At 64.9% G+C, this 57671-nt stretch carries 52 protein-coding genes; 14 read left to right on the forward strand and 38 right to left on the reverse strand.

Annotated elements, in window-relative coordinates:
• Nucleotides 1-340 precede the first annotated feature (340 nt).
• The 4 genes from A5785_RS12210 to A5785_RS12225 all read right to left on the reverse strand — a co-directional run bounded on the left by A5785_RS12210 (nt 341) and on the right by A5785_RS12225 (nt 4339).
• A complete protein-coding gene (locus A5785_RS12210) occupies nt 341-601 on the reverse strand; it encodes a hypothetical protein (RefSeq protein WP_064866701.1) in 261 nt (86 codons plus the stop codon).
• A gap of 102 nt (nt 602-703) precedes the next feature.
• Entirely contained in the window at nt 704-1573 is an 870-nt protein-coding gene (mmsB, locus tag A5785_RS12215) for a 3-hydroxyisobutyrate dehydrogenase (RefSeq protein WP_064866703.1), read from the reverse strand.
• A 46-nt stretch (nt 1574-1619) separates the two neighbouring features.
• Nucleotides 1620-2798, reverse strand: coding sequence for an acyl-CoA dehydrogenase family protein (locus tag A5785_RS12220; protein WP_064866705.1), 1179 nt, complete (start codon nt 2796-2798; stop codon nt 1620-1622).
• Nucleotides 2799-2803: 5 nt separating this feature from the next.
• Nucleotides 2804-4339 (reverse strand): CoA-acylating methylmalonate-semialdehyde dehydrogenase, encoded by a 1536-nt coding sequence (locus A5785_RS12225; RefSeq protein WP_064866707.1) that lies wholly within the window; start codon nt 4337-4339, stop codon nt 2804-2806.
• Between the two features lie 263 nt (nt 4340-4602).
• Here A5785_RS12225 and A5785_RS12230 point away from each other — a divergent pair, with 263 nt between their 5' ends.
• The gene (locus tag A5785_RS12230) at nt 4603-5061 is read left to right on the forward strand and encodes a flavodoxin domain-containing protein (RefSeq protein ID WP_064866709.1); all 459 of its coding nucleotides are present in this window, start codon (nt 4603-4605) and stop codon (nt 5059-5061) included.
• A 33-nt stretch (nt 5062-5094) separates the two neighbouring features.
• On the opposite strand, the gene A5785_RS12235 is transcribed toward A5785_RS12230, so the two are convergent.
• Nucleotides 5095-5964, reverse strand: a complete 870-nt coding sequence (locus A5785_RS12235; protein ID WP_064866711.1) for a DMT family transporter — start codon at nt 5962-5964, stop codon at nt 5095-5097.
• 61 nt (nt 5965-6025) lie between these two features.
• Between A5785_RS12235 and A5785_RS12240 the strand changes: the two genes are divergently transcribed.
• The 4 genes from A5785_RS12240 (at nt 6026) to A5785_RS12255 (ending at nt 9050) form a co-directional block, all read left to right on the forward strand.
• Nucleotides 6026-6376 (forward strand): hypothetical protein, encoded by a 351-nt coding sequence (locus tag A5785_RS12240; protein WP_064866713.1) that lies wholly within the window; start codon nt 6026-6028, stop codon nt 6374-6376.
• Nucleotides 6373-6873, forward strand: a complete 501-nt coding sequence (locus A5785_RS12245; RefSeq protein ID WP_064866715.1) for a SixA phosphatase family protein — start codon at nt 6373-6375, stop codon at nt 6871-6873. The genes A5785_RS12240 and A5785_RS12245 overlap by 4 nt, the downstream gene beginning before the upstream one ends.
• Before the next feature lie 108 nt (nt 6874-6981).
• Nucleotides 6982-7344, forward strand: coding sequence for an ArsR/SmtB family transcription factor (locus A5785_RS12250; RefSeq protein ID WP_064866717.1), 363 nt, complete (start codon nt 6982-6984; stop codon nt 7342-7344).
• Nucleotides 7345-7409: 65 nt separating this feature from the next.
• A complete protein-coding gene (locus A5785_RS12255) occupies nt 7410-9050 on the forward strand; it encodes a SulP family inorganic anion transporter (RefSeq protein WP_064866719.1) in 1641 nt (546 codons plus the stop codon).
• Here A5785_RS12255 and A5785_RS12260 read toward each other — a convergent pair.
• The 5 genes from A5785_RS12260 to A5785_RS12280 all read right to left on the reverse strand — a co-directional run bounded on the left by A5785_RS12260 (nt 9047) and on the right by A5785_RS12280 (nt 14906).
• Nucleotides 9047-10015, reverse strand: coding sequence for an esterase/lipase family protein (locus A5785_RS12260; RefSeq protein WP_064866721.1), 969 nt, complete (start codon nt 10013-10015; stop codon nt 9047-9049). The two genes, A5785_RS12255 and A5785_RS12260, sit on opposite strands and share 4 nt — an antisense overlap.
• Nucleotides 10015-11220, reverse strand: coding sequence for a DNA polymerase IV (locus A5785_RS12265; protein WP_064866723.1), 1206 nt, complete (start codon nt 11218-11220; stop codon nt 10015-10017). The genes A5785_RS12260 and A5785_RS12265 overlap by 1 nt, the downstream gene beginning before the upstream one ends.
• Nucleotides 11221-11274: 54 nt before the next feature.
• Nucleotides 11275-12069 (reverse strand): hypothetical protein, encoded by a 795-nt coding sequence (locus A5785_RS12270; protein ID WP_231894168.1) that lies wholly within the window; start codon nt 12067-12069, stop codon nt 11275-11277.
• A 330-nt stretch (nt 12070-12399) separates the two neighbouring features.
• Nucleotides 12400-13197: a carbon-nitrogen hydrolase family protein gene (locus tag A5785_RS12275; RefSeq protein ID WP_064866725.1), complete on the reverse strand. Its 798-nt coding sequence runs from the start codon at nt 13195-13197 to the stop codon at nt 12400-12402.
• A gap of 47 nt (nt 13198-13244) precedes the next feature.
• A complete protein-coding gene (locus A5785_RS12280) occupies nt 13245-14906 on the reverse strand; it encodes a flavin monoamine oxidase family protein (protein WP_064866727.1) in 1662 nt (553 codons plus the stop codon).
• Nucleotides 14907-15149: 243 nt separating this feature from the next.
• On the opposite strand from A5785_RS12280, the gene A5785_RS12285 reads away from it, so the two are divergent.
• Together A5785_RS12285 and A5785_RS12290 are read left to right on the forward strand one after the other, a co-directional pair.
• Nucleotides 15150-16673 (forward strand): PepSY-associated TM helix domain-containing protein, encoded by a 1524-nt coding sequence (locus tag A5785_RS12285; protein ID WP_197494505.1) that lies wholly within the window; start codon nt 15150-15152, stop codon nt 16671-16673.
• Entirely contained in the window at nt 16670-17416 is a 747-nt protein-coding gene (locus A5785_RS12290) for a DUF5134 domain-containing protein (RefSeq protein WP_064866729.1), read from the forward strand. Before A5785_RS12285 ends, A5785_RS12290 begins: the two co-directional genes overlap by 4 nt.
• On the opposite strand, the gene A5785_RS12295 is transcribed toward A5785_RS12290, so the two are convergent.
• The 10 genes from A5785_RS12295 to A5785_RS12340 are packed head-to-tail and all read right to left on the reverse strand — an operon-like array spanning nt 17406 to nt 26730.
• A complete protein-coding gene (locus A5785_RS12295; protein WP_064866731.1) occupies nt 17406-17996 on the reverse strand; it encodes a hypothetical protein in 591 nt (196 codons plus the stop codon). The two genes, A5785_RS12290 and A5785_RS12295, sit on opposite strands and share 11 nt — an antisense overlap.
• Nucleotides 17993-18862: a serine/threonine protein kinase gene (locus A5785_RS12300; RefSeq protein WP_231894169.1), complete on the reverse strand. Its 870-nt coding sequence runs from the start codon at nt 18860-18862 to the stop codon at nt 17993-17995. The genes A5785_RS12295 and A5785_RS12300 overlap by 4 nt, the downstream gene beginning before the upstream one ends.
• Before the next feature lie 27 nt (nt 18863-18889).
• Entirely contained in the window at nt 18890-19849 is a 960-nt protein-coding gene (locus A5785_RS12305; RefSeq protein WP_064866733.1) for an MlaD family protein, read from the reverse strand.
• A complete protein-coding gene (locus A5785_RS12310) occupies nt 19846-20877 on the reverse strand; it encodes an MlaD family protein (RefSeq protein WP_064866735.1) in 1032 nt (343 codons plus the stop codon). Before A5785_RS12310 ends, A5785_RS12305 begins: the two co-directional genes overlap by 4 nt.
• A complete protein-coding gene (locus A5785_RS12315) occupies nt 20874-21998 on the reverse strand; it encodes an MlaD family protein (RefSeq protein WP_064866737.1) in 1125 nt (374 codons plus the stop codon). Before A5785_RS12315 ends, A5785_RS12310 begins: the two co-directional genes overlap by 4 nt.
• Nucleotides 21992-23008 (reverse strand): MlaD family protein, encoded by a 1017-nt coding sequence (locus A5785_RS12320; protein WP_064866739.1) that lies wholly within the window; start codon nt 23006-23008, stop codon nt 21992-21994. Before A5785_RS12320 ends, A5785_RS12315 begins: the two co-directional genes overlap by 7 nt.
• Nucleotides 22996-24054 (reverse strand): MlaD family protein, encoded by a 1059-nt coding sequence (locus tag A5785_RS12325; RefSeq protein WP_064866740.1) that lies wholly within the window; start codon nt 24052-24054, stop codon nt 22996-22998. Before A5785_RS12325 ends, A5785_RS12320 begins: the two co-directional genes overlap by 13 nt.
• Nucleotides 24051-25073 (reverse strand): hypothetical protein, encoded by a 1023-nt coding sequence (locus A5785_RS12330; protein WP_064866742.1) that lies wholly within the window; start codon nt 25071-25073, stop codon nt 24051-24053. The genes A5785_RS12325 and A5785_RS12330 overlap by 4 nt, the downstream gene beginning before the upstream one ends.
• Entirely contained in the window at nt 25070-25933 is an 864-nt protein-coding gene (locus tag A5785_RS12335; protein ID WP_049698701.1) for an MlaE family ABC transporter permease, read from the reverse strand. Before A5785_RS12335 ends, A5785_RS12330 begins: the two co-directional genes overlap by 4 nt.
• A gap of 17 nt (nt 25934-25950) precedes the next feature.
• Entirely contained in the window at nt 25951-26730 is a 780-nt protein-coding gene (locus A5785_RS12340; protein WP_005206518.1) for an ABC transporter permease, read from the reverse strand.
• A gap of 234 nt (nt 26731-26964) precedes the next feature.
• Here A5785_RS12340 and A5785_RS12345 point away from each other — a divergent pair, with 234 nt between their 5' ends.
• Both A5785_RS12345 and A5785_RS12350 read left to right on the forward strand, forming a co-directional pair.
• Nucleotides 26965-27618 (forward strand): TetR/AcrR family transcriptional regulator, encoded by a 654-nt coding sequence (locus A5785_RS12345; RefSeq protein WP_231894170.1) that lies wholly within the window; start codon nt 26965-26967, stop codon nt 27616-27618.
• A 193-nt stretch (nt 27619-27811) separates the two neighbouring features.
• Complete coding sequence (locus A5785_RS12350; RefSeq protein ID WP_064866746.1) at nt 27812-28183, forward strand: VOC family protein; 372 nt, start codon at nt 27812-27814, stop codon at nt 28181-28183.
• Nucleotides 28184-28379: 196 nt separating this feature from the next.
• On the opposite strand, the gene A5785_RS12355 is transcribed toward A5785_RS12350, so the two are convergent.
• The 15 genes from A5785_RS12355 to rplJ form a co-directional block, all read right to left on the reverse strand.
• Nucleotides 28380-32336 carry a DNA-directed RNA polymerase subunit beta' gene (locus A5785_RS12355; RefSeq protein WP_064866748.1) on the reverse strand — a complete coding sequence of 1319 codons (3957 nt, stop codon included), beginning with the start codon at nt 32334-32336 and terminating at the stop codon, nt 28380-28382.
• A gap of 79 nt (nt 32337-32415) precedes the next feature.
• On the reverse strand, nt 32416-35913 hold the full coding sequence (rpoB, locus tag A5785_RS12360) for a DNA-directed RNA polymerase subunit beta (RefSeq protein ID WP_049699013.1): 3498 nt from the start codon (nt 35911-35913) through the stop codon (nt 32416-32418).
• A 460-nt stretch (nt 35914-36373) separates the two neighbouring features.
• Nucleotides 36374-37453: a hypothetical protein gene (locus A5785_RS12365; RefSeq protein WP_064866750.1), complete on the reverse strand. Its 1080-nt coding sequence runs from the start codon at nt 37451-37453 to the stop codon at nt 36374-36376.
• Entirely contained in the window at nt 37453-38085 is a 633-nt protein-coding gene (locus A5785_RS12370; RefSeq protein ID WP_064866752.1) for a hypothetical protein, read from the reverse strand. Before A5785_RS12370 ends, A5785_RS12365 begins: the two co-directional genes overlap by 1 nt.
• An 81-nt stretch (nt 38086-38166) precedes the next feature.
• On the reverse strand, nt 38167-39444 hold the full coding sequence (locus A5785_RS12375) for an MCE family protein (protein ID WP_064866754.1): 1278 nt from the start codon (nt 39442-39444) through the stop codon (nt 38167-38169).
• Entirely contained in the window at nt 39445-40779 is a 1335-nt protein-coding gene (locus A5785_RS12380; protein WP_049698692.1) for an MCE family protein, read from the reverse strand. It abuts the gene before it with no gap.
• Nucleotides 40779-42095, reverse strand: coding sequence for an MCE family protein (locus A5785_RS12385; protein WP_049698691.1), 1317 nt, complete (start codon nt 42093-42095; stop codon nt 40779-40781). Before A5785_RS12385 ends, A5785_RS12380 begins: the two co-directional genes overlap by 1 nt.
• Nucleotides 42092-43147, reverse strand: coding sequence for an MCE family protein (locus tag A5785_RS12390; RefSeq protein ID WP_005209189.1), 1056 nt, complete (start codon nt 43145-43147; stop codon nt 42092-42094). Before A5785_RS12390 ends, A5785_RS12385 begins: the two co-directional genes overlap by 4 nt.
• 2 nt (nt 43148-43149) lie before the next feature.
• Nucleotides 43150-44229, reverse strand: a complete 1080-nt coding sequence (locus tag A5785_RS12395; protein ID WP_049698690.1) for an MCE family protein — start codon at nt 44227-44229, stop codon at nt 43150-43152.
• Complete coding sequence (locus A5785_RS12400) at nt 44226-45563, reverse strand: MCE family protein (RefSeq protein ID WP_049698689.1); 1338 nt, start codon at nt 45561-45563, stop codon at nt 44226-44228. The genes A5785_RS12395 and A5785_RS12400 overlap by 4 nt, the downstream gene beginning before the upstream one ends.
• A gap of 3 nt (nt 45564-45566) precedes the next feature.
• A complete protein-coding gene (locus A5785_RS12405; protein WP_005209184.1) occupies nt 45567-46439 on the reverse strand; it encodes an MlaE family ABC transporter permease in 873 nt (290 codons plus the stop codon).
• A gap of 2 nt (nt 46440-46441) precedes the next feature.
• Nucleotides 46442-47248 carry an MlaE family ABC transporter permease gene (locus A5785_RS12410; RefSeq protein WP_005209182.1) on the reverse strand — a complete coding sequence of 269 codons (807 nt, stop codon included), beginning with the start codon at nt 47246-47248 and terminating at the stop codon, nt 46442-46444.
• A 2-nt stretch (nt 47249-47250) separates the two neighbouring features.
• Nucleotides 47251-48510 (reverse strand): ABC transporter ATP-binding protein, encoded by a 1260-nt coding sequence (locus tag A5785_RS12415; RefSeq protein ID WP_049698688.1) that lies wholly within the window; start codon nt 48508-48510, stop codon nt 47251-47253.
• A 339-nt stretch (nt 48511-48849) separates the two neighbouring features.
• On the reverse strand, nt 48850-49239 hold the full coding sequence (gene rplL / locus A5785_RS12420) for a 50S ribosomal protein L7/L12 (RefSeq protein WP_049698687.1): 390 nt from the start codon (nt 49237-49239) through the stop codon (nt 48850-48852).
• A 99-nt stretch (nt 49240-49338) separates the two neighbouring features.
• Nucleotides 49339-49863 (reverse strand): 50S ribosomal protein L10, encoded by a 525-nt coding sequence (rplJ, locus tag A5785_RS12425; protein ID WP_049698686.1) that lies wholly within the window; start codon nt 49861-49863, stop codon nt 49339-49341.
• A 292-nt stretch (nt 49864-50155) separates the two neighbouring features.
• On the opposite strand from rplJ, the gene A5785_RS12430 reads away from it, so the two are divergent.
• Both A5785_RS12430 and A5785_RS12435 read left to right on the forward strand, forming a co-directional pair.
• On the forward strand, nt 50156-51394 hold the full coding sequence (locus A5785_RS12430) for a glycoside hydrolase family 76 protein (protein ID WP_049698685.1): 1239 nt from the start codon (nt 50156-50158) through the stop codon (nt 51392-51394).
• Nucleotides 51395-51637: 243 nt separating this feature from the next.
• Complete coding sequence (locus A5785_RS12435; RefSeq protein WP_049698684.1) at nt 51638-53695, forward strand: CocE/NonD family hydrolase; 2058 nt, start codon at nt 51638-51640, stop codon at nt 53693-53695.
• A 36-nt stretch (nt 53696-53731) separates the two neighbouring features.
• Here the strand turns inward: A5785_RS12435 and A5785_RS12440 are convergent, their stop codons facing one another.
• On the reverse strand, nt 53732-54232 hold the full coding sequence (locus tag A5785_RS12440; RefSeq protein WP_049699012.1) for a TIGR04338 family metallohydrolase: 501 nt from the start codon (nt 54230-54232) through the stop codon (nt 53732-53734).
• A gap of 112 nt (nt 54233-54344) precedes the next feature.
• On the opposite strand from A5785_RS12440, the gene A5785_RS12445 reads away from it, so the two are divergent.
• Nucleotides 54345-54788: a hypothetical protein gene (locus tag A5785_RS12445; protein ID WP_049698683.1), complete on the forward strand. Its 444-nt coding sequence runs from the start codon at nt 54345-54347 to the stop codon at nt 54786-54788.
• A gap of 10 nt (nt 54789-54798) precedes the next feature.
• On the opposite strand, the gene A5785_RS12450 is transcribed toward A5785_RS12445, so the two are convergent.
• Entirely contained in the window at nt 54799-55635 is an 837-nt protein-coding gene (locus A5785_RS12450; protein ID WP_049698682.1) for a DUF2786 domain-containing protein, read from the reverse strand.
• A gap of 155 nt (nt 55636-55790) precedes the next feature.
• Here A5785_RS12450 and A5785_RS12455 point away from each other — a divergent pair, with 155 nt between their 5' ends.
• The gene (locus A5785_RS12455) at nt 55791-56252 is read left to right on the forward strand and encodes a hypothetical protein (protein WP_049698681.1); all 462 of its coding nucleotides are present in this window, start codon (nt 55791-55793) and stop codon (nt 56250-56252) included.
• Nucleotides 56249-56572 carry a transcriptional regulator gene (locus tag A5785_RS12460; protein WP_049698680.1) on the forward strand — a complete coding sequence of 108 codons (324 nt, stop codon included), beginning with the start codon at nt 56249-56251 and terminating at the stop codon, nt 56570-56572. The genes A5785_RS12455 and A5785_RS12460 overlap by 4 nt, the downstream gene beginning before the upstream one ends.
• Before the next feature lie 37 nt (nt 56573-56609).
• On the opposite strand, the gene A5785_RS12465 is transcribed toward A5785_RS12460, so the two are convergent.
• Nucleotides 56610-57566 (reverse strand): L-lactate dehydrogenase, encoded by a 957-nt coding sequence (locus A5785_RS12465; protein WP_231894108.1) that lies wholly within the window; start codon nt 57564-57566, stop codon nt 56610-56612.
• Between the last annotated feature and the right edge of the window lie 105 nt (nt 57567-57671).

Below are 57671 nucleotides of genomic sequence, written 5' to 3' on the forward strand. Positions count from 1 at the left end.
AGCCTGTCGAGACCACCAGCCGCCCGAGCTCCTACTCGATGGTCGAGCTCGACCCGCTGGTCGAGCTGAACCCGCCGATCGAGCCCACCCGCTGATCGAGCCTGTCGAGATCACCCACCGGGCCCAGTGCTCTCGACCCGGGTGCTCCGCTGGTCGGGGCCCGCGCCACCTTGCCCAACGCCCACCAAACACCACACCCGCACAGCGCGTACACAACTCGGTCGTCAGCGCGACGCCAAGACAATAATCTCCTCGGCGCCCCGCTCACGTCACGATTGTGTACGCACCCCGGCTCCAGCTAGACCTTGCGACCCGTATGCACGCCAGCAGCCCGGCCGGGCTAGATGTGTGTCGAACCGAAGGATCTGTGTGCTGCAGCACCCACATCTTCCGATACGACACACATTTCGGGCTGCGCGTCATACTGATCCGCGGCCGTAGCGGGTTGCGCCGCCGACGGCGTGGTCTCGACAAGCTCAAGCAGCGGGTCGAGCTCGACCAGCGGGGGTTCAGCCCGGGCGGCGGGTGGTCTCGACAAGCTCGACCAGCGGGTGGGCTCGACCGGCGGGTTCAGCTCGACCAGCGGGTCGAGCTCGACCATCGAGTAGGAGCTCGGGCGGCTGGTGGTCTCGACAGGCTCGACCAGCGGGGTCGGGCTCGACCAGCGGGTGGTCTCGACAAGCTCGACCAGCGGGTAGTGCGCTCAGCGCAGGGTCGTGATGATCGCCGAGAAGTCCAGGTCGGAGTGCTGTTCGGCGAAGGCGCGGTAGAGGGCGGCGGCGTGCTCGCCGAGTGGCGCGCGCGAACCGGTGTCGGCGATGGCGTCGAGCGCGAGGCCGAGGTCCTTGTTCATCAGCGCGGTGGCGAAGCCCGGCCTGAAGTCGTTGTTCGCGGGCGACGTCGGCTGCGGGCCCGGGACCGGGCAGTTCGTCTCGATGGCCCAGCAGTTTCCGGTCGCGCCGGTGACCACGTCGTAGAGCGCGTCGTCGGACAAGCCGAGCTTCTCGGCCAGCACGAACGCCTCGCCGACCGCGATCTGCTGGACGGCGAGCAGCATGTTGTTGCACACCTTCGCCGCCTGACCCGCTCCGGAGTCGCCGCAGTGAATGATCTTGCCCGCCATCGGTTCCAGCGTCGGCCGTGCGGCGACGAACGCTTCCTCGGTGCCGCCGACCATGAACGCCAGCGTGCCGGCGACCGCGCCCTTCACGCCGCCCGAGACCGGGGCGTCGACCTGTGCGAACCCGTGATCTGCTGCGCGCGAATTGATTTCGCGTGCATCGGCGACGGAGATCGTCGAGCTGTCGATGAGTAGCGCGCCCGTGGCGGTGGCGGGGAGGATCTCGTCGTAGAGCTTCTTGACGATGGCTCCGCTCGGGAGCATCGTGATCACGACCTCGGCGATGGCGACCGCTTCGACCGCCGTCGGAAAAGTCTGCACGCCTGCGGCTTCGGCGGTTTTGACCGCTTCGGGAACGGGGTCGTACCCGTGCACGGTGTGTCCGGCCTTGACGAGGTTGGCGGCCATGGGGCCGCCCATGTTGCCGAGTCCGAGAAAGGCGATCGTCGTCATTGTCGATTCTCCCTGTGTTGAAGTGTGTGTGGTCAGGTGGAGTTGGTCAGGACTCGCGGAACCGTGCGGCCACCGACCGACCCACGACGACGCGCATGATCTCGTTGGTCCCCTCGAGTATGCGGTGCACGCGCAGATCGCGGACGATTTTCTCGATGCCGTACTCGGTGAGGTAGCCGTAGCCGCCGTGGAGCTGCAGCGCCTGGTCGGCGACGGTGTAACAGGCGTCGGTGACATATCGCTTCGCCATTGCGCACTGCTCCACCTTGTCGGGCGCATTCGCGTCGAGAGACGACGCCGCGTGCCACAGCATCAGGCGCGAGGTCTGCAGCGAGGTGGCCATGTCGGCAAGGGTGAAGCGGATCGTCGGCTCGTCGATCAGGTTGTTCCCGAACGCCTTTCGCGACGCGACGTACGACGCCGCTTTGTCGAAAGCAGCCTGGGCACCACCGAGAGACGACGCCGCGATGTTGAGTCTTCCCCCATTGAGCCCGTTCATCGCGATCCCGAAGCCGATGCCCTCCTGCTCACCGAGCAGGTTGGTGGCGGGGACACGCACCTCGTCGAGGATGACCTGCGCGGTAGGTTGCGCGTGCCACCCCATCTTGTGTTCCTGCGCGCCGAAACTCAGCCCGTCGGAAGCCTTTTCGACGAGGAACGTCGAGATGCCCTTCGGTCCGTCGCCACCCGTGCGCGCCATGACGACATACAGATCCGACGACCCGGCTCCGGAGATGAACTGCTTGACGCCGGACAGCACATAGTGGTCGCCGACCTTCTCCGCGCGGGTCGACAGCGCCGCAGCGTCGGAACCGGCACCCGGCTCTGTCAGACAGTAGCTCGCGATGGTCTCCATGCTCGCCAGGCGTGGAATCCAGTGCGCGCGTTGCTCATCGGTGCCGTAGCTGTCGACCATCCACGTGCACATGTTGTGGATCGAGAGGAATGCGGCGACCGCCGGGTCGGCGTAGGCGAGCTGCTCGAAGATCCGCACTCCGTCGAGTCGACGCAGTCCGCTTCCGCCGACATCCTCGGAGCAGTAGATGGCGCCCATCCCGAGTTGAGCCGCCTCACGCAACTCCTCGACCGGGAAGTGATTGGTCGAGTCCCACTCGAGGGCATGTGGCGCAAGCCTTTTGGCCGCGAACGCCGCGGCGGTCTCGACGATGACGCGCTCGTCGTCGTCGAGACCGACCGCGGTTCCGGCCGGAGCGGTGGTGGTCATCGCCCTCAGTCCATCGTCGGGATGACGAACTCTGCCCCGTCCTTGACGCCCGACGGCCAGCGCGACGTGACGGTCTTGGTCTTGGTGTAGAACTGGATCGAGCTAGGTCCGTGCTGGTTGAGGTCGCCGAATCCGGAACGCTTCCAACCGCCAAAGGTGTAGTAGGCCACCGGAACCGGGATCGGCACGTTGACGCCGACCATGCCGACGTCGACACGCGCGGTGAAGTCGCGGGCGGCGTCGCCATCCTGGGTGAAGATCGCAACACCGTTGCCGTACTGGTGATCCGACGCGAGAGCGAGTGCCTCCTCGTAGTCGCCGGCGCGCACGATCGAGAGCACCGGACCGAAGATCTCGTCGGTGTAGATCGACATGTCCTTGGTGACGTGATCGAAGAGCGTCGGGCCGATGAAGAAGCCGTTCGACAGATCGTCGTCGCCATACGTCTGTTCATCGCTGCTGCGGTCGCGGCCGTCGATGACGAGCTCTGCGCCCTCCTCGACGCCCTTGCCGATGTAGCCCTTGACGCGCTCGAGTGCCGCCGCCGTGACCAGTGGGCCGTAGTCGGCCTTGGGATCGAGACTGTGGCCGACGCGCAGTGCGTTGACCTTGTCGATCAGCTTGGCGCGCAACCGTTCTGCGGTCTGCTCCCCTACCGGAACGGCAACACTGATCGCCATGCATCGCTCGCCCGCACTGCCGTAGCCTGCCCCGATCAGTGCGTCGGCTGCCTGGTCGAGATTGGCGTCGGGCATGATGATCATGTGGTTCTTGGCGCCACCGAAACACTGCGAGCGCTTGCCGTTCGCGGCGGCGGTCGAGTAGATGTACTGCGCGATGTCGGAGCTACCGACGAAGCCGAGCGCCTTCACCTCCGGGTGGTTCAGCAGCGCGTCGACGGCCTCCTTGTCGCCGTGCACCACCTGGAACACGCCGTCGGGAAGACCTGCCTGCGTGAACAATTCGGCGAGACGCACCGGAACCGACGGGTCACGCTCACTCGGCTTGAGGATGAAGGCGTTGCCGCATGCGAGTGCCGGCCCGGCCTTCCACAACGGGATCATGGCCGGGAAGTTGAACGGGGTGATGCCCGCGACCACGCCGAGGGGCTGGCGGATCGAGTGCACGTCGATGCCCGAGCCGGCACCCTCGGTGAACTCACCCTTGATCAAATGCGGTATGCCGATGGCGAATTCGATGACCTCGACGCCGCGCTGGATGTCACCGAGGGCGTCGGCGTGCGTCTTGCCGTGTTCGAGCGAGAGCGTCGTCGCGATCTCGTCGGCGTTCTGATTGACCAGGTCGACGAAGCGCATCAACACGCGGGCGCGACGCTGCGGGTTCCACGCGGCCCACTCCTTCTGCGCCTCGACGGCGGTTGCGACAGCGGCGGCGACGTCGTCGGTGCTCGCGAGGGGAACGGAGGCCTGGACCGCGCCGGTGCTGGGGTTGAAGACGTCGGCGTGACGTCCATCTGTCACCTCGACGCGCGCACCGTTGAGGTAGTGCGGAATGGACGGTACGGATACATCAGCGGTCACCGGTGATCACCTGTTCTGGGTTGTGGAGGTTCGGATTGTGGACGTCGAGTGTCGTGACGCTTATGGGGCCGGGAGATGTGAGCCATCAGACCCTGTACCCACACATACTAGGACATCCAAGTAATTTCGTAAACGCCTTCCGACGAAGGAGTCGAAGAAGGCTCCGGTGCGCCCAAGTGGCCAGTTAGGGTAGCCTTCGTTTGGTTGCGATCGCCCGTCGACCGCGCCCACATCCATCACGCGAAGAATCAAGGGAGTAGATCGTGTCCGTCGTCATCCTCTACGGCACCGAGACCGGCAACGGAGAGCTCGTGGCCGACGCCATCGCCGATGTCCTGGCTGCCGAGCACGATCCGTCGATCTACGACATGAGCGAGTTCGCCGTCGAGGATCTCGACCCCGACGACTTCCTCGTCGTCGTCTGCTCGACCTACGGCGAGGGCGAACTGCCGACGGGTGCCGAGCCCTTCGCCGAGGAGATCACCGAAACCACCCCGGACCTGTCCGGCGTGCGGTTCGGCGTGTTCGGACTCGGCGACACCATCTACGGCGAGACCTTCAACCGCGGCGGTGAGCTCATGGCCGAGCTCCTCACCCGCCACGGAGCGACCCAGGTCGGAGAACATCACCGCCACGACAACTCGTCGTCGATCAAGCCTGCGAAGGCCGCAACCGAATGGGCGCAGAGCATCGCGAACGTGATCGAGTCCGTCGACGCCTGAACGTCCCCGGGCCCGCGGCGTCGTCGACTCCCGTCAGGCGACCCTGCGGATCGGCGAGGGTGCCGAGTCACGCAGTTGCGCCTCGCGTTCTTCGCCTCGCACCGCCGACGATTTCGCGAGCTCGACGACGGATCGGACCATCGCGGCGAGCACGATCCCGAGGAACAGCGCGGTGGGCACCGACACCTTGAGATTCTCACCGAGGAGCACCACGCCGAGGGCCATCGCCACCGCGGGTTCCATCACGTTCATGGCCGGGAACGACGTCTGCAGGTCGCCCGCGCCGAACCCCTTCTGCTGGGCCACCACGGCTCCGGTCGCCACCAGAACCAGCAGGTAGATCTCGGGCTTGGCGAAGGTGTGGATGCCGTGGTGAATCGCCTGGTACACCACCGTCTTGACCAGGAGCGCCGACACTCCGAACAGCGTCCCCGCGGCCAGTCCGTAGAACAGTGCCCGGTAGTGCGGGGTGGATCGCTCGGCAAGGACGACACATCCGACGACGACCGCCGCGACCGCCGCGACGGCCCCCCACACGACCATGTCGTTGGGTCGTCGAAGCGACGGCTCGGGGCGCGAGATGAGCAGGAAGGTCGCGACACAGCCGACGAGAATCGCACCCCAGGCCCACTCCTTGGCCTGCGGATGCCGATGGTCGGCCCACGCTTCGAGCGGCAACGCGAACAACACCGCCAGCACGACGAGCGGCTGGACCAGCAGTATCGACCCCAATCCGAGAGCCGACGCCTGGAGCGCGAACCCGGCGATCGCGATCGCCGCTCCGAGCCACCAGCCCGGCGTGATGGCCCCCGACGCCCGAGAGGCACGCTGCCGGAGCACCGTACCCCCGGCGATGAGGAGTGCTGCGGCAGTAGCCAGCAGCGCGGGAAGCCAGGAATGCACGAAATCCAGGCTAACGGTGTCGTAGCGGCTTTGCGTCGGTGTCCCCCACTAATCTGAAGAGATGCGGGGCACACATCACGGCACTTCCGGGCACGACGACGCACGCGCGATCGCGTGGTTCCGAACCGAACTCGAGCAACTCGCAACCCTCGACGCCGAGACGATCACGAAGGTCCTCGACGCCGCGCACACCGACCACACGACCGTCCTGTCGATCATCGCCGACTGCCTCGACGAGGCCTACGAGTTCGAGGCCCAGGCCGATGAGGCGTCGACAACGGGCGACAACGACCACGCGCAGTTCTGTCGGCAAGAGTCCGCGGCGTGGCGAGCCACGGTCACGGTGCTGCGTATCGCCGACGCCCGCCAGCGCGGCGATCACGGCGCAGGCCGCTCGCGGAACATCGCATGAGCGCAGCACCCCGCACGCTGGTACTGATGCGTCACGGCAAGTCCGGTTACCCGCCGGGTGTCGCCGACCACGACCGCCCGCTCGCCGACCGCGGCCGTCGAGAAGCAGCGCTCGCAGGCGAGTGGATTCGCTCAGAGGATCTCCGAGTCGACGCCGTGCTCTGCTCGACCGCGACACGCACACGCGAGACGCTCGAGCGCACCGGCATCAGCGCGCCGACGACCTTCCTCGACGAAATCTACGGCGGATCACCCGTCGACATCCTGGAGGTCGTGCGTGTGTACGCGCCGGCCGATGCGTCGACCGTTCTCGTCGTCGGACACGAACCGGGCATGCCGAAGACGGCACTCACCCTCGACCCGGATGGATACATCGAACGGTTCCCGACCTCGGCATACGCCGTGGTAGCGGTGACCCTCGACTGGGATCGCCTGGGCCTGGACGCCGATCCCGATGCCGAACTCCTCGGCGTCCGGATACCGCGCGCCGAGGCGTAGTACGTCACACCTGACTCGACCCGAGATGCCAGAAGTGCTATCAATGGATTGCGCAATTTATCAATCCATCATTTCATCGCCCACATCAATCACCGAGGAGGTCGGCAGATGACGACCAACTGGCCGCAACCGCTCTACGAAATCAAGGCAAATCTGTTCAAGGGACTCGCACACCCGGTTCGGATCCGCGTGCTCGAGGTGCTCAGCTCCAACGGTGGGCCGACGCCCGTCAGCGAACTGCTCACCATCACGGGGCTCGAACCGACGACGATGTCGCAGCACCTTGCCGTCCTGAAGCGGCATCGCGTGGTGCACAGCGAACGCGTCGGCAACGCTGTCTTCTATAGCCTGGCGAACCCCAAGGTCGCGGACCTTCTCGTGACCGCGCGCGGCTTCCTCGCCGACACGCTCGGTGCTGAACGCGACCAACTCGATTCGATGGCTGCGCTCCCGCCCGTCGTCGCACAGTGAGCGCGACGGCCACAGGGCCGAGGCGCCGAAGCTCAGCGTGGCTGCATGCGATCGCCCCGCGCCGCATGCTGCGACTCATCCCCACCACCGGCGACTACGCCGGACTACGTCGTTCTTGGAAGTCCGACGTCGTCGCCGGTATCACGGTCGGCGTCGTCGCACTCCCGCTGGCCCTTGCCTTCGGTATCAGTTCGGGCGTCGGAGCGGCCGCGGGCCTGATCACCGCTGTCGTCGCAGGCCTCGTCGCCGCGATCTTCGGCGGTTCGCACGTACAGGTCTCCGGCCCTACGGGTGCGATGGCCGTGATCCTCGCGCCGATCGTTGCGGCGCACGGGATCTCATCGATCGCGTTGGTCACGGTGATGGCCGGACTCATCGTGCTGATCGCGGGAGCCGTCGGCCTCGGACGGGCTGTCACGTTCATTCCGTGGCCGGTGATCGAGGGGTTCACACTCGGCATCGCCGTGATCATCTTCTTGCAGCAGGTTCCCGCCGCGTTCGGCGCCGACGCACCGAAGGGTGAACGCACCCTTCCGGCAGCCATTCACGTTGTCACGCATGCCGACTGGAGCGTCGCGCTCCAAACCCTCGGAATCGTCGCCGTGATCGCCGTGCTGATGGTCGGGTTGCCGCGCATCCATCGGAGCATTCCCGAGTCGTTGACCGCCGTCATCCTGGTGACCGTGATCGTCGGGTTCATGCACCTGGGGGTGCGTCGAATCGGCGAACTCCCCTCACATCTGCCTGCACCCGCGCTACCCCACCTCGACGTCTCGACCATGAAATCCCTTGCAGGAGCTGCTGTTGCCATCGCAGCGCTCGCGGCGATCGAGTCGCTGCTGTCAGCACGGGTCGCCGCAACGATGTCGCCGACCGGCCCATACGATCCCGACCGCGAACTCACCGGCCAGGGACTCGCGTCCGTGGCGTCGGGGATGTTCGGCGGCATGCCCGCGACCGGAGCGATCGCGCGGACCGCGGTCAACGTGCGTTCGGGAGCACGCACACGTGTGTCGGCCATCGTGCACTCCGTGTTCCTTCTCGGTGTGGTGTACCTTGCAACGGGTCCCGTCTCACAGATCCCGCTGGCCGCGCTATCGGGTGTGCTCATGGTGACGTGCTTTCGGATGATCTCGTCGTCGACGGTCCGAAAGATCATGCGTTCCACCCGATCCGACGCTCTCATCTTCGCGGTGACGGCAGTCATCACCGTGTGCTTCGACCTCATCGAGGCGGTACAGATCGGCATTGTCGTCGCAGCGTTCTTCGCACTGCGGCAGGTCGCGAAGCGGTCGAGTGTGACGCGCGAAGAGCTACCGGGACCAGCACAACCGGGCGATGAGGCCATCGCACTGCTCCGACTCGACGGAGCGATGTTCTTCGGTGCGGCAGAACGCATCTCGACGGCCATCTCGTCCGGCGCCCACTCCGACGCCACGGTACGGGTGGTGATCATCCGGATGTCGCATCTCGGGATGCTCGACGCGACAGGGGCCCACACGCTCGCAGAGATCGTCTCCGACCTCGAGGGCCGCGGCATCACCGTCATCATCAAGGGCGTGCAGGACGACCATCTCAAGCTGCTCGAAGGCGTCGGGGTGATCGACGAACTCCGTCACGAAAATCATCTGATGACCAACCTCGACGACGCGATCACCCATGCCCGCGAACATGTCGCGAACGATCGGGTCTCCCCTGCGGGCTAGCCACCTGTGATGGGTGGCACGAACACGCACGGCACCGGACGCGGATGTGCGGGGTCGAGCGCGTTGAGGACGTGCGCGACCGCTCGACGGTCGGACACGATCGACAGATGGTCGGCGAAGTCGCGGTCGCACCCGTCCTGCAACTCGATGTTGCGTACCGACGTCCCGGGACCGCCCGGCAGAATTCCCACCCAGTAGGGCGTGACGATGTCGTCGAATCTGGTGACGATGTTCGTGTAGCTCACTCCGGGAAGGTAGGGAGTCGGCTGTCGCACGGCGTGGTTGAAGTCCAGATCGCGGGGCGGCGCAACACAGTCGGGGCAGTTCGGGCGTTTCGGTGTCGGAACACCGAGTGCTCGTCGGAACTCGGCCACCGCCTCACCGCGCGCATCGTCGTCGTCGGGTCCCTGGCGCCAGTACGGGGCGAGTGAGATGTAGTGCGCCACATGGCCGCGTCCGCCGAGGTACTTCATCCAATAGGTGGGGATCTCGGTGCCGAGTGAATGCCCGACGACGTCGACCTGGTCGCTGTGCGTCGCAGCCATGACCTTCGACATGAACGACGCGAGTTGCCATGCGCTGTCTTCTTTGGGGCCGAGGCCACCGAGCGCCGATGCGGGCCATTGCGTCGACAAGGCTCCGTATGTCGGGGCGAAGACACAGTAGCCCTCGTTGGCCAACACGGGTGCGAGCGTCGCCCAATTCGTCTGCTGCCCACCACCACTGCCGTGTACGAGGACGACCGGTCGGGGATGGCGCGGCGTCGGACGGCACGAGAAGTCGTTGGTGCCCGGCAGTGAGCCACCCGGGTGAGCGAGCTCTGCGCGTGCGCCGTCGAGAAAGTTGTAGGTGACGGGGAGCCGGGGCGCGGCGTGCGCCGATGCCGGGCCGAGCACGAGTGCGAGCACGGCTGTCAACGTCACCATGATGGCCGGCCACACTGAGCGAATTCTGTTCTGCTGCATCAGGTCACCTCGACGTCGAGATCGGTGTCGACAGTGGGCTGAGCGTCGAGGGGTACGAGATCCATGCGTACTCCGAGCAGTCGCACGGGGCGGTCGGCGTCGAAGCGGTCGAGGAGGTCGAGAACGACCGGCGTGAGTTCTGCGATGTCGACGGTGGGTGCGGCGAGTTTGCGCGACTTGGTCCTGGTGTAGAAGGTCGACGTCCGCACGGTGACCGCGATCCGGAACGGCACGCGGTCTTCGTCGATCACCTGGTCGAGCAGTTCTCGTGTCAACTGTTGCGCCGCAGAGTGTTTTTCGTCCACCGATGTCAGATCGGCCGGGAAGGTCCGTGACTTGGAGTGCGAGCGCGCCTCCCACGGTTCTGCGGTGATCGTCGAGTCGCCATGGCCCCGGCACAGCACGTAGAGCCAATTGCCCTGGTGCGGACCGAATGTGGAGATGAGGTCGTCGCGGGGTGTCGCGATCAAGTCGTCGACGGTGTCGATGTCGTTGGCGCTGAGTTTCTGCGCGGTTTTGGGTCCGACACTCCATAGATCCCTGGTGGGACGCTGCCCCATCAGTTCTATCCAGTTGCGGTCGTCGAGCAGAAAGACCTTGTCGGGCAACGGTTGCACCGGCAGGAAGGTCGAGACGCCTGCGGGGTCTCGCGGGGGCAGACGGTCGGGCTTCTTCGCGAACTCGGTGGCCATCTTCGCCCGCTGTTTGTTGTCGCTGATCCCCACAGACGAGTCGAGACCAGTTGCGCCGAGAACCGCGGTGCGCATGCGGGTGGCGATCTCGGTGATCGCGGCGTCGTCGACGCCCTCTCTTTCGACGCCCTCTCTTTCGATGCCCTCTCTTTCGACGCCCACGTATGCCTCGTCCCAGCCCCACACCTCGACCGGATACCCGAGTCCGCGGATCGTGTCCATGACCTCCGCCGACGCGGCGTCGTATGCCTCGGTGTCGAGGGGGATGAACACGGCGTCGGGTAGCTTGCGGTGCGCGGCGCGCAGGGGCATGCCCGCGCGGACGCCGTGCGCGCGAGCCTCGTACGACGCACATGTCACGACCTTGCGCGGTTCCGACGGGTCGCCGTTACCACCGACGATGAGCGCGACGTCGGCGAGCTCGGGACTCCGCAGACGCTCGACCGAGACCTGGAACTGGTCGAGATCGAAGTGCAGGAGCCACCGGAAGCGTTGCGGCCGGTCGGTGCTCACACGTCAAAGCCTACGGTCGCGCTGCGCACCGCGCCGCGAAACGTTCGCTGCTGGTCAGCCCAAGCCGGCGACGCGGACAGCGTTGCCGCCCAGCCCGACGTGCTGGCAACTGGTGCGCAGGGCGTGGGCGTTGTAGCGGACAATCGCGAGGTCGGTGGCACCGTCGTCCTCGGACGTCGGCGATGCCGGAGCCGGGACGGCGAAGAACGCGCTCGCCTTGCTGACGTACACGGCGAACAGGTCGCGGTCGCGTGCTGTGAAGGTGGGCAGGGCGTGGGCCATGACCCGCCCGAGCACAGCGCGGTCGCGGTGCAGTGGCGGCGGCACGAGGTTGAGGTTGCGGGAGGCCGTCGCACAGTTCGTCGGGTCGGTGAGTGCATGAACCGCAACAAAGAGGAAGGCCAGCCGCACCACGTCGACCTTCGCGACGTCGTTGCTGTCCCGGTAGTCGTCGACGATGCTCTGCAATGCCCGAACCGGCAGCACCACGGGAGCACTGTTGAGTTGGTCTGCGGCACTCTCGTCGTCGCCGATCGAATCGATGAGCATGCCGATCAGCACGTCGACCGCGGTCTCGTGCCGGTCGACCGCCTGACGCAACGCTGCCGACGTCTCGTTGATCAGTCCGAAGCGTTCCGGCTCAGCGAGCAGAACGTCGAGTCCGGGTATGACGATGAGCTTTTCGACCTCGATCGCCTCGATCAACACCGCAGGCCGCAGGAAGGCGCGCGCGCGTTGCTGTCGTCGCGCACCTCGTCCCTGCCGCTGCGCTTCGGACGAGCGCGAACCCCTCGAACGCACCTGTCCTGTATGTGTGGACACTCCGATATCCGTAGCCGTCTCGGTCATGAACCCGCCCCCTTCGTCGACACTCGATCGGATGACAGATCAGCATGAAAAAGGGGTCACCACCGCCGAGCAGAGCGCACGCTTTAGCGAACACCGTCGTGGTGAAAGTGACCCCAAAAGCATCGCTACCAGCCGGTAGCTTACTGACCCGTAGGTAACGGTAGAACACGGCCGTAGGTCATGTCCACATCCCGACGTGACTGTCGACACATTCGTCCAAGCGTCTCACAGAGGGCCTTCGACCTGCGCAGATGCGAGGACTGAATAATTGCTGAACCAAACTTCATATTGAAATCAACGGATGATGTGTCGCGCCCGAGACGCCTCGCGTTACGACAACAAATCTGAGCGTCTGTCGTCCAGGTAAGTGAATCGCTCGCGCGCGTCGTCGAGCACTTTTCGCTCGACGTCGACGACCAGCAGTTCTGGTTCGCGCTCGGCACGCGCGAGCACCCGACCGTCCGGGCCAATGCCTTCGCTGAGGCCACCGTATGCGAGGTCGCCCTCGACGCCGCAGTAGTTCGCGTATGCCACATAGACGGTGTTCTCGAGGGCGCGGGCCGGGAGCAGCACCGTCTGCACGGCGTCGAACTCGGGCATGTTGGCGGTGGGAACACAGATCACCTCTGCGCCACGGACCGCGAGGTCGCGCACCAGTTCTGGGAACTCGACCTCGTAGCAGATGAGCAGACCGAGACTCCAGCCGCCGATGTCGATCACCGGGGGCGGGGCGATACCCGCGGTCACGGCGTCGCGGTCGACGTCGCCGAACAGATGCGTCTTCCGGTGCGAGGCAAGGGAAATGCCGTTCGCATCGACGAGTCTCACGGTGTTGTAGACGGCCGAGTCGTCGAGTTCGGCGCATCCGTACAGGATCGCGATCCGGGTGCGACGCGCGACGCCACCGACGGCGTTGCCGAGCCTGCCGTCGACGGGGTCGGCGAGGCGTCGCGCAGTGCTCGGCGCGATGTTGTAGCCGGTCAGGTACATCTCGGGCGTGATCAACAGGTCGGCGTCGAGTGCAGCGGCCTCCGCGGCAGCTTGCTCGAGTCGGTCGAGATTGCCCTCGATGTCGTCGGCGACAGAGTGGCACTGCCACAACGCAATTCGTAGTCGATCGGTGGTCATCCAAGTCTCTTTCTGCGGTGGGACGCGCTTCTATGGCGGGACGGCGGTCACGGCCCTATGTCGATGGGTCCGAGTTCTGCGAACAGATCGCCCGGCCCGGGATTGGACGGGTGCGAGGCGCCGCCGAAATGTGTGATCACTCCCCAGACCGCGTTGAGGCCTGTCTGCACCGCGCCCTCGACCCATGCGGGCGTGAACGAGACGTCGTCGCCCGCGATGAAGATGCCCCGCTCGGCGTCGGGCAGATTCTCTTGACCGTGAAAGTGGTTGTACATCCGGGTGTTATAGCGATAGTGGCCGGGCAGTGCACCCTTGAACGCGCCGAGGAAGTTGGGGTCGTCCTCCCACGAGACGGTGATCGGGCGGCCGACGATGTGCGACGCGATGTCGAGGTCGGGGTAGATCTTCTTCAGTGCCGCAAGCGAGAGTTCGACGCGGCGGTCGACTGGATGCGGCAGCACTTTCAGCGCGTCGCTCATCCACGTGTACGAGAGGCAGATGACGCCGGGACGGTCGGGGCCGTTGTCGAACAGGTAGGTGCCGCGGGTGAGGCGATCGGTGAGCGTCATGCTCAGGACGTCACGGCCGGTCGCCGGGTCGGTGTCGGTCCAGAAGGGACGGTCGACCATGACGAATGTCTTCGACGACTGCATGTAGCGGGTGCGATCGAGCGCCATCCAGAGGTCCTGGCTGAACAACGATTCGTCGCACTCGATCTCGGTCGACAACAGCCACGCCTGACAGGTGGCGACCACGGCGGAGAACTCCCGCGAGTCGCCCCAGCGGTCGGTGACCTCGATGCGGTCGGGGCCGAGTCGTCGGATCGCGGCAACGCCCGCGCGTGGCGCACCACTGTGCAGTGACGACAGACTCGTCCCCACCGGCCAGTGCGCGATGCGATGCGGTGTGGCCGACCACAGTCGACGCGGAACCTGTTCTGCCCCACCGACAATCAACCGCTGGTCGGTGTCACAGTTCGTCACGACGACGCGCAGGATCTCCAGCATCGAGTTGCCGAAGTCCGAATCCCACCCGCCCGTACCGAATCCGACCTGCCCGAACAACTCTCGATGCCGAAAGGTCGCGTTACCGAACTCTTTCGACGTCGCGAGGAAGTCGTAGAAGCTGCGGTCGTCCCACTCTCGGACGAGCTCATTCCACATCGATTTCAGCGTCGCGGTGTCGCGAGCGCGGATCGCATCCTGCAGCGCAGAGAATCCCGCGATGCGTTCGAGCGCCGAATCCCAGGCGTCGGAGATCTCGCGGTAGATCGGCGGCAGGTCGTCGAGCGTCTTGGCGTAGAACGTCTCGCCACCGAGATCGATGACGGTGCTGCCCGCCGCCTCGGTCAGCGGGTTGGGGAACGGGCGTGAGCGCAGACCGAGTGCGTCGACATAGTGGAAGAACGCGCTCGACGAGACGGGGAACCGCATGCCGCCGAGCTCGGCGACCTCGGGCTCTCCCGGCACGAACTGCTCGGAGCGCAGCCGGCCACCGATGCGATCGGGCTCGTACACGACGGGCCGCAGACCGACCCTCATCAACTCGTACGCGGCGACCATGCCCGCCATACCGGCGCCGATGATCGCGACCTCCGCGCCCAGCGCGTCGTCGGGCACACGACCGAGACCCGCGGGATTGCTGATCCAGTCGTCGTATGCGAACGGGAAGTCGGGGCCGAAGATGGTGACAGGTGCGTCTGGCTGCACGTATCAACCCTATGGTCTGGCGCGCTGACGTGCGGGACTTCTGCCTCGCGTGCACGGTCGGCGTGATGGAGCGCACGGTCGACGGTCTCGAGCGCACGGTCGACAGTGACCCAGGTCATCCAAGATCTGCGGGAACCGCAAGCGGGGCCGAGGCGACTACTCCTCACAGTGCCGTCGGAAAACCGGCGGCAGTGCAGCCATCCCGAGAAGGAAGTCACCGAAGCCGTGGTCAGCCCTCCACCCGTGGATTCCGCGCCAGACAAGCCCGCCGAGTCCGAGACCGTCGAACCCCAGACCGGCGAATCAGAAGCCGTCGAACCAGATCGTGATGCGCGAGGTGCGCGGCCGGCCCCGTCGGCGGCACAGCGGTGGCGTCCGCTCCTGCTGCGCTGGCATTTCTACGCGGGAATCCTGATCGGCCCGTTCCTACTGGTCGCAGCCGTGACGGGCACGCTGTACGCACTCATCCCGCAGGTCGACCGGGCCGTCTACAGCCATGAGCTCACCGTCGACAATGTCGGCACACAGCGGCTTCCGCTCGGCGATCAGGTCGCTGCGGCGCGTCGAGCTCATCCGGAGGGAAGCATCGCGTCGGTGACGCCTGCGCCGAAGGCCGACTCGACGACGCGGGTGACACTGAGCGTCGACGACCTGCCGTCTGACCGAACACGCACCGTCTTCGTCGATCCGTACACCGGTGACGTGCGCGGATCGCTGACCACGATGGGCGAATGGCTGCCGGTACGCACGTGGTTCGACGACCTGCACCGCAACCTGCACCTGGGTGTCGTCGGCCGCAACTACAGCGAGATCGCCGCGAGCTGGCTCTGGGTGACGGCGCTGGGCGGGCTGGTCCTCTGGATCGGCTATCGACGACGGACCCACAAGCTCAACCGTGTGCTCACCCCTGACCGCGATGCTCCGAAGCGTCGTCGAACATTGACCTGGCACGGGGCCGTCGGCACGTGGATCATCATCGGACTCGTCGCGCTGTCGGCGTCGGGATTGAGTTGGTCGCGGTATGCGGGCGCGAGCATCTCTGAGTTGCGCACCGAACTGTCGTGGACGACGCCCGCGGTCTCGACATCGCCCGCGTCGTCGAGCGAAGGTCATCACCACGGGGGTGACGAGACAGCCGAAGCCCCGCCGACGATCACGCCGTCGGACTTCACCGCCGTCGACAACACCGCCACGCAAGCGGGTCTGCGCGCACCGATGGTCATCACGCCGCCGTCCGCGGAGGGCGCGGCGTGGTCGGTGAACGAGAACAATCGCGGATTCCCTACCCGGTACGACGCGATCGCGGTGGACCCCAAGACATTTGCTGTCGTCGATCGGGTGAACTTCGCGCAGTGGCCGTTCATGGCGAAAATGACCGACTGGGCCATCAGCGCACATATGGGCCTTTTCGGCATCATCAATCAGATCATCCTGGTGCTCTTGGGAATCGGACTGATCAGCGTGATCGTCCGCGGCTACCTGATGTGGTGGCGGCGGCGTCCCACGAGAGGTGGACTGCCCAAGGCGCCGGGGCGAGGGTCGCTGAGTTCGCTCCTGCCCGGTGAGGCGGTTGCGCTCATCGTCGTGGTCGCGGTACTCGGGTGGTTTGCGCCGTGGTTCGGAATTCCGTTGGCGATGTTCGTGATCGTCGACGCCGTGTGGGGCATCGTTGCTTCGCGGCGCGGTTCGGGGACCCCTCCGCACGGACACGAGCACGGCCCCTCCGATGAGCAACCGGCTACGGCAGCAACCGAGAGTGCCCGATGATCGACAATCTCGCACTCCGCTGGGTCGTCACGATCCTGTTCGTGATCTCCGCGGCGTTGACCGTGTACGCAATGGTGCGCCAACCGCTTCGCTGGCCCGCCTACGTCGGACACGTGCTGCACCTGATCATGGCCGTCGCGATGATCGTGATGGCGTGGCCGTTCTCGATGAGCTGGCCGACCACAGGCCCGATGGTCTTCTTCATCGTCGCTGCCATCTGGTTTCTGGCGACTCTCGCATTCCCGAGTTCTGTTCTCGCCGAACCGGAATGCGGGTGTGGCGATGTGTGCACCTGCGGGGCGAACTGTGGTTGCGTCCCCGCGACCGATTCGGTGTTCGGGCGATCGGTCGCCGTGTATCACGCGGTCATGATGGGCGCGATGGCGTGGATGTACGCCGTGATGAACGGCAGCCTGCTCCCTGGGAGCACCTCGGCAAGTGCTTCGGGCGCAGTCGAATACACGTCGGCGCTCGGTGAGCTCGTGCTCGCCCACGACCACGGTTCCGGCGGCATGGACATGCCGGGAATGGACATGACCGGCACCAGCCAACCGGCGTACATCACGCCGATCAACTGGATTCTCACCATCGGTTTCGCCATCGCCGCAGTCGTGTGGTTGTACCGCTACCTCGATCGACGACGCCGCGCGGGCACGACGTCGGATGTACTCGCCTTCGCGGGCGACATCTCGCAGATCTGCATGGCGGCGGGGATGTCGATCATGTTCGGCGTCATGCTCTGAGCGTTGGGGGACGCGGCGTCGTAAAGGGTTCTGTGGGAACGTCGTTGGCTGGTGCGCGGTCATCGGCTGGAGTGTGACCGTCTCGACCCGCTCGCGGCACCAGCATCACACCCACGAGACAGGCGATCACGAAGCAGCACAGCGTGATCGGTGGCCATGCGGACACCCCGACGGTGTCGGTCTGGACGTCGACCGCCCCGCCGAAGACCGACGAATGCACCGCCGCATCCATGAGGAACCACACCACCGCCGCGATGCCGACCGCCGAGACCCCGATCGCGGCGTAGCCCGCGCGCGCGTACCGATAGCCAGGGCTGACTGCCCACAGCGCCAGCGCGACGAGGAGGCAGGCTGCGACCAGCGCGATCGCTCCGGCAAGACTCACGACGCCGCGCGCGGCAAGCTCTTCGGGTGCTCCCGAACGTGTGACGGCCTGGTCGGTCAGATCGGTCGACGCCGGAATGACCGACCCCTGCGCCCGAACCCACGTCATCGTCGTGGCAACGCCTCCCACCGCTGCCACGACGAGCAGCACAACCGACCAGCGGCGTCCGCCCGGAGTGGTCGTGGACGAGGTCACGGTGTCGGCTGCGCGGGGGCGGCCGGGGCCTGACCGCCCGTGCCGTTGCCACTCCCCTGGTTGCTGTTTCCCTGGTTGCCATTTCCTTGAGTGCTGCTGCCCTGGGTTCCGGTGCCCGCGTCTGTCTGCGTGAGATTCGGGCTGCCGCTGCCCGACGAGCCGTCCTGCGCCGCGCCTGCGATCCCGGCGACGTCGGTGATCAGCCACTTGCTATCGCGATCGAGCGTGATGGTGTAGGGGGTGACGGTGTTGAGTCCCTTCGGATTCTGCGTACTCGTCATGTGCGTCGACACGAAGACCTGCACGATGAACTGCCGATCAGCCCTGATGTCAACGGTTTTCGCCGCTATCAGCTTCGCGGTCTGCACCCATTGGACCTCTTGGATGAGTGGTGTCAGCGTGCTCACCGCGACGTCGAAGCGCGAATTGAGTTCCGGCGCAGTGCCGTTCTTGAGCGCTGCCGACCACGGTTGCAGATTGTTGAAGTCGAATGTCGCCGCGCCGACCGCATACCTGCCCGCGATGGTCTCGGCTGTCTGTTTGTCGGCGGTCAGTTGGCGCTCGGCGGCGAGGTCGTCGGATCGCTGCACGAGGAGGTAGGCGAGCACGCCGACCGCGACCAGCGCGGCGACGCACAGCATGCTGACCGCCGCGACAACAGGGTGGCGACGCACCGTCAAATACTCGGCCAACTGAGCTCGCGCTGAGGGCTTTTCGGCGGCAGCCTTCTCGGCAGCAGCCTTCCCGGCGGCCGGCTTCTCGGCGGGCGGATTGGTGGTGTCAGACTCGCCGGCGCCATCGTTCTCGGGCTCGACGTCGTTCTCCGGCTCGGCGTCGTTGGTCGTGGTGTGCAGGTCGGTCGTCATGGGCTGGCTCCTTATTGCCTCGGGCTGTCATCTCGGCGGGGTCACGGTTAGTTGCAGGCTGTCGCCGGGCAGGACCTTCATTGCCTGCTCCAGCAGCGTCGCGATGTTGATCTGGGCCAGCACCGAACCCGACTGCCGTGCGGCCGGGAGCAGTGTGTCGGCGATACTCCCCAATGGGGGTGCAATGGTGTTCACGAACTCAGCGGACCGATTCAACGACGGTTTCCAACGATCCCGGATCTTCTTTCCGCCGTCGGTGGAGACCGCGAATGGCTTGACCGCGGTCACGACGTCACGGACGCTGGTGCCCGCGTACACGAGTTGGGGAGCAGTCGGACGCAGCGAAGGACCGATCCAGGCGCCGTCCTCCAGCATCGTCGTCGAGTTCCCGATGATCTTCTCGATGGCCGGCTGCGAGTAGATCATCGTCGCCGCGAGTACCTGCGCGGCCGGGGTGAGGCGTTCGACGTCGGACTCGGTTCCGGCGAGTGCCGTCGCGAGAGTGTCGACGAGATCGTTGACGAGTGTCGGGTCGACCTGATCGAGCAGCGTCTGGGTCGAGCCGAGGAGCTCCGGTACCGACGCCGGGACGTCGACCACGGTTGCGGTCAGGGTCTGACCACTACGAATGTTTTGGGCCGCATCGTCTTTCGGGGGAATGAGGAAGAGTCCCGACTCCCCGATCATCGATTGGTTCTCGATGACGAGTTTGCTGTTCGACGGTATCTGATGCGCGGCGTCGTAGGAGATCTCGATGTCGATGTTGTTGCCGCCGGTGTAGGTCACCGAAGACACACTCCCGATCGACACTCCGCGGAGCAAGACAGCCGAACCGGCATGCAGACCATTGGATTTGGGCGCGGTGATGGTGACGGTCGTCTGGTCGGAGATGACGCGCATCTTCAGTACGCCCACCGAGAGGTAGGCGACAGCGAGGATGAGCACCGCCACTGTCGCGACGATGGAGAACATGTAGCGCGCCTTCATCGGACCGCTCCGATCATGCGCAACACCGCCGTCACCGACCGGGTTGCTTCCCGACGATCCCCACCCACGGTGATCTTGTCGACGGAGATCCCGCCGTTCTTGGCGAACGGGAGGAGTTTTGTCTGCGTCACGTCGACGACCTTGCCGATGTTGCCGTTGAATTCGGTCGACGTCGCGGAGTAGCTGCGCAGCAGGGGCGTGATCTTCTCCAGGAACGGGTTGAGCTCGGCGAGCCTCGGCGTGAGCCAGCTCAGACCGATCGCGAGAGCACTGGAGCCCGCGACGAGTTTGAATCCCTCACTGATCGCATCCATGACCGAGCCCAGGGTGAACTGGCCCTGCGGCCCCATCGACATCGCGAGAAGAGCTGGGTCAGAGGCTATCTGGCGGCTGGTTTGATCGAGTGTGTCGATCATCGAGTTCAGCTCGTCGGTGCCGCGTGCGAGATCCTGGATATCGTGGGCGCCGACGCGCGATGCCGCGGGGAGGTCACCGTTCTTGATGTCGACGGACTCGTTGACCTTGCGGATCGAATCCTGCACTCGCATCACCGAACCGCCCGCCATGAAGTCGGCGAGATTGGTGATGATGTCTTCGATCTGGGGGCCGGGGTCTGTGTCGTGTAGACCGATCACGTCGCCGTCATGCAGGAGTGGCGCGCTCGAGGAGGCGGGCGGGATCAACGCGACGTAGATGTCGCCGAGCATCGTCGACTGTCGCAGTTCGGCTTTCGAGCCGCGCAACACCTGGGCTTCCGGCGTGATGCCGAGGGTCAGCCGCGCGGCGTTGGGGACGAGTTCGATCGATTCCAGGGTGCCGATCTGGGTGCCGCGCGAGAGCACCCGCGCGCCCAGCGGGAGGTTGACGACCGACGAGAAGTCGACGTAGAGCGTCGTCGAATTCGACGACGAGGAGGTCAGTCTCGGTAACAGATTCGCCGGATTGGTCCCACGGCCGACCGCGACGACGACGAGCGCTGCCACCACGGCCAATACGCACAGGACAAGTGAGACTCCACGACGCATCATCGGCCGAGACCTCCCGCAATCGCAGCACCAACCAGACCGGTGAGATCGACCACCGCCGTCTGTCCGGTGCGGACGTCGCAGTGACCGGCACCGCTGCGGTCGAGGAGTCCGCACAGTGCCGCGCTACTCGGGGTCCTGGTGAGCACCTTCGGCCCCGACACAGACACCGGAACCCCCCGCGCGGACCGGCTCATCATGGCCGACGCCGACGTCGCGATTCCCGGGATCTCACGCAGAAGGACAAGCAGGTCAGGGGTTTTGGCGATACCGAGATCAATCAGTGGCTTCGCGACGTCGGCCGTGTCGAGCAACGGCGGGAGAAGGTCGCCGAGAAGGTCGTCGATCGCGGGCGCGGCCTCCGACAATCCGTTGAAGATGTAGACGAAGTCTTCGATCAGCCTGCCCATCATGAAGGTCAACGACGCCGAGTTGGTCCCGATGTCGCGCAGGTCATCCCAGTTCTGGGTGGTGACATCGGTGAGCGTCGCCAGATTGTCGAAGATCGAGCGCATCTGCGCGAGGAACTCGTCGGGTGCTGCCATCAGACTCGACATGTTCTTGATGGACTTGTTGATGTCGCCGCCGCTGCCGTTGATCTCCCGCGAGGTGACCGAGATGAGCTCTCCCACCGGCTTTTTCGTATCGGTACCCACTCCCCCGACCTCGTTGAACATCGTCGTGAACGACTGGAACGCATCGCTGACCGAGATGGGCGTGAACGTCCGAGAGAGCGGAACACATGTCTGCGCGGCGAGTTCGGGGCCGCCGCGTGCGTCGGTGCCAACGAGTTCGAGACGACGGTCGGCGAGCACCGAGTTGTTGATCGCGACCACCTTGAGGTCGGAAGCCAGCCGCCGGTCGTCGACCTTCATGTGCACTGTCACGTAACCGTTTTCGGGGTTCAGCGACGTCACTGTTCCGACCTTGACGCCCCGGATGTTGACCGCATTTCCCGCATAGAGGCCCGCCGAATCGGGTAGCTGGGCGCAGAGGGCACGCGCGTTGTTCGACGTCGACCGCAGGTAGACGACCACCGCACCGACAAGCAGCGCAACGGCGAGGATCGCGGCGACCAGCGCGATCACCCTGCTGTCGATTCGGCGTGCTCGTGCGGTCAACATGTGCGGCCCGCGATGGGTATGCAGATCGACGAGTCGTCGATCACCTGGTCACCGAAGTCGAGTGCCGCGCCATTGGGATGCACTGTGCGACTGAGCTTGTCGGCGATGTCGCGCAACTGTGTGATCGCGACACTCATCTTTGCCGCGATGTCTTTGGTCTCGCCCGCGGAGGCGATGATCTTGCGCAGGGGCGGTTTGATGCGCGCCTGATACGGCTCCCCGAGGACGTCGCCGACATAGAGCACGAGCGACGCGAGGGCGTCGTAGGTGATGATGCCGCGATCCTTGTACCCGATGATGAGCGGCAATACGGCGTGAATACGGTTGATCATTTCGACGAGAGTGGCTCGTTGTGCCGCCATGGCGGTGCTGTATTCGCCGCCGATGTCGGCGACGCTCTTGATCTGATCCTGCTGCTTGTCGAGCAAGCCCGTGAGGGTGTCGACGTCGGACATGATGCCGCGGATGGCGCCGGGCGCGGCGTCGAGGCTGTTGGTCAGCGCCACCGCGGTGCCGCGCATCGTCGGCGTGTCGATGCCCGACGTGGTCTTGGCTGCCGCGTCGAGCACCTCGGAGATCGAGTAGGGCACTGAGGTGCGCGAAGCGGGAATCACGGAGTCGCCCAGAGGTTTATCTCCTGCGGGCAGCAGTGCGACGTAGGCTCCCCCGACCACGGTCAGCATCCGGACGTCGAGGGAGGTCTGGTCGCCGAGGAAGACCGTGCGGTCGACGGAGAGTGAGACGTCGACTTTGTCGTCGGACAACGCGACATCGGTGACCTTGCCGACGGTCACGCCTGCGATGCGTACCTCGGTGCCGCCCTTGATGCCACCGCTCTCCGACATCACCGCGTGCACGATTGCGCGCCCGGGAGGGGAGATGTAGAGGAAGCCGACGACGACCACCAGCACGGCCACAACGGCGACAACCCCGACGGCCCAGGAGATCTCGGCTCTGCGGGAGACCTGGTCGCGGACAGCGAAGTCGGATAGTCGGCTCAGGCCTTGCACAACGTCACCTTCCCTCCGCCGAGCAGGACCTGCCCCATCTCCGGCAGCGCCACCTCGCCGCGCGAGCACGTCGCGTCGAAGCCCAGGTGACTCATCGACGCGTTCACGGTCGCAAGGAAGGTCGGCAACGCGCCGAGCACCTCGGCGAACTGGTTGGTGTCTGGGACGAGTTGCATGATGCGCGCAGAGACGTTGTCGTGGCCGCCGAGAGTGAGGTCGAACAGGTTCGAGAGCAGGTCGACGATCGGCGGAAACACCCTGGAGCCGTTGCCGAATGCGGACTTCAGCAGATCGAGCTTGGTCTCGAGAGTGTCGAAGAGTACGCCGAGGCCTTTCATGAGCACCCCGATGATCTCTGACTTGCCCTGCAACGCGGCGGAGACGACGCCGAGGTTGTTGACGATCGTGGAGATCAGGGCCTTCTTGTCGGTGGCGAATCGGGTGAGACGTTCGACGTCGGCGAGGACGTCGCCGAGTCCGACGCCGTCCTCGCCCTGGAGCAGATGGAGCATGTTGGTGGCGAAGGTGTTGAACACCTCGGGGTCGGCGCCCTGCAGCAGCGGTCGTAATCCGTTGAACAGCTTGGTGATGTCGAAGGAGCCACTCGTCTTGGCCGCGGGAATCACCTGATCGGGGTCGAGTGGCGCCGCATCCGTTGGCGTGGTCGTGCTGACGGTCCCGTTCACCTCCGCCTTCTGTGCGACTTCTGCTTTGGTGACGGCGAGGTAGCGTTGGCCGACGAGGTTCTGGAATCGAATCGCGAGCTGATCGCGACTGGTGAGCCGATTCTCTTGGCGCACAGTGAAAGTCACCATCGCTACGCCGGTCGACTGGAGATCGATGTCGGTCACCTTGCCCACCTGGACGCCGCGCACGCGGACGTCGGCGTTCTTGTGCAGCCCGAACACGTCGGAGAACTCGGCGCGGTAGGTCTCGACGTCGCCGCCGACGGGCCGGTTGATCGCCTGCACGATCGCATAGAGGGCGAGGATCACGACGGCCGCCACGAGCAGCAGTCGTTTCGTCGCCGACGACGCGTTTCTCACGAACCGCCACCCACTCTCGACAGCAGTTGGTTCAACGGCGCCGAAGCACCGGGCACGACGTCGAGGTGCGCGGTTACCGACAAGGTGGTCCGGCCCGTCGTCGGATCGGTGTGGAACGCGTTGCCGAAATGATCGATCAGTGTGCCGACCTGTGCGGGGGTGACACCCGAGAGTCCTTGCCCGAGCGGCGTCGTGAATGCGTTGGTGAGGTCCATGAACGCGCCGAACGGCGCGAGGCCGTTGAACAGTGATCCCATGCCGCCGAACAGATCTCCGATGTCGCCGATCATCTGCGCGACCTGAAGCACGTAACCGTGGTCGAGGAGGAGCGGGTTGGAGTTGAAGATGTTGAGTCCCTTGATTGCGCCCGCTGCCGCTGCACCGACACCGCTGAACGCGTCTGCGGCAGTGGGTAAGAGCGCATTCAGGCGTGTGCGCTGTCCCTGCTGCACTGTTTGCAGGGTGACGGTTGCGGCGGTCAGGAACGGTGACAGGCGAATCGTGGTGTCGCTCACCTGCTTGAGCAGGTCGCTGAGTTGTGGGGACAGCACGGGCAGGGTGAAGGAGCCCGCACTGCGCACGGTGGCCGTCACGGTGTAATCCGACGGCGCCTGTGCGAGCGTGATGGCGCTGCCACTGGTGACCGACGAGCCCGAACCCGTCGGGTTCAGACGCACGGCGTCGGAGCCGAAGAGGTTGCGGGACACGAAGCTGACCGCCGTGTTCTCGGTCAGTTCGCCTATGGCGTCCCGGTTGACGCAGACCTCCATGCGCGTGACGTCGCGTCGCGAAATGTCGAGGCCGCAGACCTCTCCGACGGTCTCGCCGCGGATATCGACGGGCACGCCCTCTTGCACGCCGTCGGGAAGCGACGGGGCGTCGATGGCGAAGCGCACGGAGTCGTCGCCTCCGCTGAAGGGTTTGATGACGACGAGGGCGACAACCGCGGCGGCTACGAGAACGGCGAGGATACCGCGCTTGCGCAGCGCGGCCGGGGAGAGTTCGCGTGCCCTGCTCATGCGAAGTTCAGCCCCGAGTTCAGACCCCAGAACATCAGCGACATCACCATGTCGGCCGCCACGATCAGCACGAGACTGGCGCGGATCGCCCGCCCGGACGCGATGCCGACGCCCTCGGGACCGCCGCTCGCGAAGAAGCCATAATAGGTGTGCGCGATGATCACCAGAACCGCGAAGACGACGACCTTGATCGTCGAATAGACGACGTCGACCGGACTCACGAACGCCTCGACGTAGCGGTCGTAGGCGCCCGCGGAATTGCCGTAGACGACGCTGACGACCAGCCGCGAAGACAGATAGGCCAGGCAGAGCGAGATCAGATAGAACGGCACGATGGCGAGGACGCCCGCGATGACGCGTGTGCCCACCACGAACGGAATCGGCCGGATCGCTTGCGCCTCAAGGGCATCGATCTCCTCCGAGATGCGCATGGAGCCGATCTCGGCGGTCATCCGGCATCCTGCCTGCGCGGCGAACCCCACTGCCGCGACGATCGGGGCCATCTCACGCGTGGCGGCGTACCCGGTGATGAGGCCTGCCATCGGCGACAGGTTGAGCGATGAGAGCGAGGTGACACCGAGGATGCCGATCATGCCGCCGACCGAAACACCAAGGATTGCAAGCACACTCGCGATCCCGCCGCCGACGAGGATCGAGCCGTTGCCCCAGGTGGTCTCGGCGAACGCCGCGAGGGTCTGGTTGCGATACGCGCGCACCGTGTGCGGCAGACCCGCGATGGTGTCGAGCACGAACGTCACCTGGCGGCCGATGTGTTCGAAGGGGCGGCCCGCGTCGTCGGCGACTCTCTCCAAGCGCGGGAACTTGGTACTCGGGATGTAGCTCCCGGCGCGTTGCGCCATGTCAGATCACCGCCATGTCAGATCACCTGCGGCGGGATGAAGAGCGTCGTGACCTGGGTGATGATCACGTTGATCACCATCGACGCGACGATGCCGAGCACGACGGCCGCGTTGACAGCGTCGGCGACGCCGCGGGCACCCCCGGCGGCCTCGAGCCCTCGTCTGCTCGCGATGACCACCACGACGAAACCGAAGATGACCGACTTACCAAGGCAGATCCAGAGGTCCGTGGTCGACGCGTAGCTGCCGAACGACTGCCAATACGAGCCCGCGATGACCCCCTGTCCGACGATCGCCACGATGAAGCTCGCGGCCACCGCGATCACGATGATCAGGATCGAGAGAACCGGGGCGACCAGCACCATCGCGACCATCCGCGGTGCGACGAGCCGGCGCGTGGGATCGATGCCGAGGACTCGCATCGCGTCAATCTCCTCGCGGACCGTGCGAGCTCCCAGATCCGCCGTGATCGCCGACGCCCCTGCACCACCGAGTAGAAGTGCCGCGGCCATCGGCGCGCCCTGCTGGATGACGCCCATGCCGCCGACGGCTCCGGCCATCGAGGTTGCGCCGAGGTTGCTGGTGAGGCCGCCGATCTGCACGGCGATGATCACTCCGAACGGTACGGCCATCAGCAGGGCCGGCAAAACCGTGATGCTGAGCAGGAACCACGCCTGAACGGTCGCCTCGCGGATCGGGAACCTGCCGCCAACGATGTCGGTGGTCGCGATGACAGAGGTGCGCACGCCCAGCCTGACCGTGCGGCCGAAGCCCTGCACACTCTGCGCCATCGGCACGCGCAACCCCCATAGTCAATCAAGCACTTGTTTGGTTTTGGGACGTATCAGACATCCCGGTTTCATTCTTCGCGCCGAGGCGAGTATCACATATCCATGTGTCCGCTGTCACACACTCATTTATAGATCCGCTTTCAACTGCAGAAACACGAGCTCGTCGCACGCTCGATGCTCGATACCGTCGGTGTCGAGTGTTTGAGATCGTGAAACGTTGGAGTGAGTTATGGTTCACGAGTGTCAGAAGTAGGCTCAGCCTCGACCGCGTCGTCGACCCACGCGGGTTCGGCGATGACGATGCTGGGTGCGTCGCGTCGTCGACGCGCCGAGGAACAGGAGCGTCGGATCATCGACGCGGCGTCGTCGGAGTTCGTGCGCTCCGGGGTCCGTCGAGCCAACATCGACCGCATCGCCCGCGACGCAGGCGTCAGCCGCAGCACGCTGTATCGCCGTTTCCCCAGCAAGGATGCGCTCCTGGCCGAGGTCGTGCTGCAACTGCGCAGGGACTTCTTCTCCGAGATGCAACAGGCTGTTCGCGACCTCGACCCGCGCGAGGCGGTGATCGAGGGGTTCCAGGTGTCCATCACGCGTGCTCGCAGCAATGAACTCGTCACCCGAATACTCGCCGACGAGCCGGGCGCCGCCGACCTGATCATCGGATTCGACGGCCCGTACGTGGTGGAAATGGTCGGGCAGTTCAGTCAGAGCATCGTCGACTCCCTGCGCGCCGCCGGCGCCAACATGCCCGACGCCGACCTGCGGCTCGCGTCGGAGACACTGTTTCGGTTGATCATGTCGTTCGCGCTCACCGACTCGCACACCGTCGACATCGACGACGCCGACGCGCTGCGCGACTACGCCTCGAAGTTCCTCGCCCCGATGTTCTGGTGATCTCGACAAGCTCGATCAGCGGGGGTTGCGCGCGATCAGCGGGGGCGTCGAGTGGGCGTCTCGTCGCGTCGACTGGGCGGCGCCGGGTTTCTATTGCGGACCCGATATGACCGCATTGGCTGCGATGCTCGGTTCGTCGAGTGATCGGCACTCGGCTCGAACCTCGAAGCGCCCCACCTGAAAGGCCACAATCATGGATTGGACACTGGAAGTCGCGTTTCTGCCCGTCACCGACGTCGATCGAGCAAAGGACTTCTACACCAGGATCGGGTTCAACCCCGACCACGACTCGTCCCCCACCGACGAGATCAGGTTTGTGCAGATGACACCGCCCGGCTCGCGCTGCTCGATCGCTTTCGGCCGGGGCATCGTCGACGCCGCGCCACCCAACGCCGGAACACTGATGCTCTGCGTCTCCGACATCGAGGCTGCGCGCAAGGAGCTGCTCGACGCCGGCGTCGACGCCAGTGAGGTCGACGTCCAGTCGTGGGGCCACTTCGTCTACTTCGACGATCCTGACGGCAACCACTGGAACGTGCAGTATTTGCCCTACCGCTACGAGTGAGCGTCCGACGCATCGGAACGCAAAACGGCCCCGCACCTCACGAGGTGCGGGGCCGTTTCGGTGATCTCGACAGGCTCGATCAGCGGGTTACCGCTCGATCAGCCGGTTAACGCCGATCAGCGATGATCTCGACAGGCTCGATCAGCGAGAGCGAGCTCGATCAGCGGGCTACCGCCGATCAGCGGGTTGCCGCCGATCAGCGGTACTCGCTGCCGAAACCGTAGTCGTCCAGCGGAACCGCAGCGCCGGCGGGAGCACCGAAGGTGCCGTCCGGGCTGTAGTAGGTGTCGTCGTAGGACGGCACCGCGTAGGCGGCCGCGCGGGCCTCCTCGGTCGGCTGGACCTCGATGTTGCGGTACCGGTTGATGCCCGTACCAGCCGGGATCAACTTACCGATGATCACGTTCTCCTTCAGACCGATCAGCTTGTCGCTGCGGCTGTTGATGGCCGCATCGGTCAGGACACGCGTGGTCTCCTGGAACGACGCCGCCGACAGCCAGGACTCGGTCGCCAGCGAGGCCTTGGTGATACCCATGAGGACCGGACGTCCGGCGGCGGGCTCGCCACCCTCGGACACGACCTGCCGGTTCGCGGCCTCGAACTCGGCACGCTCGGTGAGCGAGCCGGGCAGGAACTCCGTCGAACCCGAGTCGATGATCGTCACGCGACGCAGCATCTGACGCACGATGGTCTCGATGTGCTTGTCGTGGATCGACACACCCTGGCTCCGGTAGACCTCCTGGACCTCGTTGACCAGGTGCACCTGCACCTGACGCGGACCCATGACGCGCAGCACCTCGTGCGGGTTCGCCGAACCCTCCATGAGCTGCTGGCCCACCTCGACGTGGTCGCCGTCGGCGAGAAGACGCTCGGAGCCGTCGTCGTGCTTGAAGACACGCAGACGCTGACGCTTCGAGATCTTGTCGTAGACAACCTCTTCCGATCCGTCATCGGGGATGATCGTGATCTTGTAGAAGCGGTCGTCGTCCTCCAGGCGAATCCGTCCGGAGACCTCCGCGATCGGTGCGACACCCTTGGGTACGCGCGCCTCGAAGAGCTCCTGGACACGCGGCAGACCACCGGTGATGTCGTCACCGACGCCACCCTGGTGGAACGTACGCATCGTCAGCTGGGTACCGGGCTCACCGATCGACTGGGCCGCGATGATACCGACGGCCTCGCCGATGTCGACGAGCTTGCCGGTCGCCATCGAACGGCCGTAGCACATGGCGCAGACGCCGGTGCCGGTCGCGCAGGTCAGGACCGAACGGACCTTGACCTGGTTGATGCCTGCTGCGAGCAGAGCCTCAATGGCCGGATCGCCGAGGTCGTGACCACGTTCGACGATGACGTTGCCGTTCTCGTCGACCGCGTCGGCGGCCAGGGTGCGGGCGTACGCCGAGGTCTCGACGTGCGCGTCGCGGATGATCGAACCATCCGGCTGCTTCTCGCCGAGCAACACGTTGATGCCGCGCTCGGTGCCACAGTCGGTCTCGCGGACGATGACGTCCTGGCTCACGTCGACCAGACGACGGGTCAGGTAACCCGAGTCGGCCGTACGAAGTGCGGTGTCGGCCAGACCCTTACGAGCACCGTGCGTGTTGATGAAGTACTCGGCGACGGTCAGACCCTCGCGGAACGAGGACTTGATCGGACGCGGGATGAACTCACCCTTCGGGTTCGTCACCAGACCCTTCATGCCCGACAGGTTTCGCACCTGGGTCATGTTTCCGGTCGCGCCGGACTTCGGGATCATGGTGATCGGGTTGTCGTCCGGGTAGTAGTCCTCCATGGCCTTACCGACTTCCTCGGTGGCCTGCTTCCAGATCTCGACCAGAGCATCACGACGCTCGTCCGGGGTGAGGGCACCACGCTGGAACTTGCGCTCCAGTCCGTCGGCCCGCTCCTCGTAACGCTCGAGGATCTCCGCCTTGGCCGGCGGCACGAGCACGTCGGCCATCGACACGGTGACACCCGAACGAGTGGCCCAGTAGAAGCCGACGTCCTTGAGCTTGTCGACGGTCTGTGCGACGACGATCATCGGGTAGCGCTCGGCGAGATCGTTGATGATCGCGGCCTGACGCTTCTTCGGCATCTGCTCGTCGACATACGCGTACTCGACGGGGAGCAGCTCGTTGAAGAGCACGCGACCCAGCGTCGTCACGACGTCCCACGGCTGACCGAACTTCCAGCCATCCGGGAACTGCTCGGCCTCGATGTCGGCAGGCGGACGCTGATCGGTCAGACGCACCTTGATGCGCGACTGCACGGTGAGCGCACCGCGGTCGACGGCCATGATGGCCTCGGCCGGGCTCGAGTAGACGCCGCGCTCGATGTCGTCGTCGGTTGCCGGCGTGTACTCGCCTGCCGCGCCCTCCTTGAGGGTGGTCAGGTAGTACAGACCGGTCACCATGTCCAGACGCGGCATGGCCAGCGGGCGACCCGACGCGGGCGACAGGATGTTGTTCGACGACAGCATCAGGATGCGCGCCTCGGCCTGCGCCTCCGCACTCAGCGGGAGGTGCACGGCCATCTGGTCACCGTCGAAGTCGGCGTTGAACGCCTCACACACGAGCGGGTGCAGCTGGATGGCCTTGCCCTCGACGAGCTGCGGCTCGAAGGCCTGGATACCCAGGCGGTGCAGCGTCGGAGCACGGTTGAGCAGCACGGGGTGCTCGGCGATGACCTCTTCGAGGACGTCCCACACGGCCGGGCGCTGACGCTCGACCATGCGCTTGGCGCTCTTGATGTTCTGCGCCTGGTTCAGGTCGACGAGACGCTTCATCACGAACGGCTTGAACAGCTCGAGAGCCATCAGCTTGGGCAGACCACACTGATGCAGCTTGAGCTGCGGGCCGACGACGATGACCGAACGGCCCGAGTAGTCGACGCGCTTACCGAGCAGGTTCTGACGGAAACGACCCTGCTTGCCCTTGAGCAGATCGGACAGCGACTTGAGCGGACGGTTGCCCGGTCCGGTGACCGGACGGCCGCGGCGGCCGTTGTCGAACAGGGCGTCGACAGACTCCTGCAACATCCGCTTCTCGTTGTTGACGATGATCTCGGGAGCACCGAGGTCGATCAGTCGCTTGAGGCGGTTGTTGCGGTTGATCACACGACGGTAGAGGTCGTTGAGGTCGGAGGTCGCGAAGCGGCCACCGTCGAGCTGCACCATCGGACGCAGCTCCGGCGGGATCACCGGCACAGCGTCGAGGACCATGCCCAGCGGCGAGTTGCCCGACTGCTGGAACGCCGCGACGACCTTGAGTCGCTTGAGCGCGCGCAGCTTCTTCTGACCCTTACCGCTGCGGATGGTCTCGCGCAGCGACTCGGCCTCGGCGTCGATGTCGAAGGTCTCGAGGAGCTTCTTGATCGCCTCGGCGCCCATCGCACCGGTGAAGTACTCGCCGTAGCGGTCCTGCAGCTGGTGGTAGAGCTTCTCGTCGATGATCAGATCGCCCGGGGAGAGCTTCACGAACTTGTCCCACAGCTCTTCGAGAGCGTCGAGCTCACGCTGTGCTGCGTCGCGCATCCGCTTCATCTCGCGGTCGCCACCGTCGCGCACCTTGCGGCGCACGTCGGCCTTGGCACCCTCGGCCTCGAGCTCGGCGAGGTCGGCCTCGAGCTTCTGCTGACGCTCGTTGAGGTCGGCGTCGCGCTGATCGGCGACGGCCTTCTTCTCGACCTCCATCTCGGCCTCGAGCGTCGAGAGCTCGTTGTGGCGGAGCTCGTCGTCGACCGAGGTGATGACGTATGCGGCGAAGTAGATGATCTTCTCGAGATCCTTCGGCGCGAGGTCGAGCAGGTAGCCCAGGCGGCTCGGGACACCCTTGAAGTACCAGATGTGGGTGACCGGTGCGGCCAGCTCGATGTGGCCCATCCGCTCACGACGCACCTTGGCCTTGGTGACTTCGACGCCGCAGCGCTCGCAGATGATGCCCTTGAAGCGCACGCGCTTGTACTTGCCGCAGTAGCACTCCCAGTCGCGAGTAGGTCCGAAGATCTTCTCGCAGAACAGGCCGTCCTTCTCGGGCTTGAGCGTGCGGTAGTTGATGGTCTCCGGCTTCTTGACCTCGCCGTACGACCAGTTGTGGATATCGTCGGCCGTTGCAAGACCGATTTTCAGTTCGTCGAAAAAGTTGACGTCGAGCACTTGTTACCTTTCCAGAGCTCTGTCAATAAAGGGCCGTTGGCCGCCGGTCACGGAAACTCCGTGACCGGCGGCAGCGAGATCAGTTCGCGAGGTCGTCGACAGTGGCCGACTCGTTGCGCGACAGGTTGATGCCGAGGTTGGCGGCTGCGCGCTCGAGATCCTCGTCGTCGGTGTCGTGCATCTGAATCGCCGCACCGTCGGAGCTCAGCACCTCGACGTTCAAGCAGAGAGACTGCAGCTCCTTGAGGAGCACCTTGAACGACTCGGGGATGCCCGGCTCGGGGATGTTCTCGCCCTTGACGATGGCCTCGTAGACCTTGACGCGGCCGACCACGTCGTCGGACTTGATCGTCAGCAGCTCCTGCAGGGTGTAGGCAGCGCCGTACGCCTGCATGGCCCAACACTCCATCTCACCGAAGCGCTGGCCACCGAACTGGGCCTTACCGCCGAGCGGCTGCTGGGTGATCATCGAGTACGGACCGGTGGAGCGAGCGTGGATCTTGTCGTCGACCAGGTGGTGCAGCTTGATGATGTACATGTAGCCGACAGACACCGGGTACGGGAACGGCTCGCCGGAACGACCGTCGAACAGCATCGCCTTGCCGTCGCCGTTGACCATGACCTCACCGTCGCGGTTCGGAAGCGTCGAGGACAGCAGTCCGGTCAGCTCCTCCTCGCGGGCGCCGTCGAACACCGGGGTTGCGGTGTTGGTGTCGGGCTCGGCCGAGTACATGTCCTCGGGCAGCTTCGACGCCCAGTCGGGCACACCATTCGCGACGTTGATGTTCCAGCCGGTCTTGGCGATCCACCCGAGGTGGGTCTCCAAGATCTGACCGATGTTCATACGACGCGGAACACCGTGGGTGTTCAGGATGATGTCGACAGGGGTGCCGTCGGGCAGGAACGGCATGTCCTCCTGCGGGAGGATCTTGCCGATGACGCCCTTGTTGCCGTGGCGGCCTGCGAGCTTGTCGCCGTCCTGGATCTTGCGCTTCTGGGCCACGTACACGCGGACCAGCTCGTTGACACCGGGTGCGAGATCGTCGTCGTCGTCGCGGCTGAAGACGCGGACGCCGATGACCTTGCCGGTCTCACCGTGAGGCACCTTGAGCGACGTGTCGCGAACCTCGCGAGCCTTCTCACCGAAGATCGCGCGGAGCAGACGCTCTTCCGGGGTCAGCTCGGTCTCGCCCTTCGGGGTGACCTTGCCGACCAGGATGTCGCCGTCGCGGACCTCGGCACCGATACGCACGATGCCGCGCTCGTCGAGGTCGGCGAGGACCTCGTCGGAGACGTTCGGGATGTCACGCGTGATCTCCTCGGCCCCGAGCTTGGTGTCGCGGGCATCGATCTCGTGCTCCTCGATGTGGATCGAGGTGAGCACGTCCTCCTCCACGAGCCGCTGGCTCAGGATGATGGCGTCCTCGTAGTTGTGACCCTCCCACGGCATGATCGCCACGAGCAGGTTCTTGCCCAGTGCCATCTCGCCGTTCTCGGTGCACGGACCGTCGGCCAGGACCTGGCCTGCCTCGACGCGCTGTCCCTCGTCGACGATCGGGCGCTGGTTGGCGCACGTGCCGTGGTTGGAACGGGCGAACTTGCGCATCCGGTAGGTGTCGCGGGTGCCGTCGTCGGCCATCACGGTGATGTAGTCGGCGGAAACCTCTTCGATCACACCGGTCTTGCCCGAGACGATGACGTCGCCGGCGTCGACCGCCGCACGCAGCTCCATACCGGTGCCGACCAGCGGCGACTCGTTACGGACCAGCGGCACGGCCTGACGCTGCATGTTCGCACCCATCAGGGCGCGGTTCGCGTCGTCGTGCTCGAGGAACGGGATCATCGCGGTAGCGACCGACACCATCTGTCGCGGCGAGACGTCGAGGTATTCGACGTCGCTCGCGCCGACGAACTCGACCTCCGAACCCTTCTTACGGACCAGCACGCGATCGTCGGTGATGGTTCCGTTGAGGTCGAAGTTGGTGTTCGCCTGGCCGATGAGGAAGCGATCTTCCTCGTCCGCGGTCAGGTACTGGATGTCGTCGCTGACGACGCCATCGACGACCTTGCGGTACGGCGTCTCGATGAAGCCGAACGGATTGACCCGTGCGTACACCGACAGCGAACCGATCAGACCGATGTTCGGACCCTCAGGGGTCTCGATCGGACACATGCGGCCGTAGTGCGACGGGTGGACGTCGCGGACCTCGAGGCCCGCACGCTCACGGCTCAGACCACCCGGGCCCAGAGCCGAGAGACGACGCTTGTGCGTCAGACCCGACAGCGGGTTGTTCTGGTCCATGAACTGCGAGAGCTGCGACGTTCCGAAGAACTCCTTGATCGCCGCCACGACGGGACGGATGTTGATCAGGGTCTGCGGGGTGATCGCCTCGACGTCCTGGGTCGTCATGCGCTCACGCACGACGCGCTCCATACGCGAGAGTCCGACGCGGATCTGGTTCTGGATGAGCTCGCCGACGGTGCGCAGACGACGGTTGCCGAAGTGGTCGATGTCGTCGACCTCGATCGGAACCTCGAGGCTGTCGGGTCCGGCGACCTGCGAGAACGACACGGTGTGCGGGTCGGCATCGTGCAGACGCACGAGGTACTCGACGGTCGCGGCGATGTCTTCGCGGGTGAGGACCGACTCGCCCGTCATCGGGTTGTCGGTGAGGCCCAGCTTCTTGTTGACCTTGTAGCGGCCGACGCGGGCGAGGTCGTAGCGCTTCTCCTTGAAGAACAGGTTCTCGAGGAGGTTCTCGGCCGACTCGCGGGTCGGGGGCTCGCCCGGACGTAGTTTGCGGTAGACCTCGAGCAGCGCCTCGTCCTGGTTGGCGGTGTTGTCCTTCTCCAGGGTCGACATCATGATCTCGGAGAACCCGAAACGCTCGCTGATCTCTTCGTTCGTCCAGCCGAGAGCCTTCAGCAGCACGGTGACCGGCTGACGACGCTTGCGGTCGATGCGCACACCGACGGTGTCGCGCTTGTCGACGTCGAATTCCAGCCATGCGCCACGGCCCGGGATGACCTTCACGGTGTGGAGGGTCTTCTCGGTGGCCTTGTCGATGGAGGCGTCGAAGTAGACGCCTGGGCTACGGACGAGCTGAGACACGACGACACGCTCGGTGCCGTTGATGATGAAGCTGCCCTTGTCGGTCATGATCGGGAAGTCGCCCATGAAGACGGTCTGCGACTTGATCTCACCGGTGTTGTTGTTGATGAACTCCGCGGTGACGAACAGGGGCGCCGCGTAGGTCATGTCCTTGTCTTTGCACTCCTCGACGGAGGCCTTGACCTCGTCGAAGTGAGGGTCGGAGAAGGAAAGCGACATCGAGCCCGAGAAGTCCTCGATCGGCGACAGTTCGTGGAGGATGTCCTCCAGACCGCCGACGGGGTTCTCTTCGCCACGGGCGATGGCCTTGGCGCGCCACTCGGGGGAGCCGACGAGCCACTCGAAGGAATCGAGCTGTAGATCAAGGAGGCCCGGTACCTCCAGAGGCTCGCTGATTTTCGCGAACGATGCGCGGTGCGGCGCATTCGGGATGGTGGTTGAGGTGGACTGGCGATCGACTGCCAAGGTGCGTCCTTCCAACACGAGGGTTCTGCCTAGCGGTGTGTGCAACAAGCGCTAAGTGGCTTGGTGGGCCGTTCGCTGGTGACAACCTTCGATCGCGATCACCATGCACACACCAGAGGAGAATGTGGCCAGAAGGAGAATCGACAGATGGACAGGAGGCAGCCAGCGCAACGTCCAACTGTAGCAGAAAATAGACGCACTTTGTCAAGTAGCGTCTGGAAACGATTTCGCACTGGTGGCTGCCCGCGCTGCAATCGCTGGTCACAGATTGGCCCGCCAACGCCGCCACGTCAAGCGGTACGCGCCAATTTGTGTAAGAAAATTAGCGCCTCACCTGCGTGATGCCGCGTCGAGGGGGTCAAAGCGTCGACTGTTCAGCATCACGACGCGCGTAGAACACGCGCTGGCCACATGGCCGCGCTGGGCAGTTTTGCACGACGAGGAGCCGCGGTCGGGCGACTCAGATATCTGCGACCTTGGCGATGAGCCACGAGTCGCCGTGCTTCTCCATGTTCACCTGGTAGCGCGGGGTGAGGCTCTGTGTCGGTACGCCGTTCTGGGTGCCGGACAGGATCATGTTGACCACGATGACAGCGCGGGAACCGTCGCCGCTGCCGGTGAGGTCGCGCACGCCGATCGCGTCGATCTGGCAGTCGGTGGTGGCTTTGGCCTGCTCCATGACCTGTTTGAGGGGCGCGACCTGCTTGTTGAACTGTGCGAGCGCCTCCCCTGTCAGTCCCGACCTCGCGTTGTTCGACCACTCGTCGAACTTCGTTCCGTTGGCGGAGTTGGCCGTGCAGACCTTGGTCTGGGCCTGGGACACCAGTTCGCTGGTCGCTGCCTGGTCGATGAATGCCTTGTTCGAACCGATTGTCGCGCCCGGGTGGACTGCCAGCACGATCGCGGCGATCGCGAGCACGCCCGTGATGATGCCGAGAACCGTCAACGTGCGACGGCTCAGCTTCACAAACGACGACGGTGAAGCGCCCCTGCGTGGTTTCGAGGCCTGATCCGTCGACACCGGCGTCGTCGTACTTTGCGACGCTGCGGTGTTGGGTTTGATCGTCGAGACGCGTGCGACACGTCGGGTCTTCGCGGTCGGACGTGCCTCCGCGACGTCGGAGTCGGACTTCTCGAGCGACGGGCCGGTGTCGGTGGTTTCGGCGGCCTCAGTGGTTTCAGCGGCTTCCGTGGTTTCGGCGGCATCCGTTGTGTCAGCGGCCTCGGCCTTTTCGGCTGCTTCGGCGCTCTCTGCGCTGTTGTCAGCGACGTCGGTGCTCTCAGCAGCCTCGGCCGTTTCGACGGCTTCGGCGTCTGCGCTCTCGGCGGCCGGGGCGTCGACCGGCGAAGTCTCAGCGACCTCGGGAATCCCCGTAGTCTCCGGACTCCGGGTGGTCTCCGCGACCTCCGGGGTCTCCGTGGTTTCGGGCGTCTGCGGGTCGCCGGCGGCCGAGGTACGGCCGCGGCCGGCGACTCGTGGCCGGTATGCGGAGGGTCGACGGGACGGGCCGTTGCCCGGCTTACGCGGTGGGCGTGCCATCAGTTCCCCCCTCCCTGTTGCTGATTACCGGAGCCCGACTGTCCCGGCTCCTCTACGTTGATCCCGTCCAGCGGAGAGATGTTCGACGCCTTCCAGGTGCCGTCCACGTCCGTCATGGTGACCGAGAAGCCCATCGTCTGGGTCACGCCGGCCTCGTTGGCCCGCTTGGCCGTGGCGTCGACGTAGATCAGCACCTTCGCCGTGCCGGCGTCGGCGTTGACCTCGGTCGGAGCCGACCGCTTGAGCCGGGACGTCAGCGTCGCGGCTTGCGGCCCCGCCTGCGTGATCTGCTGATTGAGCGTCGTCACGTCCTGAGCGGTGATCTGCTCCTTGGCTTTGCCGGTCAACGAGCTGTCGACGCGACGCTTCCAGTCAGCGGTGTTCTTCGGGTCGACGGTCGTGACGTTGATGATCGCTTGCTCGGCACCCGACACCGCCTCGTCGCGCGCGGTCTGGATCGGCTTCTCGACGAAGTACACCTCGTAGGCGCGGTAGCCGAAGAAAGCGACACACGCAGCGGCGACAAGCACCGCGACGATGGCGAGCACGCCGACGAGCGGGTGGCTGCGCCATGTGCCGTCGTTGGCGTTCGTCGGCTCCGACGCCTGTGTCGGGTCAGTCATGGTGGTCATCGGGCGTCACTGTAGCGAGCACACCTGAGAGAGAGCCAATTCGATCGACACACATCGTCGACGACGCGGCGCTCCCGCCGGTCAGCCACCGAATCCGTCGGTGCCGAACCCACCCGGCTTCACCGGACGGACGCCCATCATCGCCGCCAACTGCGTGGCCAGCGGCGTCAGGTTGAGCTTGTCCGGATCCTTCTTCGGGGTCGAATCCCAGGGCTGAGGTGTGTTCGGGTTCGCGTACTCCACGCGCTTGGCGCTGCGCACACCGGTCGGATTTCCGAACGGGACGTTGCAGGACGCCTGCGTGTTGAACGGGAACTCGTCGTAGCGGATGTCGAATGTCGGGTCCTTCTTACGGATGTTGTCGATCATGGCGTCGGTCGACTCGTAACCACGCGTACATGCCGGCGGGTTATTGGTCTCGAGCACGATGCCGAAGTGGATCTGGCCATCGCCGGGCGCAGGTGAATGGCTACCCGCCGACAGCGCCGACAGCATCGCGAACGTTCCGTTCGTCATGTAGCCGGCGGGCTGGATCGTGCGTGCAACCTCGGAGAGCTGACCGACGACCTTGCCGATGTCGCCGCCGTTCTTCTGGATCAGATTCGAGATCTGCGTCGCCGACGTCGTTCCGGTGGTGAGCAATCGCCTCAGGTCCGGGTCGGACGCCGCGAGCGTCGCGGTGACCAGGTCGAGACTGCGCGACCAGGCGAGGATCTGATCGGACTGCTCGGCTTGCGTCGCCAGCACGACGTTCGCGTTGTTGATCAGCGAGATCGTCTGGTCGAGGTTGTCGACACCTGCGCGCGAGAGCTTGCCGAGCGAGTCGACGAGCCGCGTCAGGTTCTCGGACTGCCCGTTGAACGCCTTGCCCAGCTCGGTGATGACCGTGTGCAGGTCGTCGATCGGGATCGACTGCGTGAAGTCGATCGCCGACGACACGACGTCTTCGAGTGGTGGTGGAACCGACGACCGCGTGATCGTCGAGTTGTCGGCCAGGTAGGGCGAGCCCGTCGACTGCGGTTGCAGGTCGACATACTGCTCACCGATCGCCGAACGGTTCGCGATCACCGCCACCGAATCCGCCGGGATCTGCGGCGAGTTCGAGTCGATGACGAGTGCGACGTTCACTCCGGTCTTTGTCAGCTCGAGCTTGCCGACACGACCGACCGGGATGCCCATGTAGGTCACCTCGGCATTGGTGAAGATGCCGCCCGAATCCTTCAGCGACGCCGTCACCGTGTACGTGCCGATGCCGACCGTCTTGTCGAGTCGTGCGTACTTGGCGCCGACAAAGGCGATCGCGACCAGGCCGACGACCACGAACAAGATGAGCTGGATCTTCGCGAGTCTGCTGATCATCTATCCGACCCCCAGGAGTTTCAGCGGACCATCGATGAACCTCTGGTCACTCGACGCCGGCGCCGGGAAGTTGGCGGGTTTGGCCGCCGACGCCCCACTGCCGCGCGGGACCGTCGCCGATGCCGGATAGCGGCCACCCGACGGTGGTGTGTTCGGACCCGGTGTCGCATTGGGAGCGGGCGGCAACAACGTGATGGTCGGCCAGCCGTAGCGCGGGCCGTTCCCGTTGATGTACGGGTTGCTCTGATTCACCGGAACGCTGTGACGCTGCGACGGCTGGTACTTCGGCGTGCCCTGTCCGACTCCCAACGCCTCGAGCTGGTTCAACAGCCGCAGGTCGAGCGTCATGAACAGGTTCGTCGAGTCGCCCTGAACAGCAGGCAGCAACGAATCCGGGAACGGGTGCGTCAGCATCAGCGGTGCCGCGGTGATGAGATCCGGGGCAGCCTTCGCGAGCTCTGTGAGCACGGGACGCAGCGCCTTCAGATCGGTGATCAACGCATCGTGCGATCGTCCGAGAACGTCGGTGCCGACCTGTCCGAGCTTGTCGAGCTTGGTCAGCAGGTCGACGAACTGCGGACGCTGCTCCTCGAGCACCGCCACACCTGCAGGCAGTTCCTTGAGGATGCGGTCGATCTGCGTCGTCTGCGCCGCGGCCCTGTCCGACAACCTGTCGAGGCCGTCGATCGCCGCGAGAATCGAGTCGCGCTGGCGATTGAGACCTGCCACGAGCGAACTGGCGTTGCCGATCAGGTCGTGCACCTTGTCGGCGCGACCGTCGAGCGCCTTGTTGAGCTCGGTCACGATCGGTTCGAGCTGGTTGATCCCACCACCGTTGAGCAGCATCGACAGCGCACCGAGCACCTGCTCTATATCGGTTGCGGTACGAGTGCGATCCAGCGGGATCGCCGTCGACTGGTCCTGGCGTGGCAACGACGCACTGTTCGCAGGCTCTGTCAGAGCGACGAACTTCTCGCCGAGCAGTGACGTCTGCTGCACCGCCGCGCCGGCCTGATCGGACAGGTCGATGTCGTTCTTCACCTTGACGGTGACCAGCGCGAACCATTCGTTCTTCGGGATCTCGACGCTGGTCACACGCCCGACGGGGATACCGTCACGCTTGACCACCGACTGCGGAACCAGGTCGAGGATGTTCGAGAACTGGATCTTGTAGGTGCGCGGGTTGTCGCCGACGTCGACGCCGCCGGGCAGCGGGATCGACTGGATACCATTCGACCCGCAGCCCGCGACCGTCAGCACCGCTGTCAGCACCACCACCGCGGCGATGACCCCACGCCACGCGCGCGGAACGAACTCACCGAGACGCCGAGTCATCAGTTACCTCCCGACCGTGGTGTGGCCGACGGCTTCGCCGATGCCGGCGTTTTGGTCGCCGGTCCCGGGTTCGCCTGCGGGTCGGGTGTCCCGGGAACGGTTCCCGGCACCGGGTACTTCTGCAGCTTGTTGTTGCTCATGATGCCGAACGGCAACACCGGCAGGATCGGGGTGAGCACGTTGTTGGTGATCTGCTTGCCGATCGTCTTGCACTGGTTGATGAACGGCTTGAGCGTGTCGCTGAACTGATCTGCCGCGGGATTGCCCGGTAGCAGCGCACCGAGGTCGAGGAACTGACAGGTCGACTGTGTCGGGTCCTGCAGGTCCGGCAGCGTGAGACGCATGGCGATCGTGCCCGACTCCGCGTCGTACGCGTTGATCAGGTTGTTGATCGTCAGCGGCAGCACGGTCAGCGTCTCCTTGAGACTCTGTTGAGTGTTGACGAGCGCCTGGGTCGTCGGCTTGAGATCGTTGACGGTCTGGCCGATCTGCTCGCGGTTGTCGGCGACGAACGTCGCGACGTCGCCGAGCGCGATCGACAGCTTGTTCAGCGCGGCCGACAGTTGCTGCCGCTCCCCCGCGAGGAACGTGTTGAACGACGCCATCTGGTTGTTGAATTGGCGTACCTGGGAGTCGTTCTCTTTCAACGCTCCGACGAACACGTCGAGGTTGTTGACGGTGTCGACGATGTTGCCGCGCGAGTCCGACAGCGTCGTCGTCGCCTTGGACAGATTCTCGATGGCATCGCCGAGCTTGGCGCCGTTGCCCTCGAGGTTCTGCGCGCCGACCGCGACGAGGTCGCTGACCGCGCCGTCTTTGTTGGCTCCGTTGGGACCCAACGCCTTCGACAGCTTTTCGACGCTCTCGTAGATCTTGTCGACCTCGACGGGAACCATCGTCTGCTTCTCGGTCAGCGTGATGTTTCGCGGCGCCTTCGGGCCACCCGAATAGGCGGGCGTCAGCTGCACGTAACGGTCGGCGACCACTGACGGGATCACCTGAACCGCACGCACGTCGGCGGGGAGGTCGACGCCGCGGTTCACGGTCATCGTCACCTTGACGGTCTGGCCGTCGGGGGTGACCGAGTCGACCTTGCCGACGGGCACGCCGAGAACCCGGACGTCGGAACCCTTGTAGATACCGACGGTCCGCGCGAACGTCGCGTTAATCTTGGTGGTCCCCATCGAGCTGAAGACCCACCACAGCGCACCGGCGACGATCAGCGCGAGAATCAACCCGAGCACGATGATCACGATGTGGCGTGGGGTGAACCAACGTCCGGGACCGGAGGTCTTGGACAGATCCGGGGTGGTCATCCGGTTGCCTCCGTTCCACCGTTGTTCTGGTTCGCCTGCTTGTTGGGCAGGCGCGTCGTGTTCTGCTGCGGCAGCGCAGGCGGCAGGAGGTTGGTCACCACGGACTCGAACCACCGACCGTTGCCGAGCACGTTCGCGTAGAGCCGATAGAACGGCGCCATGTACGTGATCGTGTCCTGAAGGTTCTTGTTCTGCTCCTTGAGCAGATCGTTGACACCCTTCAGCGAGTCGAGCGCCGGGCCGATCTGAGCCTCGTTGTCCCGAACGATCCCACTCAGCGAATCACTCAGTGCCGTCGTCGTTTTCAGCAGCGCCGAGATGTTCTTCTGGCGGTTGTTGAGCTCGTCGAGCAACTGGCCTGCACCCGCGATCAGCTTCACGAACTCCTGGTTGCGATCGGCGAGAATCTTCGACGTGCTCTTGGTCGCCTCGAGAAGCTTCTGCACCTCTTGGTCGCGGCTGGCGATCGTCTGCGACAGACGCGTGACGCCCTCGAGCGCAGGTCCGACATCGCCCGACGTTCCGGAGAACGTGTCGGAGATCGCCTTCATCGACGTCGCGAGCTGATCGGTGTTCAAGGTCTCGACCGAGTCGGCGGCGTCGGAGAACGCCTCGATCACGTCGTAGGGCGACACCGTATCGGTGAGCGCGACACTCGGGTCGGCGATCTTGCTGCCACGGGGATTGAGCGACAGATACTTCTGCCCCAGCACCGTCTTGATCTGGATCGACGCCTGCGTCTGATCGCCGATCCACGTGTTGGTCACGCGGAATTTCACGTCGACGCGGTTTCCGTCGAGCGAGACGTCGCTGACCTCACCGACCTTCACGCCCGCGACGCGCACCTCGGCGCCCTTGCGCAGCCCGGCGGCCTCGGTGAACTTGGCCGTGTACTGGGCACCCGCACCGACGAGCGGCAACGAGGTCAGGTAGAACGCCGACACCGCCATCATGAGCAGGATCAGGATACCGATCGCACCGATACTGACGGGGCTGCGATGCCCACCGAATCGCTTGTGCCCCGGCTTCTTCTGGGCTGTTCCGTCTGCCATGCTCACCCCCCTGGCTGGTTGTCTTTCCAGCAACGGCTTGCCGCGCTGGTGTAAAGGACGTGGTTGATGTACGGAAGCGGGACGAGCGGCTGCGTCAGCAGCGTCGACTTGCCGTTTCCTGCGACGACGTCGATTCCGCACAGATAGAACTGGAACCAGGAACCGAATGTCGCCGCACGGCCGATCTTCTGGAGCTTGATCGGCAGGTTGGTCAGGATCTGCGCGACGTCGTCGCGACGCTTGTTGACCTGGTCGGCCACCTGCTTGAGGCCGGCGATGTCGCCTTGGATGGACGGTCGCGTCGACGTGAGGATCGACGCCGTGACCGCTGTCAGGTTGGAGACCGACGTGATCGCCGAACCGACCGAACCGCGCTGTGCGGCAAGGCCCGTCACCAACTGCTCGGTGTTGTCGAGGAGCGCGGTGAACTGCTCGTCATTACGGTTGACCGTGTCGAGAACCTTGGTCAGGTTGGTGATCAGGTCGCCGATCACGGCGTCCTTGTCGGCGATCGAGTTGGTCAGATCGGCAGTATCGCTGATCAGGCTCGACACGTTGCTCGACTCACCCTGGAAGACCTTGATGATCTCGTCGGAGAGCTTGTTCACGTCTTCGGGCTGAAGCTGGCGGAACAGCGGCTTGAAGCCGTTGAACAGCTGCGTCAGGTTGACCGCGGGATGCGTGTTGTTCTCGTTCGGGTTCGCGCCGAAGGTGTGGCCGGGGTTCACGGTCTGCGACGCATCGCCCGCACCCTTCTCCACCGAGAGGTAACGCAGACCCGTGAGGTTGCGGTACTTGATGTAGATCTGCGCACCCTCGGGCAGCTGGCGGTCGACGTTGAACGAGACCTGTGCCCGGTTCTTGTCGTAGACCTCGACGTTGCTGACCTGCCCCACACGCACACCGGCGATGCGCACGTCGTCGCCCTTGTTGAGCATCGACGCGTCGGAGAACACGGCCTTGTAGTCGTTGTCTGCCCCACCACCGATGTTGGCGATGGTCAGCGCGAGCAGCGCAGTCGCGACCACGGTGACCACAGCGAAGACGATCAGCTTGGTCAACGGCCCCACAATGGACTTCATTTGATGTGCACCTGCGCTCCCTGCAGTGGCGCAGCACCGATCATGGTGGTCCAGGTGGGCACGTCGTCGGGTTCGGTCCCGCTGGCCGCGCCGTAGATCACCTTCAGCTGCGCCCGGTAGGTCGGATCGTCGAACGAGTTCTCGCGGATTGTCCCGACAGGGGTCTTCGTGAACTGCGGTTGCGGCAGCTTCTGGACAGTCGTCGGGCCGGGGTTGCGTGACGGCGGCTGGTACGAGCCGTCGGCGAGGCTACCGCCGGGGTACTGCGGGAACGGGCGGCCGTTGGTCGGCGGGTCGTAGCAGACAGCCGGGGCATCCTGGTCGAAGAACCGCGGCTCGTCCTGGTTGGGCAGATAGCGACCGCGCGGATTGACGAACTGCAGATTCACGCGCACACCGGGATTCTTGGTGCCCTTTCCGACGATCTTCTCCGATTCCGGGATCAGCGTCGCGAAGTTGTGGAAGGCGCAGACGAACGTCGGCGACTGCTTGGCGAGTCCGGTCAGGAACGGCTCCGAGTCGGTGACGAGATCGACGAGGTTGTTGCCGTTCTGCTGCAACCAGTTGGTCGTGTCGGTCGACGCGGTTCCGAGCGTTGCGATCAACGTCCGCAGATCGCCCTGACGATCGACGATCGTCTTGTTGGTCGTGCGGAAGTTGTCGAGCGCGTCGATGACGTCGGGCAACGCCGTCGAATAGGTCTTCGAGAACGACGCGAGGCCCTGCAACGTGCCCTCGAGCGAGTTGAGATTCTTCGGTGTCGACAGACGACCGAAGATGGTGTTGAGCTCTTCGAGCGTCGTACCGATCTGCTCACCGCGACCCGAGAGCGCCTGAGAAAGCGCGGTCAGGGTCACGTTGAGGTCCTGCGGCGGGATCGCGTCGAGGACAGGCAGCAGACGGTCGAGGAGATCCTGGACCTCTTTCGCGTTGCCGCTCGTGTCGGTCTGGATCGTCGCGCCGTTGGCCAGCGTCGGACCCGACGCCTGCTCGGGCACCTGAAGTGCGACGTAGCGCTCACCGAACAGCGTCTTGGGCAGGATGCGCGCGGTGGTGTCAGCAGGCAGTTGCGCGGCCATCTCGGGCTTGAGGCCGAGCGTCACGTTGACCGTGCCATTTCCTGCGGGTTCGATGTCGCGCACCTCGCCGACGAGGACGCCGCGCGCTTTCACGTCAGCATTCGTCGGTAGCGCGTTACCCACGGAGTCGGTCTTCAGCGTGACGTCGGTGAACGTCGTGAAGTCCTTGTTGAATTTCATGATCGTGAGCGTGAAGAACAGTGCGACCACGATGAAGAACACCAGTCCGAGCAACCGGCGACGAATCACTGTCATCGCCTAGCCCCCCACTCTCACAGTCGTCGTCGTCCCCCAGATGGCGAGGCCGAGAAAGAAGTCGAGCACGGCGATGAGGACCAACGCCGCTCGAACCGCGTGTCCGACGGCCACGCCGACACCCGCGGGGCCACCACTTGCGTAGTAGCCGTAATAGCAGTGCACGAGAATGATCACGAACGCGAAGACCAGCACCTTGCCGAACGACCACAACACGTCTTCTGGCGGTAGGAACAGGTTGAAGTAGTGGTCGTACGAGCCGCCGGACTGTCCGTTGAAGACAGTCGTCACCACTCTCGAGGCGAAGTACGCCGATAACAGTCCCAGGACGTACAGCGGGATGACCGCGATGAAGCCTGCGATGACACGCGTCGACACCAGGAACGGGATCGACGGGACGGCCATCGACTCGAGCGCGTCGATCTCTTCGGAGATCCGCATGGCACCGAGCTGGGCCGTGAAACCGCAGCCGACCGTCGCCGACAACGCGAGACCTGCGACCAGCGGCGCGACCTCTCGGGTGTTGACGTACGCCGACAAGAAGCCCGTGAGTACCTGCGAGCCGATCTGGTCGAGCGCGGCGTAGCCCTGCAGACCGACCACGACGCCGGTGAACCCCGACATCAACACCATCACGCCGACGGTGCCGCCGATCACGGCGAGACCGCCGGAACCGAACGCCACTTCGGCGAGAATGCGCAAGACCTCGCGCGTGTAGTGCACCAGGGTGCGCGGAATCCACGCGAGCGTGCGTCCGTAGAAGGACATCTGCTCGCCCGCACCGTCGAGCAGCTTCAGCGGTTTGCCGAGCTGTTTGCGCGCCTCGTACATGTAGTACTCGGGGCGGCTCTTGGCGATAGTCACTCCACCGGCCATGGTCAGCTCCCCTTCGGCGGGACGATCTGCAGGTAGACCGCAGTGATGATCAGGTTGGCCAGGAACAGCAGGAGGAAGGTGATGACGACACTCTGGTTCACCGCGTCACCGACACCCTTGGGTCCGCCCTTCGGGGTGAGTCCCTTGTACGACGCCACGACGCCCGCGATCACACCGAAGATGGCTGCTTTGAGGAGTGAGATCCAGAGGTCGGGAAGCTGGGCCAGCGCACCGAATGACGCGAGATACGCACCCGGCGTTCCGCCCTGGACGACCACGTTGAAGAAGTAGCCACCACCGATACCGACGACGGCGACCAGACCGTTGAGCAGGATCGCAACCAACACCATCGCGAGCACACGAGGTACGACGAGGCGCTGAATGGGGTTGATTCCCAGCACCTCCATCGCGTCGATCTCTTCGCGAATCGTCCGCGATCCGAGGTCGGCGGCAACCGCCGAGCCTGCTGCACCCGCGATCAACAGCGAGGTGACCAGCGGCGAGCCCTGCTGGATGACGACCAGCACCGACGCGGCGCCGGTATACGACTCCGCTCCGAGCTGCTTGATCAGCGAACCGGTCTGCAGAGACACGATGGCGCCGAACGGGATCGCGATGAGGGCAGTCGGCAGGATCGTCACGCTGGCGATGAACCATGCCTGCTGAATGAACTCGCGCCACTGGAATGGGCGCACGAAAGTCTGGCGTGCTACATCGACGAAAAGCTGGACGATATTGCCTGTCTGGGCGAGTGCACCTTCACCGGCCCGCGCGATTCTGTCGACGCCACGCGTGGTGGCATTCGTCATACCTAAGAGCCCCCGCCGTAGTGACGCCCACCCTCGGGACGTTCCGACTCGAGTTGCTGAGTCTTCGCTTCCTCAGGCACAGCCCACTGTTGGGTCTGCGCATCGTCTCCGGCGTAATCGTTTCCGTACCCACCCTGATTACGGTCACCGTGATCGATGACATCGGTGGAGGTGTCGACCATGACGTTTTCGCTACCGACCTGCGCCTCGCCGTCGGTGTCGGACCATTCGACGCCCTGCGTGTTGGCGGCGTGGGCGCGGGATTCCTCGCGGATCTGGTCTTCCTGCTCCATCGACTCACGGATCGCGCGCTGCGCGTTCTCCGGCAACGACGGCAACAACTCCAACACCCGCTCGCGGTGACGGGCCACGGCCTTGCGCTCCGGCATACCCGGATTCGGCTGCACCTGCGGAATGATCTCCGAGAAATCATCCTTCGTACCACCACCACCGATGCCGGCGGCCTGCATAGCCTCTTCCTGCTTCTGCACCGCCTCGTCCTTCTCCTCCGACATACCGATCGGACCAAACCGATCACCGGAGAGGAACTGCTTGACCACCGGCTGCTCCGACGTCAGCAACTGCTCACGTGGCCCGAACATCACCAGTTCCTTACGGAACAACATGCCGATGTTGTCCGGAATCGTGCGGGCGATGTTGATGTTGTGCGTGACGATCAGGATCGTCGCGTCGATCTGAGCGTTGATGTCGATCAGCAACTGGGAGATATAGGCGGTGCGGACCGGGTCGAGGCCCGAGTCCGGCTCATCACACAAAATGATCTGGGGGTCGAGCACCAACGCGCGCGCCAACCCGGCGCGCTTGCGCATACCACCGGAAATCTCACCCGGCAGTTTGTCTTCGGCGCCCGCCAGACCGACCAGATCGATCTTCTCCATCACGATCTTGCGGACATCGTCTTCCTTCTTCTTCGTGTGCTCACGAAGAGGGAACGCGATGTTGTCGTACAAACTCATCGATCCGAACAGCGCGCCGTCCTGGAACAACACGCCGAACAACTTGCGGATCTCGTAGAGCTCCTTGGCCGAACACTGGGTGATATCGGTGCCGTCGATCACCACCGAACCCTGCTCGGGATGCAACAGACCGATCAGCGTCTTCAAGAACACCGACTTACCGGTACCGGACGGCCCCAGCAGTGCAGACACCTCACCCGACGGCAAGGTCAACGTCACATCACGCCAGATGTTCTGAGAACCAAAAGACTTGGTGAGCCCCTCGACGCTGACCTCAACACCCACTACATCCTCCAAGAAACTCGGGTCCCGAAGCGCGGCAGCCAAGGCAACACATCGGACGCAGGCGGCACAACGCAGGTGGACTCAACTGTGGTTGGGGTCACTCTAGCGGACAGTTCCCCCGTAGCCACACCGCCTCTCGGCGGTTCTCAGGTTTGGCCAATTACCGGCCGGTAACCTGACTGCCCAAGAGAGTATCCCATGCCACCGACATAACAAAAGTAGGTCGCCGGTCACATTGCACGGCAACTGTGGGCCAGGCAGAGACAGCAACGAGCCCGGGACAGCAATGCTGTCCCGGGCTCGTATGAAGAGCGTGGCTGGGAGCCCTGAGAGCCCGTCTTACTTGACGGACACCTTGGCGCCGGCCTCTTCGAGCTTGGTCTTGGCGGCCTCGGCGGCCTCCTTGTCGACCTTCTCCAGGATCGGCTTGGGAGCACCCTCGACGAGGTCCTTCGCCTCCTTCAGGCCGAGGCCGGAAACGACCTCACGCACGACCTTGATGACCTGGATCTTCTTGTCGCCGGCACCCTCGAGGATGACGTCGAACTCGTCCTGCTCGGCAGCAGCCTCGGCGCCGGCAGCAGCCGGGGCACCTGCAGCGGCAACGGCGACCGGAGCGGCCGCGGTGACCTCGAAGACCTCTTCGAACTTCTTCACGAAATCGCTGAGCTCCAGCAGGGTCAGTTCCTTGAACTGATCGATGAGCTCGTCAGCGGTGAGCTTCGCCATGGTGGCGTCCTTCCTGTAAGTCCCCACGCGGGGCATCTTGTCTTGTTCAATCCCCGCGCGGGGGAATGCTTGTGTGCTGGCGGATGAGTACCGAAGTACTTATTCGCCTGCGGATTCCTTCTTCTCCTGCAGGGCGGCAGCGAGTCGTGCCACCTGCGACGCCGGCTGATTGAACAGTCCGGCGGCCTTTGCCAAGTTGCCCTTCATGGCACCGGCGAGCTTGGCCAGCAAGACCTCACGGGTCTCAAGGTCGGCGATCGTTTCGATCTCGGCAACGGACAGCGGCTTGCCATCCATGTACCCGCCCTTGATGACCAGAGCCTTGTTGTCCTTGGCGAAGTTCTTGATCGCCTTCGCGGCCACCACCGGCTCACCTTCGATGAAGGCAATCGCGGTCGGGCCGGAGAACAGCTCGTCGAGTCCCTCAACGCCCGCCTCAGCAGCGGCACGCTTCACAAGGGTGTTCTTGGCGACGGAGTAGGTTGCGCCCTCGCCGAGGGAACGTCGCAGATCGGTGATCTGGGTGACGGACAATCCACGGTATTCCGTGACGACCGTCGCCGTTGAGCCCTTGAACTGCTCGGCGATCTCAGCGACTGCTGCGATCTTTTCGGACTTGGCCATACTTCGCCTCCTTCCTCATCACTCGAGTTGGTCAGAGTTCGGACCAGATACCCGCAAGGAGGGGCGAAACGAATAAACGCCCCGGCACGCAGATGGCACGGGGCGTAGCTTCTCGGCAGAGCGCCAGGCGCTCACCACTATTCCTCGTTCTCCCTGCGTGGGCCGCCGACCTCGCGTCTTTCGACGCTGCAGTCGTCCTTCGATCGGAATCGCTCCCGATGACCGACGGTCTCTGGTTGAACCGATACGACGTACATGTACACGTCACACCGAAGTAATAGGCTACCCGACCATGGGGAATGCATCCAAATCGTCCGCAGACGGTGTACCAGAACCCAATGTCCCAGAGCCCAACGCATCTGTTGTCACCGAACCCAACGCACGAGCGGCGATCGCGGCCGACGCCATTCTCGGCCGACATCTGAGGCACGCATGGTGGGTCCCCGGCACCCGCCTCGCGACGATCGCCTGGCCGCTCGGGAGACTACCGCTCGACGTCGTCCGGAGTCGCTTCGGATTCTGGCACTACTGGTGGCACGCACACCTTCTCGACCTCATCGTCGACGCCGCGATCCATCGCCCCACCGACGACATGTCCTACGACCCGCACCTCGCCGACGTCGCCAACCGACTGCTCCGCGGAATCCGGCTGCGCAACCTCGGCCGCTGGACCAACAACTACTACGACGACATGGCCTGGCTGGGCCTGGCGATCGAACGTGCCGACCGCCACCTCGAACTCCACCATCCCAAAGCGCTACGCACCCTGAGTAAACGCATGTACGACGCATGGGAGCCCGAGCGCGGCGGCGGAATCCCGTGGCGCACCGTCGACACCTTCTTCAATGCGCCGGCGAATGGTCCGGCGACCATCCTGCTCGCGCGCACAGGCCACCTCGACCGTGCGCTGGCGATGTGCGACTGGATGGACACCACCCTCGTCGACCCCGACTCCCACCTCGTCATCGATGGCATCAAGCCGCAGGGCGACGGATTCGAACGCGTCACCGCCATCTACACCTACTGTCAGGGCGTCGTACTCGGGTCCGAGGTCGAGGCGGCACGCCGCACCCGTGAGACCGTTCACCTCGACCGCATCGATCGACTCCTGACCGCGGTCGAGGCACACGAGTGCCCCGACGGCGTGATCCGCGGGGCGGGCGGCGGCGACGGCGGATTGTTCATGGGCGTACTCGCGCGCTATCTGGCTCTGGTCGCCACCGATCTCCCTGCCGATCTCCCCGGGGCGGATGAGTTGCGTCGACGCAGCGCTGCACTCGTACTCAGCAGCGCCGACGCCGCGTGGTCCACGCGTGCAGAAGTCGACGACACCGTGGTCTTCAGCGCCGACTGGCACCAGCAGGCGATTCGGCCGACCAGGGGCGGTACCGACGCCGCATTCATCGCGGGAGCGGTCAATTCGTCGTCGGTTCCCGAACGCGATCTGTCGGTTCAACTGTCCGGTTGGATGGTCCTCGAGGCCGCTGCCGCAATAGATCTCGGCCTATCCGAACAAAATGTTCGCCCCTGACCTGCGATTATGGCACTGAGCGCCAAATTGACGCCCCCTAGTTAGCGTTCTGAGACACGACATGCACTATTGTCGAGGTCCGGAGTGATGTGGACCACATTTGGGTGGGGTTGTGGCTGTGCCACAACGCGGTTCGTGTCACTCCTACCGACACGATGAAGTGACGGCATCCGCGGCGGCACGCCCACCGGACAACGACCGGCTGACGCAGGTGCAGTGACCTCAAAGGCAGGCTGATGCACCATGGCGTTTCAGTTGAGACCGACAGCGGACGAGCACGCGGCGACAGAGCGCGCGCGCATCGAGCCATTTCCAGTTGACCCTTCATCACTGCGCCGATCCAGCACCGACACACCCGTCTTCGGCACACTCCCCCTCGGCGATCCCACCGGAGGCGCCAGTGCGATGCGCTGGCGCGAGCAGGTCGACGGCCCGCAGGTCTACCCCCGCGTCTCGATCGACCGCGATGTCACCCTGACGATGAGCGACGGCGTCGAGTTGCGGGCGACGATCGTTCGGCCTGCCACAGGTTTCGGCGAGGTGGTCACGACGCCCTATCCGGCGATCATCAACATCAACCCCTACAACCGCGCCGCGATCGACTTCATCGACACCACGATGCACGCACCCGTCCTCGGAGGTGCCGTGCGCGCGGCTGCGCGATCGGTCGACGCGACAGGCACGGCACTCGAGGGGCTGACCACTCTGACCCAGGTGCTCGCGGGCGGCGTGATCGACGTCTTCGGGATCAATCGAAACCTGGTGCGCAGCGGGTACGCCCAGATCATCGTCGACGTTCGCGGCACCGGCGCCAGCCACGGCAAATGGGAGATCCTCGGGCCGCGTGAACAGCAGGATTCCGTCGAGATCATCGACTGGGTCTCCGAGCAGGAGTGGTGCAACGGCAAGATCGGACTGGCGGGGTGGTCGTACTCGGCCATCAACTCGCTGCAGGCCGCCGACAAGCGGCCACCCCAGCTCGGCGCGGTGTTCGCGGTCGAGGGTTGCGACGACATCGTGCGCGACATCTACATCACCGGCGGCATGCCCTCCGCCTTCATCCCGGCATGGCTGTCGGTGGTGAACATCCTGAAGTGGGTACCGAATCCGTCGACGCTGATGCGAGATGTTCTGCGCGGCAACCACTTCCGTTGGCTTCGTGACCGCGTCGCGTCACCGGCCACCGAAATCCCCTCGCTCCTCTGGGGTTTCCTCACCGCCCGCGACGACCGCATCTTCGACGACCCGTACTTCGACGCCCGCGATCCGCAGGTCGACCGGATCGAGGCGCCGACGCTCACCGTCGGTGCATGGCACGACCTCTTCGGACGCAGTGCCACAGGCATTTACGAGCGCCTCAACCTCGAACCGGGCCGCAAGCAATTGATCGTCGGAGACGGTTATCACTTCGACGTCGGGTCCGGCTACGGCGGCAAGTTCGCGCCACCTCGTCTCGACGTCCTCGAACGCGCGTGGTTCGACCGCTGGCTCAAGGGGCACGCGAACGGCGTCGAACACTACGGACCGGTGACACTGCGCCAGCAGGGCGGCACGTGGACTGCTGGTCAGTCGTTCCCGCGCCAGGGCGTTTCGCCGCGTCGGCTCTACCTCTCCAGCGAGTGTTCTTCCAGCGCAACACATTGCGTGCACGACGGCAGCCTGCAATCCACCCCGTGCTCCGACTACGCCTCGCTACATGTCCGCCCGGATGTTCGCGGCCTCGTCTCACGCGACATGACGCAGGTGACAGCGGGCGCGACGATGGCCCTCGGCAGGCCATTCAACGCCGACGCCCGATTCCAGGAACGCGGTGCACTCTCGTTCACCAGCGCTCCCGTCACCCAGCAGACACCGATCAGCGGTTCGATGAATCTACGGCTCAACGTCGCCACCACCGCACACGAGGCAATCTGGGCCGTCACCGTCAACGACGTCGCGCCGGACGGAACGTCGAAGGTACTGACCAACGGCGCCCTGTCGGCGTCGAATCGGGCGCTCGATCCCAGCAAATCGACCTACGCCTCGGACGGCAGTCTCGTTGGCGCGCACCACTTCTTGTCGCGCAAGCGCAAACTGCCCGTACCGCCCGACGCCCCGGTACGCATCGACGTCGATCTCGTCCCGACCGACGCCGTCCTCGAACCCGGCCATCGGCTACGAGTCGACGTGTACGCGGCAAGTTTCCCGCGTTACCTGACCGTCGTGCCGGACCTGGTCAAGGCGCGCGGCCGCAGGCAACGCCTGATCCTCGACCCTGAGCATCCGAGTCACCTGACTTTCCTTGCAGGCGAAGGGCTCTGAGGCACGTTCGTCGAAGAGGCACGTTCGTCGAACGCCTCACAGACCCGAATCCGCGAACACCACGCGGTAGACGAATTCGGCCTCCGGTCCGAGGACCAGCCCGACCAGTTCGGTCAGTGTCGTCGCGAACTGCCGACCATGGGCCGGGCCGTCCGAATCGTCGAGGTGATGCGCGATCTCGTGGAGCACGACCAATTCACGCAGCGCCCAGCGACCCTCGGCGGAGTCGGGGATGGCGATCTCACGCAGATCCGAGTCCAGGTGCCGCGCGTAGTGCGCCGAGCGGTGTCCGCGGCGCGCCCGCACCGTCACCGGCGTCGACGCGGCGTCGAAACGCTGCGCCACCGACAGCATCGACAGCACGCGACCGACGTAGTCGCGTATGGAGTCGACCGAGGCGAACTGCGCCTCGACGGGCAGGGTGAGTTCCGTGCCCGCGAGCTGCACCGTGTGCGTACCGCCGGCACGCTCGAACAGCCGGAACACCATGCGCTCGGCCTCGTAGAACCGTTCACGTCGGGTGTCACGCGGCGGCACGACGCTCCCCGACCGTTCGCACCCGGCGACCGCACATTCCGGGGCCGACCCCGCCGTGACTAGGCTCGACGAGGTCAGCACTTCGCACCTCGACACGCAGGGAGTCCACGCGATGACGCCGCGCTCGCACACCATCGGGAAGTCTGCCGCGATCGCGATCGTCGGCGCCGCGATCGTCGGGGGTGCACTGACCGGCTGCAATTCGTCGTCGGGTGAGGTCTCCACGGTGTCGGCGCCCTCGACGTCGTACGTCGACAACCCGGTCGACCCCGCCCAGCTCAACCAGGTGCTCGACCGCATCGCCGCCACCGGACTGCCCGTCACCGGCCGTCACGACGCGACCGCCGCGCGGTGTCCGGCGGCCGGATGCAGCAGTGCCGTCGAGTCCGATCAAGTGATCCTCATGCAGTTTCCGAGCACCGGCCGCGCGCAGCTCTACGCGGGCGCACATCCGGGAGATTTCCAAGTCGTCGACCTCGTGCTGACTTTTCCCGCGGGCACCGACGCGGCCCAGAACGAACGCTATACCCAAGCACTGCAGGGCGAGATGCGCTGAGCCGCGCACCCTAACCCTCGAGTGCCCCGCGGGCAGCACCGAACTCGCGATCGGCACCGATCTTCGCCCGACGCCCCGCGCGGTCGCCGGCCTGACGCGCGCCCTCCGAGTACCCGGACGACGCACTCGTCGGCCGCCAGGTGCCGCGCGCCGTCGACTCGGTCTTGTAGAAGCTGCTCACCTCGAGTTCCTTGTCGCGCAACGCAAGTGCGGTCGACGTCGAGCCCGCGGGAAGTTCGCGAGAGTCGTCACGCGCCACCGCCTCCTCCCGTGCGGCGTCGCGCGCCTCGGTCAATCGCACGCCGATCCGCTCGGCGAACGCCGACTGAAAGTTCAACCGTGCGGTGATCGGGGCGAGCGGTTTACGTTCGACAACTCTCCGCGACCGCCAGCCCGTCCCCTTGCGCACCACCCGCGCCGACGTCTCGCCCCGGTAGTCGCCCGACCGCAGGTAACCGTCGCTCGCCGCGACCATCTGGATCAGCAGCGACGTGTAGAGCGCCTCGCACGTGTCGATGTCGGCCTCGTATCCGTACGCCAGCACGAAGGTGTTGTTGCCCGCGACGTCGACCGTCACGTCGTTGGCACGCGCGATCGCGACGAAAAGCTGCACGTACGTGCGTAATCCACGTTTTCCGGTCTCGCCGATCGCGACCTGTCTGGTGATCGGCGTCGTCTTTCGCCGTGCCGCTGGATCGTGCGCACGGGCGACCGCGAGGTCGATCGAGGCCGCCGTCGCCAATCGTTGCGCTGCCTGCATGAAGGTCTCGGCCTCATGCTCGTTGTCGGTGTTCTCGGCCTGCCGCAGCAACCCCGCGATCCGGGTGAGGAGTTTGTCGTCGCGCATACAGATCAGACTAGATCGACTGCCGTTTGGTTCCACTCCGCGCAGGATTTCTCGAATCCCTTGACTTTCCCAGTAGGAAAGTAGACACTACTTTCCTATACGGAAAGTGGCTCACCAGCACTCACGGCCAAAGACCTCCAATCGAGGAGACCCTCATGGACATCACTCCCGACCAGGCGCGTGAGGCGCTCGGGTCCGTCGACGGAGCACGTCGCCGGGTCGCCGACGACCTCGGCCTCCCCCGCAGCTACTGGTGGGCGATGGCCGCCTCATGGATCGTTCTCGGTGTCATCAGCGCATTCGCTCCCCCGTGGGTCACGACCGTCGCCACCATCGCGTTCGGCGCCGCGCACTCGGCGATCGCGTCCCGACTCTTCGACGGCCGACGCGCAAGCACGCATGTACGCCCCGCCCGAAGCGTCGCCGATCGTCGCATCCCGCTGATCGTCATCGGCATACTGCTGACCGCGGTCGCCGTGACCGTCGCGGCAGCACTGGTGCTCGACGCCGACGGCGCACGGCACCCGTCTATCGGGGCGGCCGTGTTCGTGGCGGTGATACTCGGATTCGGCGGACCGCAGATCTTCGACGACATCCGCAGGCGAGTGGGCGCGTGAGCACACCGAAATTCGACGAGCTGATCCACCCGAGCACCCGACTGACGCTCGTCGCGACCCTCGCCGCCGCCGATTGGGCCGATTTCGGCTACCTCAAAGAACGACTGGCCCTGTCCGACTCAGCGCTGTCCAAGCAGCTCGCCACCCTGGAATCCGCAGGCTACGTGAGCACCGAACGTCCGAGCACCGGCCGTCGACGCAGCGTCCGGGCCCGCCTGACTGACGCCGGACGCGAGGCCTTCAACGGCCATGTCGCCGCGCTCCAGGCCATCGTCGGCGGCACGCAACAAGACAGCGTGCAACAGACCAGCACGGAATAGACCACGCCGCGCCCGACCCCGAACTCACCGAGCGGCGCTACAGCCCGAACTTGTCCTGCATCTCCCGCAGCGTCTCGGCGGACTTCATCAGTCCCTCGTGCTCGGCATCGGACATCTTGATCTCGAGTCGGCTGCCCGCGCCGTTGCGGTCGATGAGCGTCGGGAGTGACAGACATACGTCGTCGAGTCCCTCGTACCCGCCCGTGACGGTCGAAATCGGCATCACGCGGTGTTCGTCGTTGAGCACCGCCTCGATGATGCGCGTGGTCGCGAGCCCGATGGCGTAGTTGGTCGCGCCCTTGCCCTCGATGATCTTGTACGCAGCGTGCACCACCTCGTGCTGGATGCGTTCGCGCGCCGGTGCGTCGATGGCCTGGCCGCCAGGCAGGGGCTTCCACTCGAGCAACGGCACCCCGCCGATCGACGCCGAACTCCACAGCGGGATCTCGGAGTCGCCGTGCTCGCCGACGATGTAGCCGTGCACGTTCTGCACCGCGACGCCGACGTGCTGCGCGATGAGGAACCGCAGACGCGACGAGTCGAGCACCGTGCCCGATCCGAACAGCTGATTGCTGGGCAGCCCACTGTATTTCAGCGCCGCATAGGTCACGATGTCGACAGGGTTGGTGACCATGATGTAGATCGCGTTAGGCGCAACCTTGATGGCACCGGGCAGGATGTTCTTCGTCAGATTGATTGTGGCTTCGGCCAATTCGAGCCGCGACTGCCCGGGCTTCTGCTTCGCGCCCGCGGTGAACACGACTACGTCGGCGTCCGCGCAGACCGACACGTCGTCGTCGCCGATGATGTCGGCGCGCGGCACGAATTCGAGTCCGTGCGAAAGGTCGAGGACTTCCGCGGTCACCTTCGACGTGTTGATGTCCATCAGCGCGATCGTGCGCGCGACACCGCGAATCAACGACGCATACGCAATGGCGGTACCCACAGCGCCTGCGCCGATGATGGCCAACTTGCTCGGTCGGGCTTGTCTCACGTTCAACCGCCTGTGTCTCGTGCTGCCCCGAAATCCTGCCCCTGGTGCCGATTATCGTCGGCAGACGCCGCGCCCGCAGCCTGATCGCCGATCATTTCACTCGCC

Origin of the sequence: Gordonia sp. 852002-50395_SCH5434458, from assembly GCF_001665905.1 — a bacterium.
GTDB classification, from domain to species: Bacteria; Actinomycetota; Actinomycetes; order Mycobacteriales; family Mycobacteriaceae; genus Gordonia; species Gordonia jacobaea.

Bases quoted from the DNA above. Each gene is read 5' to 3' on its own strand.
- A5785_RS12210 (WP_064866701.1), bottom strand. From the start codon at position 601: ATGGTCGAGCTCGACCCGCTGGTCGAGCTGAACCCGCCGGTCGAGCCC.
- mmsB (WP_064866703.1), bottom strand. From the start codon at position 1,573: ATGACGACGATCGCCTTTCTCGGACTCGGCAACATGGGCGGCCCCATG.
- A5785_RS12220 (WP_064866705.1), bottom strand. From the start codon at position 2,798: ATGACCACCACCGCTCCGGCCGGAACCGCGGTCGGTCTCGACGACGAC.
- A5785_RS12240 (WP_064866713.1), top strand. From the start codon at position 6,026: ATGCGGGGCACACATCACGGCACTTCCGGGCACGACGACGCACGCGCG.
- A5785_RS12245 (WP_064866715.1), top strand. From the start codon at position 6,373: ATGAGCGCAGCACCCCGCACGCTGGTACTGATGCGTCACGGCAAGTCC.
- A5785_RS12250 (WP_064866717.1), top strand. From the start codon at position 6,982: ATGACGACCAACTGGCCGCAACCGCTCTACGAAATCAAGGCAAATCTG.
- A5785_RS12255 (WP_064866719.1), top strand. From the start codon at position 7,410: ATGCTGCGACTCATCCCCACCACCGGCGACTACGCCGGACTACGTCGT.
- A5785_RS12260 (WP_064866721.1), bottom strand. From the start codon at position 10,015: ATGCAGCAGAACAGAATTCGCTCAGTGTGGCCGGCCATCATGGTGACG.
- A5785_RS12270 (WP_231894168.1), bottom strand. From the start codon at position 12,069: ATGACCGAGACGGCTACGGATATCGGAGTGTCCACACATACAGGACAG.
- A5785_RS12275 (WP_064866725.1), bottom strand. From the start codon at position 13,197: ATGACCACCGATCGACTACGAATTGCGTTGTGGCAGTGCCACTCTGTC.
- A5785_RS12290 (WP_064866729.1), top strand. From the start codon at position 16,670: ATGATCGACAATCTCGCACTCCGCTGGGTCGTCACGATCCTGTTCGTG.
- A5785_RS12300 (WP_231894169.1), bottom strand. From the start codon at position 18,862: ATGACGACCGACCTGCACACCACGACCAACGACGCCGAGCCGGAGAAC.
- A5785_RS12305 (WP_064866733.1), bottom strand. From the start codon at position 19,849: ATGAAGGCGCGCTACATGTTCTCCATCGTCGCGACAGTGGCGGTGCTC.
- A5785_RS12310 (WP_064866735.1), bottom strand. From the start codon at position 20,877: ATGATGCGTCGTGGAGTCTCACTTGTCCTGTGCGTATTGGCCGTGGTG.
- A5785_RS12315 (WP_064866737.1), bottom strand. From the start codon at position 21,998: ATGTTGACCGCACGAGCACGCCGAATCGACAGCAGGGTGATCGCGCTG.
- A5785_RS12330 (WP_064866742.1), bottom strand. From the start codon at position 25,073: ATGAGCAGGGCACGCGAACTCTCCCCGGCCGCGCTGCGCAAGCGCGGT.
- A5785_RS12335 (WP_049698701.1), bottom strand. From the start codon at position 25,933: ATGGCGCAACGCGCCGGGAGCTACATCCCGAGTACCAAGTTCCCGCGC.
- A5785_RS12350 (WP_064866746.1), top strand. From the start codon at position 27,812: ATGGATTGGACACTGGAAGTCGCGTTTCTGCCCGTCACCGACGTCGAT.
- A5785_RS12365 (WP_064866750.1), bottom strand. From the start codon at position 37,453: ATGGCACGCCCACCGCGTAAGCCGGGCAACGGCCCGTCCCGTCGACCC.
- A5785_RS12370 (WP_064866752.1), bottom strand. From the start codon at position 38,085: ATGACCACCATGACTGACCCGACACAGGCGTCGGAGCCGACGAACGCC.
- A5785_RS12375 (WP_064866754.1), bottom strand. From the start codon at position 39,444: ATGATCAGCAGACTCGCGAAGATCCAGCTCATCTTGTTCGTGGTCGTC.
- A5785_RS12380 (WP_049698692.1), bottom strand. From the start codon at position 40,779: ATGACTCGGCGTCTCGGTGAGTTCGTTCCGCGCGCGTGGCGTGGGGTC.
- A5785_RS12385 (WP_049698691.1), bottom strand. From the start codon at position 42,095: ATGACCACCCCGGATCTGTCCAAGACCTCCGGTCCCGGACGTTGGTTC.
- A5785_RS12390 (WP_005209189.1), bottom strand. From the start codon at position 43,147: ATGGCAGACGGAACAGCCCAGAAGAAGCCGGGGCACAAGCGATTCGGT.
- A5785_RS12395 (WP_049698690.1), bottom strand. From the start codon at position 44,229: ATGAAGTCCATTGTGGGGCCGTTGACCAAGCTGATCGTCTTCGCTGTG.
- A5785_RS12400 (WP_049698689.1), bottom strand. From the start codon at position 45,563: ATGACAGTGATTCGTCGCCGGTTGCTCGGACTGGTGTTCTTCATCGTG.
- A5785_RS12405 (WP_005209184.1), bottom strand. From the start codon at position 46,439: ATGGCCGGTGGAGTGACTATCGCCAAGAGCCGCCCCGAGTACTACATG.
- A5785_RS12410 (WP_005209182.1), bottom strand. From the start codon at position 47,248: ATGACGAATGCCACCACGCGTGGCGTCGACAGAATCGCGCGGGCCGGT.
- rplL (WP_049698687.1), bottom strand. From the start codon at position 49,239: ATGGCGAAGCTCACCGCTGACGAGCTCATCGATCAGTTCAAGGAACTG.
- rplJ (WP_049698686.1), bottom strand. From the start codon at position 49,863: ATGGCCAAGTCCGAAAAGATCGCAGCAGTCGCTGAGATCGCCGAGCAG.
- A5785_RS12430 (WP_049698685.1), top strand. From the start codon at position 50,156: ATGGGGAATGCATCCAAATCGTCCGCAGACGGTGTACCAGAACCCAAT.
- A5785_RS12435 (WP_049698684.1), top strand. From the start codon at position 51,638: ATGGCGTTTCAGTTGAGACCGACAGCGGACGAGCACGCGGCGACAGAG.
- A5785_RS12445 (WP_049698683.1), top strand. From the start codon at position 54,345: ATGACGCCGCGCTCGCACACCATCGGGAAGTCTGCCGCGATCGCGATC.
- A5785_RS12450 (WP_049698682.1), bottom strand. From the start codon at position 55,635: ATGCGCGACGACAAACTCCTCACCCGGATCGCGGGGTTGCTGCGGCAG.
- A5785_RS12455 (WP_049698681.1), top strand. From the start codon at position 55,791: ATGGACATCACTCCCGACCAGGCGCGTGAGGCGCTCGGGTCCGTCGAC.